Origin of the sequence: Acutalibacter muris (assembly GCF_002201475.1) — a bacterium.
Lineage (GTDB): Bacteria > Bacillota > Clostridia > Oscillospirales > Acutalibacteraceae > Acutalibacter > Acutalibacter muris.
This window is the reverse complement of the sequence record NZ_CP021422.1, coordinates 1,129,901-1,187,167: the sequence shown is the minus strand read 5'-3', so window position 1 is coordinate 1,187,167 and position 57,267 is coordinate 1,129,901. Positions and strand designations below refer to the sequence as shown.

The following is a 57,267-nucleotide window of genomic DNA, read 5'->3' as shown; positions in this document are numbered from 1 at the left end:
ACCGGCGACAACGGCCCAAATGCAGCATAAAAAAGCAGTAAGCTCAATATCCTCCTTTCCAACCGGCATTTGAAATTGACGTACTCGGTCATAAACTCGGCTGAACGCCCCTCTCAGTCCAACGGGGATTGTAAATGGCAGCTCTATCACAACAACCATGCGGAAAAGGCACAATCCATACAAGGTCAAGAGGGTATGGACTTCAAAAGACTTGAGGAAAAAAGGGCGGTTTCGCAGAACATGAATCCCCAGGATAAAAACAGTGCTGAACATCACTGACATCAAGAACGAGAAAAGAGATATGCTCATTCTGCATCATCATCCCTTGCACGGTATTCTTCAATCATACCTTCAAGTTCCCGAATAAGGTCGTCCATTTCCTGTTTATTCCCCTTTTCGACCATAGCAAAAGTTTCAACCTGGAACATCTTGGTTACCGTTACGCCGTTACGCATCGCCAGCTGGGAAAAATATTCTTCCCTGGTCAGGACTGTCCGAAATCTCCGGCCATAATTCTTGCCGGTGCGCTCCAAGTTATAAAACTCTATCGCGCCCTTTTCTTCCAGTGACCGAATAATGTCCCTTGTATAGCTTTTCGTCCAGGCATTATCCTTCCACAATGCCTGAATCTCAGAGGCACTGAGCGGCTTGCCCTGTTCCCAAAGGAACTGCATCAGCTTTTCCTCACTTTTGGTGAGGGGTATATACGCCACATATCCACCTTCCCTCCAGCTAACTATTTTTTCTACACAAAGAAAAAATCTCTTTGTTATGTTTTTAGTATACTTTATCAAATTAGGATTGTCAATACTATTTATTCAAAAAAATGGGCATTTTCACGAATTTTAATTGGATTATCATTGTCCCAGTAGGCGTTATTGTTGAAAGGTTACTGTTTAAGGTGAACTTTTACCGTTTTGACAAAAACAATCCCTTGGACGTAAACTTGAACGATACACAGCCGCACCCAAAATAGGACTGCACATACACTAACCTATCCCTACAACTGTTGCGATAATATCATCGTTTTCTATAAATGGGACTGCCCATGATTTCGAGTCGGCTGAGTTGTCTTTGTTATCCCCAAGTACGTAGATTTTTCCATCTGGAACTATAAGTACATCTCCTTTATGTTCCACCACATCTCCGCCCACAGCGGCGATCCGTTTCACCAGCTGCTTTCCCTCATGTTCAAAGACGATGATATCCCCCACCTTCAACTCCCCAAAAATCCTGCCTCCCAGAATGTAGCTGCCCTTGTGGATGGTCGGTTCCATAGATTCTGTGGGCACATAGCCGACAAAGAACACAAACCGAAATAGCAGCACGGTTGTAACAAGCACAAAAGCTGGCAACAGCCACTTCAAGAATTTTTTCATATCTTTCCCTCCATAAACAGAAAAAGCTGGGCACCGAGTTCTCACCTCGGTACCCAGCTATATTTTAAGCAGCGTAAATCTCCATCATCTGAGCCGACTTCGGCCTGCCCTTCAGGAACTTCCGCGCTTTCGACACATAAGCGCTTACCAGATTGTCGCTTGCGCCCATCCACTCGCCGATCTCCCGGCAGGTGTAGCCCTTCGCCATCAGCAGCATGGCGTCAATGCCCTTGACAACGTGGGGAGGGGCTTCAGCTTTAACAGACACCAGCTCTCGCACCACGTCAAAGTTAATCTCTGCCCGGTGTTCACCATCGTCCAACTCTGGGATGTCCCTCTCATAGTCATCAAAAACCTCAGCGTTCCTCTGCTTGTTGGCCTTGACCAGCACATCGCAAATCTCGTGCCAGATCAGCCGGTAAGCATATGTAGAAAACGTCCCACCCTTGTCAGTAGCTGTAGCCTTACACAGGCCGATACACCCCACCTGGAACAAATCCTCCCGGGTATAGCTCCCCACCGAGGACTGCCCCTTGAGCTTGTCCCCAAGCACCTTGTACACCAGTCCCAGGTTCTCCTCCACCTTGGCTTGCTGCTCTCTTGTCAGTTTCATAATGTCCTCCTCTCTCCCGGGCCATGCCGGGGCCGTGCGTTGTGGGGCTGCAGGAGCTTTCTGCTGTCCTGAATCACCAGCTTGCAGTAATACTCGCCAAGGTGTCCGATATGGGCATCTTTCAGCGGCACACAAATCTTGTCCGCCAACCAGCGATAAGACTCCTGCCGGGTCATGCGGCCGGTCTTGTAGAGCTGGTCGAAGTAGTAGTGAGCTGTCCGCCGGAGCGTGCGGAGCTCGTGATTAGCGAGGCTCCCCATGGGGATGTTCGTGCCGGGGTGTACTTTCACATAAGCGTCGCACTCCGGGTAACGACTACAGACATACAGCATCGCGCCCTGGCTGTTCTCACGGTAAATGCCATCGGCGCTCCTGAGCACCACTGGACTGCCGCAATAAGGGCAGCGCATCCGCTGAGATTTATTCTTTGGATTTTTATGTTTACTCATATCATTTGCATCATCCAATCGAAAAATGAAAATAAAAAAGCCGGAAGGTGCAAAGAACACCGGGCTGCCTGGATAGCAGGCGACCCTGAAGTGTTCTATTGCAGCCTTCCGGCCTTGTCTTCAAAACAGCGGGCGAACCCGCTGGTCTACGTTATTGAGGACTCCATCATGTAGTCCGTCCCGGTGCGCTATCCTTCCGGGAGCCTGAACGTAGCGGTCTTTACATAATTATTATAGCACACCGGAGCGCAAAAAGCAAGAGTAAAAATATTTTTTGCGCATAATTTATCGCAAGAAATGCCTATATGCTATCGTCTATTTGCGGCCTTCATTTTCAGAACCAGTCTGGGGAGAGGCCTTCTTGCGCCTAAACCAGAACAGGAACAGCGTCGCTAGTCCGGCTAAGGACGCGCCCAGCAGGATCACCGGCAGGGTGATGTTTCGGTCATCGCCGGTCTTGGGGACATCGGGGGTCTTGGGCTTCTCCGGGGTAAGGGTGACGGTCTGGCCTTCATCTTTGATGTCAGCGTGGGCGGCAATCTCCTTGCCGTCGCGGTACAAGGTCTCGAATACCACCAAGTTGGTCTTAGCGGTTATTTTGCTGCCATCGAACTTGAAGGTCACGGTGACCTCACCTTCGGATTTCTCGGGGGTAAAAGTGGCCTCGGCAGTAATTTCCTTGCCATCCACCAGGAACTTTTTGCCCGTGGACTTGTCCATCAGTACGCCTTTGACCGTGTACTCCTTGCCGGGGGTCAAGCCGGTGTAAGCAGCCTTGTCCTCAAGCACCAGCTCTTTGGCAACGGTGGCCTCTTTCTTACCGCCGATGGTGGCGGTGGTCTTCAGCTTGGGCTGACGGATCACCACGGTCTGGTCGTCATCGTCGATGTCGGCGTGGACAGCGACCTCGATGTCCTCATGGTAGAGGGTCTCGAAGGCAACGACTGACTTGCCCGCGAGGCCGCTGGCGTTGAAGGTAAATGAGAGGTCAACCGTGCCGTCGGCCTTGTCGGGTGTAAACTTAGTATCAGCGGTGATTTCCTTGCCGTCAATCAGCAGCTTTTTGCCGGTTGACTTGTCCATCAGTACACCTTTGACGGTGTAGGTCTTGCCCGGGGTCAGGTTGGAGTAGGTCACGGTGTCGGTCAGTGTGATTTTCTCCAAAGGGTCTGCCTCTTTTTCACCGTCCACAGTGGCCTTGGTCTTGATTTCCGGCGTGTCAAAAGTGATGGTCTGGTCGGTATCGTCAATATCTGCATGACTGGCCACGTTTTTGCCCTCATGGAACAGTTCCTCAAAGACAACGATGGTTTTGCCCTTCAAGGCAGAGGCATCGAAGGTAAAGGAAATGTCGATTGTGCCAACGGCCTTGTCCGGCGTGAACTCTTTCTCGGCGGTGATCTGCTTGCCGTTGATCTCCAGCGGCTTCCCTGTTTCTTTGTCCATGAGGATGCCAGAAAGCTTATAGGTCTTGCCGGGGGTCAGGTTGACATAGCTCACCGTGTCAATGATGGCAATTTCACCCACAGCATGGGCTTTCTGTTCACCATTGACAGCAGCTTTGGTCTTGATACTGGGCTCGTCGGGCTTGGCGATCTCAACCGTCTGGTTGCTGTCGTTGATGTCGGCATGGACGGCTACCTCGACACCCTCATGGTACAGATTTTCAAACACCACGATGGACTTCCCGGCCAAGCTAATGCCTTTGAAGGTGAAGGGAATGTCTATTGTACCGGTGGGCTTGTCGGGGGTAAACTCCTTCTCAGCGGTGATCTCCTTGCCATCTACCAGCAGCTTTTCTCCAGTGGATTTGTCCAAGAGCACGCCTTTGAGAATGTAGGTCTTGCCCGGGATGAGATTGGAGTAAGCTACGGTGTCTATCAGAGTGATTTCCTCCAGAGGAGGCACCAATTTGTTGCCGTCCACGGTTGCGGTGGTCTTGATTTCGGGCTTATCAGGTGTGGTAAACTCCACCCTCTGGCCCTCATCGGTGATGTCTGCATGGACGGCAACTTCCTTATCCTCTTGGTACAAGGACTCGAAAACAACCACGGATTTCCCAGCCAGAGCGGAGGCGTCAAAGGTAAAGGTCATTTCCTCCGTGCCGTTGGCGTTCTCGGGGGTAAACTCCTTCTCCGCGGTGACTTTTTGCCCGTCCACCAGGAGGGGCGCATTGCTGGATTTGTCCATGAGCACACCAGACAGCTTATAGGTCTTACCGGGGGTCAGGCCGGAATAGCTGACCGTATCGGTGAGTGTGACCTCACCCTTGGGCTCAGTTTTCTTCTCACCGTTCACGGTAGCGGTGGTCCTGATTTCGGGTTTCTCGCTGAAAGTAATGGTCTGGTCTTCATCCTCGATATCCGCATGGACAGCCACTTCCAGCTTGTCCTTGTAGAGCGTTTCGAAGGCTACGACCGTCTTTCCGGCCAGAGCGGAGGCGTCAAAGGTGAAAGGAACGTCAATGCTACCCTCATCCTTACTGGCCCGGAAGGTGGCCTCGGCGGTGATTTCCTTGCTGTCTACCAGCAGTTTCTCGTCGGTGGCCTTGTCCATGAGCACACCCTTGACTGTATACTCCTTGCCGGGAATCAGGCCGGAATATTTTACAGTATCAATAATGGTGATCTCCCCGACCGGTTGGGCGGTATGTTCGCCATTTGCTGTAGCGGTTGTGCCAATCTTCGGCTCAGTAAAGGTGACAGTCTGGCCCTCATCGCCGATTTTGGCGTGGCTGGCGACCTTCTTGTCATCTTCATACAGATCCTCGAACACAACCACGGCCTTGCCAGCCAGAGCAGAGGCGTTAAAGGTATAGCTCAGTTCCTCGGTGCCACTCTCATTCTTGGGGGTAAACTCTTTCTCAGCCGTGACCTGCTTGCCATCCACGGTCAGGGGTTCGCCGGTGGCCTTATCCATGAGAACGCCGGACAGTTTGTAGGTCTTGCCCGCAGTCAGGCCGGAATAGCGCACGGTATCAACCAAGGTGACTTCGCTCAGAGGCTCGGCTATCTTCTCGCCGTCAACGGTGGCGGTGGTGCCGATCTTGGGCGTATTGCCCTCGTGGTCGTCGATGGTCCCCAGCTCGATAACAGCGGTATTCCGGCTGATGGTGATATTGGGCACCGTTACCAGCTCGTAGCCCTCGTTACCGGCACAGCGCAGTTCTTCCAACGTATACTGGTCGAAAGGCAACGCGCACAGCCCGTCCTGGGTTTCCACCATCCAGCCCTCGGTGGTGAGGCCGAACCAGGTGCCGGTGAGATTATCCCACTCAGCCTCGAGTTTGTCGTCATTGCCGTTGGTATTCTGGGTGTGGGGGTTCCAGGTGGTTTCGGTACGTACTTCGCCGTTCTCATCCGTCAGAAGAATATGGCTTTCACCAGTGGTCTGAGAAGTCAGCTTGAAAGCCACATTAGCAAAGCGGTGCATATTTTTCTCGCCCACCTTGACAAACTTCAGCTCACCGCGGATCACCTGATTGTATGCGGCCTCGCCCTCGCGGTACTCCTTGACGAAACCGTCCTCGCGGACCTCAAAATCCCGGATCTTCTTGTCCGTCCACAGGTAGCCCTTACCGGGCTTGCTTTCCGCGAGCGTATAAGTTCCGTAAGGCAGGGCGCGCACGTCAGACTGTGCCACACCGTCCTTGACCTCAATGGTCAGACAGACGGTATCGGGCTCATAAAGAGCACCATTCACGTAAACCGCCCGCTTGCTCTTGTTGGTGATCTCGAACAGCGTACCGTCCAGGCTGGCCCCGCCCAGCGGGGTCAAGAGCAGGGATTCCAGGTCGCGTTTCTCAATGAGGACGCCGCCGCGCACGACCTCGTTGTCCATATAATGAGTATACATCTTGAGGTGTTCGCCAATAGTAACGGTCTGGTCGGGAGCGGTATTCAGCATAGAGGCGTTGGTGCTGGCTTCATGCAAAACGTACTCGCCGTAAGGCAATGCGTCCTCGGCGGTGTTGCACTTACCCTCGCTGTCGGTGGTCAGTGTCAGCGCAACCTCGCCAGGTGCGATGCTTTTTTCATTGACAATGACCGGGTTCTTGCTGTTGTTGATGACCTCGAAGACAATGCCCTCGAAATCAGCGTTACCCTGGGGGGTGTTGCCGGTGATGGTATCCCGCTTCTCCACGGCCAGCCCGCCCCGGACAACATCGTCCACGGCAGTCACAGGGTAAACCTTCTTATTCTCGTTGACAGTGACCTCCTGCTCCGGCCAAGTCAGCAGCATAGACTTATTGGTTGCTTTCTCACGCACGATATAGCGGCCAAAGGGCAGAGCGTCATCGGCAGTGCTGGCATAGCCGTTCTCGTCAGTAGTGATAGTAGCCGCCACCTCGTTGGGAGCAATAGTCTTATCATCCACGACCACGGGATTTGCGCTGTTGTTCACGATCTCAAAGACAATGCCTGCAAAATCAGCATTACCCTGGGGTGTAGCACCGGTCTGGCTGTCATGCTTCTGAATGGCAATGCCGCCGCGCACTACGTCGTTTTCGGCGGTGAATGGATACACCTTGCCATTCTCGGAAACGGTTACAGGGATTTCCTCGGTGAAAGTCAGCAGCATGGAACTGTTGGTGGATTTTTCACGCACAAGATAATCACCGTAGGGCAGGTCGTTAGGGCCAGTCGCCGCAAACCCGGTTGCGTTGGTGGTGATCTCCTTGACCACCTTGCCGGGGGCGTAGCTGGTGCCACCCACCACAACAGGGTTCTCGCTATCGTTGATGATCTCGAACACAATACCAGCGAAATTGGCGTCACCCTGGGGCTTCTCGCCGGTTTTGCTGTCCAGCTTCTGGACGCTCAATCCGCCGCGCACCACATCATTATCAGCGTACACGTTGTAGACCTTTTTGTCTTCTGTCACATCCACCGTCTGCTCCCGGAAGGTCAGGAGCATGGAGCTGTTGGTGGATTTCTCCCTCACGGTGTAGTGCCCGTAGGGGAGAAGCTCGTCCTCGGTGCTGGCGTACCCATTCTCGTCCGTGGTGATAGTAGCGGCGTCCTCATTAGGAGCAATCGTCTTATCATCCACGACTACAAGATTTGCGCTACTGTTTACGATCTCAAAGACGATACCCGCAAAATCAGCGTTGCCCTGGGGAGTCTCCCCGGTCTGGCTGTCACGCTTCTGGATGGCAATACCACCACGCACGACATCATTATCAGCGGTGAACGTGAAGACCTTGCCATCCTCGGAAACCGTCACAGGAATTTCCTCCGTGAACGTCTTGCGCATGGAGGCGTTCGTCTTGCTTTCACAAATAAGATAGTCACCGTATGGCAGGTCGTTGGGACCGGTACTTGCCACGCCCTGAGCATTGGTGGTAATAGTCATAGCCACCTCGTCAGGAGCAGCCCTCTTGCCGTTCACTTCCACAGGGTTCTTGGACTTGTTGACAATCTCAAACTGAATACCTGAGAAATCCGCGTCACCCTGAGGCTTCTTGCCGGTTTTGCTGTCCCGCTTCTCAACAGAAACACCGCCCCGGATCACCTCGTTGGTGACGGTAGCGGTGTTGTCGTTGTATTCCTCGTTGGACCCAGCCGGAATCTCGCACAGGTCGGTGACCACAGTACTAACCTTATAGCCCTCACCGGCGCTGATTTCCTTGAGGCTCCAATCTTCGCCGTAGGGGAAGTAATCAGTGGTAAAGCTGAGATCGTCACCCACTGTGTACTCTTTGACCAGAGTGCCGCCCTGGTATACCCCAAAGGTCGCGCCTTTCAGAGAGCCGTTGCCCTGGGGCGTGGAACCAGTCTTGTTGTCGGCTTTGGTGACCGTTACCCGCCAGCGCTTCAGCTTATTCTCGAAGTGAATAGAGGCGGTCTGGCCCTCTGTCAGCTGGAAGGTCTGCGACTGAGGCTTGACGTATTTGTTAGGGATGTTGATCTCTGTCGCGGTGTAGGTGATCTTGGAACCGTCAGCAGCGTAAATGGGCAGACCGTCAATGTCAATGTTTCCGTTGGCATCTGTAGTCTTGGTAGTGCTGCCATCGCTGCCGGTGATCTGGAACTGGATGCCAGAGACTTTTCCGTCCTCAGAGGTCTTCTTCAGCCCGGCACTGCCTACCGCATCGGTCTTGACCTTGATATAGCAACTCACCGGATCGCCGCCGGAGGCGTTATAGGTAGCGAAATTCTGCTGGGAGGTGTCGCTGGTACGCCACACTGCCACAGCTCCTTTGCCTCCCCGCTTGGCGCCGTTGCTGTCCACCTTGTTGGAGGTCTTGGGACTAAGGATGGGCTCGGTCGTAGAAAGGGTCAGCGTATTTCCGGCGGCGCGTATAGTCACGCCCGGAACAGAATTTGCAAAGTCAAAATTCTCCAGAACGCCCTTTGAATGCAGGTTCATGTCGTTGGTGTCCAGAAACTGGGCCACGGAGACCGGTATTGGGATAGCTCGGGCGAGACAGATTACCATGAGCGGATGGAGCGGGGAGAAGGAGATTTGCAGATACCACCCGCTCAGATTGACGGACAGGCTTGTGCTGTCCTCATATTCTATGGGTAGGGCCTCCCGGAGCGCGGCGCGAGTGCTGGCCGCAAGCTCGGCACGGCGAGATTGTTCTTTCTTTGATATATTTCCTATATGCGCCGCCGCGATGTGGGTAATGGCTCCCCAAATACGATTGCTCTCATGGTTTATGCCGAGGATTCGCACGGTGACCCGCGCGCCTCTGGGCGGCCGGCCCCGCTTGGGATAGCTGCACAAACAGTCGATTCCACCATCCAGCGCCACGAACACACCATTCACGTCCACCATGCTGACCGTGCCGACATAGCAGCTGTCCACCGAATACATCCTCAGCGCTTTCTCATAGGGATTTTCCCCAGCCTGCTTGACCGAGGCCATAACCCGAACCTGGTATTTGCCGCTGCGCTCAACCTCCAGTACCTTCACCAGCACCCGCTGACCCGCCTGGAAGTAAAGTCCCGCGTCCATCCAACGCTGGTAGCTCAACTCCCGGAGGGGGATATAGGTCTCCAGCCCGAACAGGTCCACAAAAATGCCTGCCCGGATGACGGAAACGATACGGGCCTCGGCGCACACTCCGGAATAGATACGGTGGTTGCCGTCCCAATCAGTGCCAAAGTAGTATTCTTTGCGCTTGGCAGCCATAGCTTCAAGGCGGCTGCCCACAGCAAGATTGGACTGCTGGTCGATGCCCTTAACGATATAATCCACCTCAGCCCCCAATCGCTTGGTGAGCATATAGTGATAAAGCTCGTCCGGGGAACGCCCACGGGTGTCCTCCGGCAAGGTGACTGCCTCCTCTGCCGGAATGATGACTTTGAACGCACCGTGGTAAATGACTGCCGTGGAACCGGTTTTGGAGTTCACCGCACGCTCCACACCCTGCAGGGTACCGGTCAAGATGCGCCCGGTCTTCTGGGATTCGACCAGGTCAAGCAGGTCGTTGCGTGCTTTGTCCGCCTCGGTTTCTACGGTGCGGCCCTCATCAATGCTCAGAACAGAAACCGGTCTGGTAGCGGAGCGCTGTCGGACTCTCCTCCGCCTGATCACGACGCCATCGCCGGATGTAGGTGCCTCTGTACCAGACTGGGTTGAAATTGAAGCTGTATTCCGCCGCCGGCCCGCCTTCAGGGTGGTTTCAGAGTCGGTCAGGGGAGTAGCGCCTTCAGCGTCTGAAAATATTGTGCTTCCTTCCGTCATTTCTGAGCCAGTCTGGGGAAATGGGGTTTTCCCATGCTCAATGGAGCTCTCTTCAGCGCTGAGCGGGTGATTTTCGCCCATTTCAGAACCAGTCTGGGGGAGAGGGCTTTCTTGGAAAGAATAGGCGCCTGGATCCTGGCCGGATACCTCATCCGGGGCCATTTCCGTTCCGGTCTGGGGGATAATGGACTCCTCGTAAAAGTTGTTATCTGTGATAAGATTACCTCCTTTGTTGCATGAAAAAGCACCTCACAAAGAGGTGCGGATTAGTTTCTAATGATATTCTATAATGTGTCATTTAGTGCAATCTTTTCGGATTTCCTCAAAGACCTTGTCCGCCGGTTTTGTCCTGCCCGCCAGAACGTCTTGGTATCCCTTCTCCAATTCTTCGTCCAACTCAGCTTGGCTGATACCGAGCGACCTTATGACCTCATCCTGGGACAAGGTTTCCTCCGAGCTGGATAACCGCCTCTCGGCCTCCTCCTGGAGAATGTAGTCGGACAGCATCTCCATCAGGGACTCATATTTTTCCGGCGACATGAGCACACAGGCGGGGCGGTTGTTCTTCATAACGATTTTCGGCCCGCTTGCCTGGACTTCCTCAAAGATCCGGCTGGCCTCGCCCTTGTTAAAGCGGGTGATGGGAACAATGGACTTCATCACATTAAGCACGGACATCTCATTCATTACGCATCCCTCCTGAGTAACAGCCTTTCTGTCTGTACCCATATTATACTGAAAGATGCGATAAATGTCAATGAATATCTCGATATATTTATTTGCGCATTAGAAGTCAACTGGCGGTTTTGTAGAGCTATACAGGCTGGGCGTTGACTTTCGGGCCGGTTTCGGCTCATTCCGGTCCGGTGGAACCGGTGCAGGTATCGGCTTTAGAGCAGACAGCTGCATCGGCCTATAGTCCAAAATAGAAGTCCTTTCCAGCTCGCCCGCCATCGGGTGCCTGGTATAGTCTAGTTTCTTGAGCCGGAGCACATTGCACCCCCGAATGATGCACAGCAGTTCCTCGTTCGGCAACCTCAGCACCTCGTCCGGTGTCAGCAGCTTGCGCCTCCCCTGCCCCTCGGTCTGCCTATACTGGGGTATGAACTGAGCAACGTCCATGGTCTGCCGGGTGGTGGATGTGGAGTCTACACGAATACTCATATCCCCGCTCCGGGAGGAGAAATACTGTGCAGTCATGTCATCCGTGCAGCCCAGCATGAGCTGGATGTCACAGTTACCTATGATTTCGCTCCAGAGATTGTTGGGATATCTATTTTGTAGCTGCCCCAGGCTCTGTACCGCCAGCATCACTCGGATGTCCCGGGAGCGTATCACCGAGAGTGACCTGGCAAAATCCGAGCCGTCCGCCGCGCCGCCGATTCTGCCGACGTTATTGAACTCGTCCAAGATTAGATTCACCGGCACGACACATTTCCCACCCGGCTGGCTGTCCGCGAATCGGGTCAGCCTTATAAATAGGAAAGAGAAAAACAGCGAGGACAGGAACGCCATGGTCGCGTCCTGGTCGCTCAAAATAATATAATAGGCACACTTTCGCTGCCCGGGCGCGGTCAGGTTGATATCCGAGCGGGTGATGATGTTCCGCACCGACTCGTTTTGCAGCACCTGCAGCCGTGTGCCCAGCCCCAGCACGATTCCAGACCGCACTGCATCACTGGATTGGGAGAACAGATTGAAAGGCGCCCGGGCCGGGTGGCTCAGAGGGAGCTTGCTGAACATAGCAGTAAGCTGACGCTCGCTGTTCTGGGTGAGGGTCTGGTAGACGGTCGCCAGGTTCTTGGACTCAGCGCCCAGGGTGCTGTCTTGGTCGATGTAAAGAATGAGGGCTTTCAGCAAATTGGCCTCGCCGTTGTCCCAGAAATGATCTGTTTCACCAGAGCTGGTATTTCCGATGATAACATTGGTGAGCACCTGTGCCATGAGGGTATCACCGCCCAGGTCAGCCATGCAGTTCCAGGAATCGCCGTGGGCAGGGTCTACCAGATTGAACACCTTAACTTCATACCCATGCTTACGGTATAACTCTGAGGTATCGTCATAAAGTTCCGACTTGGGATCCGTAATTACCACCGACTCAACTCTTTTGATACTCTGAAACAGCGCATTTCGCATGACTGCCCTGGACTTCATGGTGCCGGACGCACCAAACACCGCGATGTGCCGGTTGAGCCGGATGTCCTCCGGCATGCAGATTGCCTTGCCTCGATGCTCGCCGAGGATAGTGCCCTTGGCCTTGTCGATAGAGCTGATTTCCAGAACGGACTGCATCTCCTTCTCGCTCATCCACCCTGCCGTACCATAGGCTCCGGTGGAACTGGTCTTGAAGCCGCGGGGGTCAAAGTCTTTTCCGCCAAACCGGCTTTGTAGCTTGAAGTAGATTATCAGTCCGCCAACGACAATGGCAACCAGCGTCATACCCTTCAGCCCGTTCAGACTGAAGGCTGCCGGAAAACACACCATCGGATTCCAGTCTACCGGCTCCATCTGTACTTGCCCGGTGATACCGTCGTGTTCCAGCCAGACCTCGTAGTTGTCAAAAAGCTGGCCCAGCACCCCGCCCAAATACAACAGCACCGTGACTGCCAGCACAATGCTGACTGCCACGGCAACCCGGCGCTTATTCAAAAGTATCACTCTCCTTGATTTCAAACGCTTGCTCTATCGCCTCCAATCCTATGGTCTTTATGACTGCCCGGCCCTCTAAATACTCCCGCAAAAACTCCACCTGATGTGGAAAACACAGCACCTCAAAGGGACCGGGCATATGCTCGATGGCCTCTTTGAACCGAATGAGCCGGTTAAGGTCGCTGTCCAGATGGGAGAACACATAGCCGCCTTCCACACAGGCATCGTACTCGAAGCGGCCTATCCCATAAGAGCGGGTCTCAGGGAGAAACAGGGCGTCAAGTATACGCTCTTTCCAGTTGGGAACTGCCATAATCTTTAATTGCCTGATGCCGTCCCCATCCATGGGAACAAAATGCACGCACGGGAAAACCGCATCGAACCGCAAGTCCCTCCGATGAGGGTGGGGAGTGTCCAGCACGGTCTCCAAAGCCACCTTCGGGGATTTCCCCAACAGAATCGCGGCCTCCGTTTTCTCTGTTCCCACATTGAGCCGGACAATGTCCGTCAGGCTCGCCAGCGCCTTGAACTCTCCCCGGCCCTGCCACTTCATGACGGCATTTCTTGTGTTATACACCGCATACGGACTGCCGCCCGCAAAAGCCGCCCCGGTGACCCGGGTGAACTTGGTCTTATTGGCGTCGTCCATGCCGACAGATTTCAGCGCCCGGCTCAGGTACAAGGACGGCTCCTCCGGCACAATGACTGCCCGCCGGTCATTCTGCAGCTCGGGCAACAAATAGGGGCAGACCTCAAAGCCCGCCCTCATGAACATCGCCGCCATCTCCGCCACCCGGAAGTGCCGCTCCCTGTGGCCCTCGTCCCCGGGGAAACGGTGCTGCCAGAACGCGTTCATATAATAGGAATAGGCCCGGGGATGCACCCACTCCAGCATAGGTAAAGCACGCTTGTAGAGCCGCACCGATTTCGCCGTTCCCTTGCCTGTAAGATTGAACAGCCGGCAATCCATCTCAGCGCCGGTCTGGGAGTTGACGAAATGTTCCGGCTGGGTCAGCCTGACAATGAGGGCCTTGTATACCCGCTCACTCCCCAATAAGTCCAGTGACCAGAACGGGTATTCACCCACAAAGGACAAAAGAGCCACCAGCTTTGACACATGACTGCCGGGACGAAATGTAACCATGACGAACCCATCTCCTTCTGAAAGAATTGCGACGTCGGAAGAACCCTCAAGGTCGTTTTTTGGGGCTCCCCGCACTTGATCGGTGTGAAAATGCGGAGTTTTCACCGCTTTGGGGCATATGTAATTTGGGACACCCCAAAAATCGCCCATTTTTACATACGATTTCAGCCCGAAACCGGCAGTTCCGGGAGCAGTTTTACTCCCTCATCCGGCATCGCTTTTTCGACGTCGAGCCACTTTCGGAAATCCGCCTTGGGAACAACATAGACTTCTGTGCGCTCCTGCTCCGCAGCGGCGCTGCAATAGTAGTGATTGCACACATCGGGCTTGTCGTCAGGCAGAGTGTACAGGGCAGCAATATCCGCAACGATGTTGACCTCGATGTTGTCGTGATCCCGCCGTTCCCGCTCGGGCCTGTCCCGGCTATAGACATGTCGGAAAATCATCACGCAGTCGGGGTAGCGCACCGGGTCTTTCCCCTGGAAGAACTTCCCCATAGCCGGGTACAAGAACCCGCGGATAAACTCTGTGGAACCTTTTTCCTTTTTGGGCAGCAAAAGCGGAAGCCTCAAGGAAAACCAGCCCTGCTCCGTGTACCCAACCTCCACCGGGACAGCCTCCCTTATAGCCTTCTCAACGTGCGCCTTTGCGAGCGGGTTCCCGGTATACCCCGGCAGCGCCCGGGTCAGAAGCGTCAGCCGCTCAGAGTTGTACTCCAGCCGCAAGGCGTTCTCCAAAGCCGCGTCATACCTGCCATTTTCGGCCATCCAGCGGATGTTCTCCATCTGCTGGGCCATCTGTTTCAGCTTGGACTCTGCTTGTCCAAGCACCTCAAGAAATATGCTCATTATGTACCTCCGTGTAAAATTTTACTTCTGGTTCTTCATTGCCTTGAAACTCCACCGTTGCGAACAGGCATGGCGCTCTGGGGAGCCGCAAACCCTCTGCCATGGATATGTGGGGCAGGACGACGATGTACTTCAAGTCTTCCTGAGGCTGCAAAAGCCGTAATTGACTCTGCTCGCCTTCGTACAGCACCACGATTTCATAGCCGGTGTCCTCCTTGAGGAAGAATAATTGTGACGGGTATACCGCAGGATAGTGATCAAGCGGCCCCACCTGGTCAAAAAATTTCAGCAGCACCCACACCGCCAAAATCGTCCGCTGGTCAGGCTTGCACATGAGGTCAAGCCCCACATAGTACCCGCCGGAGATATCTTCTATCTGCCCCCGGCGGCGCAGGTTCTTCAGTATTTTTTCAGCCGTGCCCGGCGGTTTCCTTAACATTCTGAGCAACTGCGACCGGGGCAGGGCCCCATATTGGCTCAGCCATTGTACCACATACTGCTCGTCGGCAAGCAGCATGGGCATCACCTCCTCGATTATACGTATTTTATAACTTATACTCATTTGGCCTAAAATGCGTATTTAGCTTGATTTTTCACGGTTTTATACCCCAAAACAGCCTTTTTGAGCGTAAAAAAGACCTTTTTGAGCTGATTATACGCATTTCCAGCGTCAATACTCATTTTCTTAGAAATGCGCAAAACGCATTACTCATTCCCGGAATTATGCGCATTTCGCTGTTTCTCCCTCAATATCGCCTCCAGTTCCGCCCGGTCGGTGGTGATCATCTCCTGCTCCTCGCGGGAAGCCTTTATCACCACCGGTACCTTGTTATTGTTGGAATAGACCAGCGCCTCTCCCCTCTCGAACCGGGTAATGGAGCGGGTCTCGGTCTTGGTGAGCTTCAGCACCTCCTGGACATATCGTGCCTCGTCCGGCTCCAGATTCAGAATGATCTTGTTCTTGGAGTTGTTGATGATGGCCCGTCCATACTTACCGTCCTCTAAGCCGAAAAAGTCCGAGAGGTCTTGGGTGGCAGAAATAGCCGCGCCGCCGAATCCTCGTATCGTCTTGAAGATGGTCAGGCAGAAATCAGCGGCCTGCTTGTTGGAGGACGCTCCCACCAACTGCCATATCTCATCAATCATGATGGCTTTCTTCTTGGTGCGGTCAGCCTTCACGTTGTCCCAGACATAGTCCAGGGCAATCATCATGCCCACCGGCAGCAGCTTGCCCTTGAGCTCCGAGAGGTCGAGAACGATGTACTTGTTGCTCAAGTCCACATTGGTCTGCTGGTTAATGCTCTGAGCAGAGCCGGTCACAAACCGGCTGACAATGATGGCAACCCTCTTGGTCAGGGGATTCTCCAGCAGATTCTTATGCAGGTCGCCCAGAATGGGCATTTTCTTCATCTGGGGCGGGGCGGCACGGGAATCCAAGTACAGCGAATCGTTATCGTGGGTAATACCGAAGTCTGCGTAGGTCTTGATAAGCGCCTCGTCAAGCATTTGCTCCTCCTCGTTGCTCATATCTGGAATCAGTAGCGAGAAGAAAATCATGAGCTGCTGAATTTTACGGGCCAGCATGGAATCCTCCTCGCCGGAGTCGCCGTCTATCAGCTCCATCTCCGGCGAAACGGTGTGCCGAATCTCCATGACGTTGATACAGTGGGGAGAACCGGGCGCAATTTTGATGTACTGCCCACCAATGCGGTTGCAGGCCCGCCGGAACTCGTGGCCCTTGATGGGGGCCAGGATGTAACACTGAATCCCGCGCATCCTCATTCTGAGGGCCAGCAACTGCAAGGTAAAGGTCTTACCCGCACCGCTGGTGCCCAGGAGGTTCAGGTTGGCGTTCTTGTTTTTGCGGGTATCGAACAGGTCAACGATGCACAGCGAGTTGTTATGCCGGTTGACGCCCAGCAGCACGCCAGTGTCATCGGACATCTCGAAACTGGTGAACATATAAGTAGAGGCAGCACCGCTGGTGAGCACATTTCTCTGGGATTTGCGCTCCAGCGAGCTGTCCAGCTTGAGGAACGGCATGGCAGAGTTTAGAGCGGCCTCCTGCTGAAATCTACAGTCACTGACTTGCATATCCATAGATTTCAACATATCTACCATCTGCTGCTTGCGCCAGACAAGCTCCTCATATGTCCGCGCTGAAACCGTGATGAATACGGACATATAAAAGAGATCTTCGTTGTTGTTGGCGATACCCTGCTTGATGAAATACCCGGCCTGGATGGAGTTCGTCAGCTCCTCGTAATCCGTACTGGTGTCCTGCATACTCCGCAGTTTCGTGCGGTTGAGCCGAATTCTTTGGGCAACCTTGTCGATGGTGCGGCTCCGGTTCTCCCGGTGAAGATGCACGTCCACGTCGATACCCTCGCCGGCATTTATGAGCGAGGACATCCATCCGGCCCGTACCATGCCAGGGTAGCCGTTACCTCTTATATATAGGAAGGCGTAATACAGTCCGTCCATGACGGTATAGTTGAAGTGGGTCAGATCGATGCCGCGGGGGGCCAAAAAGTGCGCTATGTTGATTTTGGGCACCGGGTCAATTCCAATCACCTTGCCCCGCGCCGCCATGGTGTCCAGCACCACACGGTTCACCCGGGAACTGAACGGCTCGTCCACACAGGATTGCCGGTTGAAGAACATATACAAGATTTCCGCCGCGGCCTCGTCCGGGTCGGCGGGCTGGACGATGGAGTTGCCGCACTGCAAAAAGTATGCCCGGGCGTTCTGCTCGGCGGTCTGCAGGGCACTGTAGACCTGCCCAACATCCTCCGAATCGCCCCGGCGCAGTTCCTCATACTGGAAAATCAGGAAGAAGCGCCGGGTCAGAGCCTCCCGGCTGCCCACATCCTTAATGGGCCGGATATAACCTTCCCCAAGGGACTTGCATTGGTCGTTCTCCTCATGCTCCAGTTCTTTCCGAACCATAGCGACGTGCTTATCCGAGTCTGCCTTGCGAGTGATACTCTTGAACTGCAGCCGCATGGGTGAAATTTTCAGCCAACTCGCAAAGGTGGAGATGATGTTGAATTGCTCCTCGTCCGAGCGGAGCATAAAGTTGATAGGCTCAATCTCCAGTATCTTCAGGTAGCGCCCGTCCACGGTTTCTACCACGCCGTGCTCGATTTTCCTTACCGGCAGGAACCCCTGCGCGGTGAGCTTTCTTTGCTTTTCTCGCTTTCTTTGGGTCATGATAACCCACCCTTTTCATGTGAATTTTTCTTCTGCTCCCGGCGAACTTTATGACATGGCCCAGGTACTGGAACAGGGAATCGCCGTCGATGCCCATGACCGCAAGCACTCCCAGGGGGAGCAGGGTCACGGTCATGATGACGATTTTTATGGTGCCTGTGACCGGGAGCCACATTAACTCCGGATAGCCTGCCAAAATAAGCAGGAACCCAGCCTCCACGGCGTTTCTCAGTTCCAGCATGCCGCCCAGTATCTTGCCGGAATCGGTGTAGTTCGCCGGGATGGCGAACACGTTATTGTAAGGTTTTTCGTCCATAGCTATCTTCCAATCCTATAAATTTGCGCCGTAGTGGTAAAGCGTCCCAACCGTAGGGCTTCATTGTGGTCGGGTACATAGATGTCCACCCGGTGGATGTCGTTCTCAATACCCGAACCGCCCCTGTCCTCTACCGTATACATCACGCCGTTTATCTTGATCTGCGTGCCGAAGGGGTAGTGGCTGGACATGGCGACCATGCCTTCAGTGACCCGCTTACCGCTTGCAGTAATACCGGCGGCGTTCTCGCCACAGCAAAGAGTACAGGCGCAGTAGTGGGTGACATCCACTTCCAAGGTGGAGATGGGCGTGCCCTCATTGCCACCGACACCCGACACCGGCGCGTCAAAATCGACACCATCTACCCGGCGAAGATTTAGCCCTGCCTCATAGCTTGGTGTGTTAAGGATAACGCCCTCGCCGCCGGAGGAGTGTACCCACATTCTCTGCCCGCTCTCGCCGTAACCCGCAAACATGAGCACATGAGTCCAATCGTACCGGCCACCCAGAAAACCCAGGTCGCCAGGCTGCAGGTCGGCGGCGGAAACCGCATGGGAGCTCTCCCACTGCATACCCAGCGTGTCCATGCCCAGGGCCGTCTTGTAGACCCAATCGGTGAACCCGGAGCAGTCCAGGCCATAGGGCTGAATGGTGCCGCTTGTATGGTCGCCCGCCGCCCAGACCAGCTTGGGGGTGTTCCAGTCGTCGTTCCAGCCGGCCTCGGATTTGCCGCCCCAAAAGTACGGCACTTTTCCCACCAGGGATAAAGCGGTAGTCAGGATGTGCTTGCGCATATCTGAACAATTTTGAGCGTTGACAAAAGCGATCAGCTCCTCGTCCGTCAGCGGGACCGATGAACCGGCTACTACTGAGCCATACATGGTGCGCTTGAGGGCATTTGCCATGTTCTCAATAGCCTGCCTGTAGGTGATGCCGAACTCGCCGTAGGGCGCGTCCAAATCCAGGCCGAAGGCCGTGGCTATTACTGATGTGTCAAACTGGTGGATGGTGCATTTCACATATTTGACGTTCACGGTGGCAGGTGCAGGTGTAGCCCCAGGCGATGGGGAAGGTGCCGGGGTAGCTTGAACCTCCTGCTGAACCGTTCCCTCACCGTCCTTTGTGACCGGGAACATAGAGCCGGTCACGGCATTTAGCTTGGCAGTAAGGTCGGCCTTGCTGGTGTCTTTCTGCTCCAGGGAGGCAGAGTATGCCGCCAAAATGTAGCAGACGTCATATCCTGCCGAACTGTGGGCGTAGTTGCTGAGTGCGTCCATGGACAGCCGGTAGTCATAGCCGCCAGAAGTAATGATACTCTCCACTTGAGCCAGCGCCTGGTCGTACCCATCGTCCACGGCATCATCGACCACGCCTGCCATCTCGTTGTAGGTAGCCAGCAGTGTAGCATCGTCCGCGGGCTGAACGCCATCCAACCCGAAAATACCGTTGCTTACAATGCTGGGTAGTGATATGATAAGAATTATGATGATAAACAAGCCCAGGCAAGTACACACCAGGACCTTGAACAGCGTGTGACGGCTTGCCCAAGCCGCCGCCAACAGCGCTCCCCACGGCCCAGCCGCCGAACCCGCCGCAACCTCCGCTGCCGCGCCGCCTGACGCTTGCGCCGTGGCGATTGCGGTATTGGCGGCCTGTGCAGCTTGTCCGGCTGAATGAACCTGTTTTGCGGCCTCCACGATTTTACCGACAGCCTGCCCGAAATCGTCCTGGCCGTCCCCAATCTGCTGTTTGACCGGCTCGCCCAAAGGCAACACCCCTTTCATATAATATACCGGCTGGAAATTCCAACCGGCTAACTCTTTCTTCTTGGTGACTTAATTTCTGTCAAAGGTCTTGCCTGTGGCTCGGCATACCGCGTGGGCTGATTCTTGTAACGAACCGTCGCCACCTATGTCGTTCTCAACTTGTCATCGTCGTATATTGGCTTGCCATTTTCGTACACCGGCCTACGCTCCACGGCCGCCTCGCCGGGAATAGCGTGCCACTGCCCGCCCTTGACATCCTCGTAGACCTTGTAATCGCCACGAGGAGCAGCGTAGCGCGTAGTGTCAAAGAACATCGTCCCGGAGCCGTTTTCATGCCTGACCTCGAAGTGTCCGTCCTGCCGAGTGGAGCCGTCCACATTGGCGACCTTCTGCTCGAAGCCGGGCATAAACGCCTGGAATTGGGCCTGATTGTAGGCCAAAGCTGGCTCGCCGGTCTCAAACTCCGGGGCCTGGGCGTTCTGCTGCATGGCATACCAGTCAACCCCATTGGCTGACTGAACAATGGAATGTGGCGCGTCCGGCTCGTCGTAGTAAGCTGAGTTGTACCAAAGGCTATTGCCCTCCGGCGTGCTTGCCTCCATGACGCCCTCACCCACGGTGCGGAGCATGGTGCCCTCACCAGCGCCAGGGAAGGCCGCCACAATCTGGGCGCTCTCGCTTGCACTGCCGGAGAAGGTCGGCGCATCGAAGAACGCACCTGCCCCAGGCCCAGCAGCAAGCTGATACCACTGACTTCCATCCGAAGCGGTCACCACCGAGTGCGGCCCACTGGGAGCCTCATACTGTGCGGCGCTGAACATGGCGACTTCGGCGGACTTTCCGTCCGCGCCGACTACTGTGGTGCTGATCTGCCCGCCACTGATGGTCGTACCCTGCAACTGGTAACCGCTCATTTGCGGAATGTAGTTACCCAGAGAGCGGTCGGCAATCTCGCCGCCGATTGAACCGGAAACACTGGGCTGTCGGCTGGCAACCGATGAAATAGACTCTCCAGTAAGCATCGCGCCGTTCCGGGCAGCCATGCCGCCGAAGGCCCGGCCCACAAAGCCCATCCCGCCGCCTGCTCCCAGAGGAGTGCCGCCAGCCACCACCGCGTCACGAACATAGCTGTTGCCCTTGAACTTGCTGGCAAAGCCGGTCGCAAATCCAGCGCCTGCCGAGCCGGCCGCCGTTGCCGTTGTAGAACTGCCGCCGTTGAAAAATGTCTTGCCTGCCGTCTTGGAACTGCTTGCAACACCGCTCAGCACCCGCGCCGCCATGAGCATCTCCATGCCCATACTGCTGCCGGTCTGGGCCACGTTGAGGCCAAGGCTGGCGAGATAGCTGTCAAACCGCTGAGCGGTCTTGAGGAAGGCCAGCGCGCAGAACAGCCAGAGAAAAATGCTGCCGTTTCCGTTGCTCAGAGCCCCACCGTTGCCGATGAACTGCCCCACCGAGGTGCTGAACCCCCGGAGGAACCAGACGTTCATGGTCAGCAGCAGGAGCTGAGAACCCACCATTCTGCACCAGCTTTTGAATACTGGCGAGGTGGCTTTGGACGCTCCCATTGAGAACGCCAGCGGGGAAGTGTAGCAGAGCACTCCGACAACCACATAGCGCTCCACGGTTTCAAGCAGGAGCTTGAAGTAGTTCCAGCCCAGGGCTATCAGCAGAATTAAGATAAGAAGTAGGCCGATAACCGAGGTTATTGCCACAAAGCTTGCTATGCCGTTGCTCAGCGTTTCCTCCACCCCGGCAAAAGTGAAGTCCTCTCCGGTCATGGTAATCTCCAGCAGCGCTGTGTATGGTGCTCGGGCGATGTCCAGCGTAATCAGGAAGATAGGCTTTGCGTAGGCAATAAGGACTGCAAACAGGCCATTCCGGGCGATGAGGGTCAGCGGGTTCTCCACCTCAGTGATGGGCCCACCGAACACCCGGAATAGCTGCCAAACCGTGATAAGGAACAGGATAGCCCAGGAACAATACTGCATGACCGTGAACGCTTTTGTTACGAATGGAAAATATTCTTCCATTGCGGTCATGTCCGTGCCCAGCGCGTCCAGGAACAAGCCCGAAACGGTGTCCATGAGCTCGGACGCAACCCCAGCGGCCCATTTTACAATGCCCTCGAAAATCCAGTCGAGCATTTTACTTCCTCCTTACGGCCCGGTATAGTTGCCTCCGGCGATGAGCGGCTGAAGGTACGTCACGATGAACCCCAGGGAGTTCAGCACGATCCAGGTGATAACGATGCGCTTGAGCCAGCTGGTAGCCTCGTCTACGGAACGCTGGTTGCGGGAAATCATACGCACCAGCAGGGCAATAGCTGCTGCCGTGACTGCCACGATGGTGCTGATGGTGACGAGCTGACCGTACACATCCTTCATGATGGTGGAGAACCGGGTCCAGATGGTGTCGGCGAACACGGGCTGCAGGGACACCATGACAGCTACGCCAGCCCCCACCAGCGACCAGTAGGCTGTTGCAAGCCACCGGCCTTTTTTCTTTGGTTTTGTCATTTTTGCCTCCTTGAAGATTTTATTGATGTTTTGCGGAGCAAAACTCAGAGAGTTAGGCGCTTTGCGGCTAACTCTTGGGCAGACAAAAAAGCCGCCCTGAGTTTCCTCAGAGTGGCTTTACCGCTACCCCCAATTTGGTACGATACAATCTTAGCACATTTCCATTTTCAAGTCAATGGCTATGAGTCGGCAAATTTTAGGCAATTTGTTTTCACCAGAAAATTACCCTATTGGATGCTCTCCAGAAATGTAAGCATTTCCAGCCAAAAGTCTACATCCGCCGCCGGAGCGGACCACAATCGAATGGAAAGAATTGTAATGGCCTGCTCACGAAAGCGGTAATACTGCCGGGAGGACAAATTCAGCCTGTACAGCAACTCTTTGTGCCGGAGCGTTTCGGGGCCTATGTAGGTCAAATAGATAAGGTGGTAGAGCTCCCTGCCGTTTTTGGGCTTTTGCTTGAGCACGGTCAGCGCCTCATTCACCCTGTCCAACAGCAGCCGGGATTTCTTTGCCCCCTCCAGCTGATTCTCCAGCTTGCGGTTGCCCATGGCGAGCTGCAAGTCCATCTGCTCCAGCAGCTCGTCCACATCTGAGAAAGGCCTGTCAAGCTCCTCTGCAAAAGTCTCAGGGAAACACTCCATCACCCAGACCAGTGTGCGGTAGTTCTGCAAAAGCAGAAGGGTGTTGTGATAGCTGTCACGGTCTTTCTTCTGCCGGGCGGCGCGGATCTTTTTGTCAGTGACCTTGGGGTTAGCCAAAATTCCACGCTGGGTCAAAAGGTTGATAAAAGCCTGCGATTTCTCCGCGATCTTGGCCTCTTGCAGCTCGTATGTCATCTTTTCGTTTGGGTTCTGCATAGTCAAAAAACTCCTTCGGCGATTTTGAGAGGTCAATGGGCGCAGTACACCCACTTCTCTCGTGATTCTCCATAACTGTAGGATCAGTAGTGCAAGAACATTCCCTGCAGTCATAAGTACAATTCTTCCAACTCTTAGGTGAAGAAATATACGCGCGTATTATAGGGGCCAAAACTGCAACGCGATTTTCTGAGCGGTCGGCTCTGGCAGGGAAATGAAGGTTCCTGCTGAACCAGGCCACCAGCTTCCCGAACCGTGATTGACCTACATTCCCCTTGTGCGTATTGGCACCGAGGAAACGTATTTCCTCAAAAATGCGCACGACTTCCTTCTGAGTAGGTAATGAAACCTCTGTACTTGTCGAGACGTAAGTCTCGTGTACAGCTTTATTAAAAATGAGACAGCCATAATTGCCGGGCAAGCGGTACAGAGAAAAGGCCTCCCCATGCTTCTTTAAGAACCTCCATACCTTAGTCTTTTCCCAGCCCCAGCGCTGCCCCAGGGTTTCCAAAGTCAAGTTCGCTCCGTACTTGCCGTACTGAATTGTGGGCGCTAAAAAGGAGAACCCGTTATCCGAGTCCTCCCATACTGTGTGACACCATAGGTCGAGCCAGGCGTCTGTTTCTTCAAATTTGTGGTGCTGCTGTACAAGTCTTTCTGTTATTTTCCGGGGTAGGCAGAGGAAGCCGTAGCCGTCGGTGGCGTATACCGCTCCGTTTATGCACTCCTTACCGGAACACTTCACTACCCAGTCGGTGATTTGGTAGGTCAGTTTCTTTGTGTCTTTGTCCAGTTCATATGTCAGGTAGCCGAGCTGGGATAGTTTGTCCAGCGTCTCCAGGGCCTTATTGCGGCTCCTAACGCCCAGAATACTCTTGAGACCCACTATGCCTCCAGCCCACATACCAGGCTCCACGGCGTTCTCATAGCCACAGTAGGAGGCTATACCCTTATACGGAACGCCGCGCGGCTGGCAAGACGCATCCAGGCGCCCATGAGGCCCTTGCCGGTAGGTATAGCGTTTCTGGGCAGCTTGACCCAGTTGTATTTTTGCAGGCATTTCATGGCGGGGCCTCCTCTCATAAAGGTATAAAATAAAGAGCGGCCTACCGAAAGACCGCCCTCTTTAACAGAAAATGTCTCAAAACTACTGACTATCTGACAGTAAGACGCTCCAGCAAGGAATGGTCGCTGTCAAGCAGGTATAGAAGACGATTCGCGGCTCCCGAAGGTTCATTCCTTCCCGCCTCCCATGCCTCTACTGTTCTCGTTGATACCCCTATCGCCAGCGCCAGTCCGCTTTGCGTCAGATTGAGTTCTTTCCGGGTGCGGACTACATCCTCCGCGCGGTACTCATGGATAGGCTCGGATGCCTTGATCTCAACTACCCTTGCTCGGGATGAATCCCCTTTAGCGAACGCGGCGGCGTCCTCCAAGCTGGAAATCAGTTCATCAAAATATTTCTTCTCCAAAGTTCATTCCTCCTTGATAGATTCTATCAGCTTTCGTACCATTTTTTGCTGCTCGGGCGCCAGGTCGGTTTGGACATTTTTGGGATAAGCCATTAGGAGATATATCCTCTCCTTAATGACCACATCGACATATATTACTCGACCGCCCCCGGATTTTCCCCGGCCGCCTAATGGTATTCAACTTTTCTGGCTCCGCCGGTGCCTTGGATAACATCACCGGCTCCCGGGTCTTCTATCAGCAAATTCTGGAGCATCAACAGTTCATCATCGTCAAGGCCCATACGCGACCAGGATTGTTCAAATCCTTGAGTCATAACAAACGACCTGCTCACGCGTTTTCACCTCTTGAAGATATTATATACTATTCAATCGTAGTTTGCAACTTAAATTTTCGGTTGGCATCCCGGTATATGATTGCCTCTATTCTCCCGCAGGGAAAGATATCTGCCGCGCTGTGGTTTCAAAAGTTTTCCCTTATTTTTCCCTTACGGGGAGGTTTTCAGATAGTATGAGAAGGTACTCAGGGGACAAAATGCTTATTCAAGGTACAATATGTAGTATTTAGTGATACTGCTTGGCACATGAAAGCGGTGATACAATTTGTTCATTACGTGTATCCCAGGTTAAATGGTGTTAAGGAAAAGAACCACAATAACTTATTACTAAATGTATCAAGAATGTTAGCTTATTAGAGATAATAGAAATTCTGGAATATCATTTTTTGTTACCCAAATTGGTTTGAAATTGTATTCATTCCAATAATCTCTTTTCATATCCAATTGGATTTTGAGTAGTTGGAGAGTCTCTTTATAAACTTGCTCTATACCAGTATTACTGAATAGATGGCTTCGACACACCGCAAGCCAAGTATCTTTAACCATATTGTCTATTGTTAGTATCAAATAATGTATGGGGTGATTCTTTTCTATCTGTCTTAGTATTCGCCTGAAATTGTAATCTTCCGCAGAGAATCCAACAAACACACAATTATCTCGATTCAAATAGTATGATTGTATACTATTTTGCCAATTATATATCCCGGATTGTTCAGTAGTATAGTAGCTGCGTTCCGTAAAAATAATCTGATTGGACTCTTTGGGAAATGGACAAGATGGGCATATTTGATTTTCTCGTCGGGGAATACAACCGTGAACATGGAAAATATCAATAGGATCTTTTATTCCCTTGTTTGAATATGTACTCCACTCTCCAGGATGTGTAAAAATACGATTAGCATCCACACCAAATATTTCAATTAGAAACTCCTGTACTAGTGTATCAAAATTATAGGTCAGTGCATGCCGAAATCCGTTTTTTGCGCATAACAAATATGCGGATGCACACAAACTGTTATGCATTGCAATATCCTCCTGATCTTTTTGTGGGTTAAATTGTGGGTGATCCTTTTTCCACTGGTCTGGTGTAGTACTTTGTTCGATGATAATGGAAAGGCTTTCTTTGAGCAATGCCTGTATTGGTTTATCTTGTGCGATGCGCCGTAAAGCCTGTTCGATATACTGACCCGATTCTAGTGCATTTACCTCATTAAAAATTTCAAGTTCTCCCGATACTAGTTTCTGCTCTAAATCTATGTACAAAAGCCTAATATCTTGATCAATTATTTCGTCTCGGTTTGTATAATCCGAATACTGTTGCACATAACCAGCCAATTTTGAGATTAAACTCTTCCACATCGGCATTTTCATTGGTGTGCTTATTCCTGCTCCTAGCACTAAAGTTGCATGGTCATCATTTAATGCTTGTCTTATTTCATTTTTGTAATTTTCGTCTTTATCTATTAGAAACTTAACTTTCGGTATATAGACACAAGATGGGCAACCGCGATTATCCTCAACAAGATTTTCATCTGTCAGTGCGCAACGCAATTTCCCTTCCCTGAATTGGATGAACGGACAGCGTATCAGTTTAGATTCCACTTCCATTTTTTGTTCCCTCCCCAATACTAATTAGACAGGTAAATAGCCTAGCTATATCACTACTACTTCTGCAATCTGACAACCGTATCTGTTTAAATGCTTTCTGATATTTTATCATATTTATATTTGTTGGTTCGTCATTTAGGTATAATTGATCACATTTCCGCAAATAATTTTCTAATGGCTCAGCTATCCATTCACATAGTTTATACTGCTTTAAAATGCTATTTACATGGTCAATCAGCTCTGTTGCCTTATTGCGGCTTCTAGGCATTCCGTTATTCACAAGGCACTCTAATGCGTTCTTTAAACTATCCGCAGCCCTTTTTTTGAGTGAAGTTCCCTCGCTGTTTAGGTCATCCGCAAAGCACACTCGCAATATTGCCGGAATACGGAACGAATGAGGCGCTTCCAGAGGAATGGCATCTTGCACATCCCAATTCTCAAAAATAAATGCCAACAAATAATCTGATAAGTTTGCATTCAGTCGCCTACAAGCTTCCAGGTCGGCAAAGCATTCGCTAAAACAATCAAAAACTACTTTCTGCAATATGTCAATTAACCCTTGACCTTGAAAACCTTCTTGCAAATCTGGTTTTACATCTCTATAAATTGGATCCATAAACATTTGACTTAAGTTCGAAACAACAATATACTTTAATATGTCTCCTTTAATATAAGAATCTGCTTTTTGTAGATATTCCTCCACCTGACGACGATCCAGTGCTAAGTAGGTAGCATACGGCCACTTTTTGCGAATTGCAATATCACAATCATCGTAAAACTTTCTCACTACAATGCGCTGCGTTCTGCACAATAATTCAACGAACCTATTGTAGTAACATGTCTCCCCTTCAGAATCGTATGGATATAAAAGAAAGGTCAGTTTTTCCAACATCCATTGTGCAAAATTCTCACTCAAATAGTTTTTCTCATCCCATCTAACACTATCATCTTTATAGCAACGCTGTAGTTCCTTATTAATCCATTCGTCAAGATTAACATACAATTGATGAATTCCACATTCCCAAGCGGCATTAATAGAGGCTGACACACAGTCATCTTCCAAGAGGAATTTTTCTTTTAATTCTTTGATAATGTGCTCAGGGTAGTTTACCTTATTGAAAAGAATGTCGGAGAAATGTTTACTAAAGTAGCGTGCAGAAAAAGCTATAACGTAATTGACGCGTTCCTTCCGCAAGCGTTCACCGCAGTAATGCATGCATTCGTGAGTCATACGTAATACTGCCCCACTACAATCAAACAAACTCATTTCCGACATCTGAGTAACCAAGGGGATATACTCTTTAAGAGTCTGATGGTTACCGTTCTCTGCGGACAATACCTCAGGTTCAAGATCATGGAAAAAACTCTTTGTAATAGTGCTATCACATCCACCACTGCGAACCAAAAAAGCATACCGACTGTGATTACTTGGATTTTCCGATAGAACGTCATTAACAAATTTGTTTTGCCAACTATTGTAGGCAATTAGTAGAGCAGTTGCTGAACTGACCGAAGCATGATTGTAATGCTCACTTTCCATAAAAAAGCAATCTGACCGGGACAAGTCTGCTAAAAGGCTTCCAACTTCTGTGATAAAAGTTTCCAACGTGTCATCAACACGTTCAAGAATATAATATAATTGTTTTTCGTTCCTGGAATCCCCATCTGCAAACTTTTCTGCTTGCTTTACAAACCTATATAGTCCATCACTAAACGCCTCAAGCCATGGAGACATAATCATCTGAAGGCTTATGTTATGAAGTCCTCTACAAATATTTTCAATCGCGGTTACTCGATCCCACATAGAATTGAACTGACGCATGTGGCGATTTTCTTTATCCAGGAGTTGCCAGTAGGTTTTTAAAACATTTCGTAATTCATTTATCTGATTGCTAATCTGATTAGACGGCTTGACCGCTGCCGTCAAACTGTGCATTGGAGGATCTATTGAAGGAATCGGCCTACGAAGTGAAACCTCTGTGCTAATAACTAGGTTACGAATTTTCCTTGCCTCATCGTCTCCTTTCTTATGATTAGCTATAGCGATGTCTAACAATTTACCAAAAGCCGTTTCACTTTTGGCTTCCAACAAACAATCGGATGAGCCTGACATCTGATATACTTCAACATTATCTCCTACCATCTGTTTCAAATCGAGTACAGTCACGCCAGGTCGAAGATGAATCTTCATAGACAGTTGCGTATGTTCATGATAAATGTTATTATAACTTTTTTCACAAACATGATATGCTGGGATAACATAGTCTGTCGAAAGAATAGGCACCTTCTCTTGAACAACACTTCCGTCACTAGCATGTTTTTCAAATGAGGCTCTGTGCAAAAATTCCACCAGCTGTGTAGCAAAGCTCCAACTTTTTTCAGCCAGCAAAATGCAATAATCAGAATATCCCAGGCTAGGCAAAATGCACAAATTTGCGTTCTGCGCTAAATCTTTGTCATATGAGAAGAACTTTGTGTCAGAACTCAAAAATTGACCGTTTTTAATGGTATTTGCAAGCCGCATTAATTGATTTCCGCATGGATCACGAGGGATTTGTCCTTTAAATTCGTCTGTTAGATTTATAAGTATAACTGTCAGACAAGGATACTCCTTTAACAAAGTGGGAAGATCATTTCTCCATACACTAAAATTGAATCCTACCTTGTCCTCTAAATCAGACATCACTTTTGGCTCAGGAAAAATCAACTTAATTGGATAAGTGCTCAAAGCATTGGAAGATTGATCGTCCAAAGGAGGTCTACCATTCTTATCTATCGAACGACCCGTATTATACAGTTCTACCGCGGTCGTTCTAGGAGAAAAGTTCAGCCACTTGTCAACCTTCTGAATGTCCATATGATCAAAGTGCCCTAAAATTGGGGTGCTACCACAGTGCTCCGACCACAAAATTTCCTTTTCAAGCTTTACTATCAATCCACATGGCCTCTGATTGTCTTGAACTAAATCAAAAGCCTTCTTCTCATTCTTTGCTACCATTTCCTATCCTCCCGTTAATGTTTACCCACTTCTTTTTAAAAATAACACAACACAAACCCCCGCGATATATGTTACGCAGGGGTCAAATGTTTATAACTTTTTATCAGAGTTATTTGACCGTCCATCCTCAAATACTACATGAGTACCATATACTTTATCGATTGGGGCGGTAAATGCCATTTTCGGGGATGTCATTTTTATACCAGTGTGGCGGTGCATTCCATAAAATGAAGAACATCCTCTTTCGCTTTTAGGTCTTCGTTTTGTAAAACTACTTCTTCTTAGTGTTGCCATTTTCGGTTTTCCTCCTTGTGTAGCTCCATTTTGGATAATATAGTGTAACCTAAAAAAGCCCATAAACCAATACCATGGTAAATGAAAATGCTCATTTAGGACAACTACCCACATATTTTACTTAACAATAACATATAAAGCATATTTATAGTAACTACCAAGCGCCGAACACACAACACAATCTAAAGTTGAATTAATACTACATACAAAAACAGGAAATTCCATTTTTATTTCTGAATATAACTGTAAATAGGAACCGCCATGTGTAGACTACTATACATATATCTAACTTAAACTCATCAATACTTCAGCATTCTTTCACAGACGAAATAACTTCCAGATTAGAAATTTATTAGGACTTATAGGTTAAGTGAAGGCCTCTGGAAATTAAGCCATATATTATAGCACATCTTTTCGCTAATGTCAAGCAAAAAAATCTAAGTCTTTTCTTCTTATTATACTCGATTTAGTAACAAAATGATACCCCCCATTTTGTGAGAAATATTCTCAACACCAGAGGCGGTTTTTGTTTCTTTTTCACATGACTTGCCACGCAAACTTTTAATTATATCACAGTTTACCAAAATAGTCAATGTGTTATTTCAAAAAGGGAGTGCCCAACTGTAGGAGTACAATACATATTGGACAGAGACGGAAGAAAAAGGTAGAAGGATGAGGCAAATCGGTTAAAATTGAGTTACAGCACTTAACAATACCGAAAGGAGGCCGCATCCTTCATGAGTAAAAGTATAACACAGGATATGAAATACAGTCAATCCCTAATGAAGAACGCGGAGAAAAATTGCGTAAGCCGCGCAAGCCGGAAGTACAATAAAAGCCGATCCTACATCTACTTCTGGAAGGCGCGTTGGGACGGGAGCGTCGAGTCGCTTGCCAACTATGCGCTTGACCATTGGATCGATTTGAAACGGTATGCTCCGGAACCGGAAACTCGTAAAATGCTCAAAACATACCACCGCCAGTACGGACAGTACTTAAAATTGAAAGTTTCTTTGAAAACCAACTTGATCACCTTGCTCGATGAGGTCTTTCCGGGTGCAAACACTTTATTCACAAGTGCTCCCAGAAAGTCGGATGGGCATGAAAAATGGGTGGATTTTGCCGTAAAGTTCTGGCACAGGGAATGTGTCTGCGGCGGTTCGGAGGCCGCGTTTGCAAAAAGATACCAGAAGTGGTGCCAAAAGCATGGCTACCGTTTCAGCGAGCAGAAAGCTTTGCAGATATATGAGATAGCCTCCAGTCACCCCAACACACTGCCGAAGGCGGAAGATACAAAGCGCCTCATTACATACGCTGTGAATCAACTGACCTCAATCACAGAGACATTATCTTCCATACAGAACGAGATGCTTTCTCTTGCGTCTGTCCTTCCGAAATTTCCGGTGGTCATGGGCATGTTTGGTATGGGTGAGACCCTTGGTCCACAACTTATGGCTGAGATTGGGAATATAGAGCGCTTTGAACGCAAGCAGTCTCTGGTTGCGTTTGCCGGTGTAGACGCTCCGGCTTACCAGTCTGGAACCTTTGAATCTCAAAAGCGCCATATCTCTAAACGAGGCTCTCCAAGGCTGCCCAAGACGTTCTTCCAGGTCATGAATACCATTTTGCAGCATGCTCCCGCTGATGATCCTGTTTACCAATTCCTTGATCGCAAACGGGCTGAGGGCAAGCATTACTATGTTTACATGACCGCCGGAGCCAACAAATTCCTGCGTATTTATTACGGTACCGTCAAGGCTTATCTGCGACAGTTAGATTGCTAATTCTTGGTGTGGTTCATATTCATTTTTCTTAGCTGTCTTTGCTTCCTCTGCTTTGACGGCTTGCTTTGCTATTTCCTTTTCTCATCTTCTCCTTTTTTATCTTTTATTTAATTTGGGTATTGACATCTCTTGGCAGGTTTAGCTCAAATCAGCTTCCGTATGATCGCGTCTGCTGTACAAGATTCTCCGCACCTGCATCACATTTCCAATCACCACATAGAAAATCGTAAAGTTTCTCACATAAATCCGATAATACGGATTCTGGCGGCTCCGTGCGGACGGAAACGGCTCAAATGCTTCCGGGCAAGTCAAGCGCTCCCGGATTGCGGCCTGTACATCATCTACCAGACGGTATGCGGCTGTGGGGTTATTCAGCCGAATGGAAATATAGTCAACGATCTCGTTCAGATCCTCCTCAAAGAGCGGGAGAAACTCTAAACTATACTGTTTCCCGTCCATGGATACGCTCCCTCACCCGCTCAAAAAGTTCCTTCTCGGAAAGCCTACGGCTGTCTGTTGCGGCAGCCCTGTCGGCCTCGTCCAGCTTCAGTTCCACATCGTCTGTCAAGGCGGCATACTGCTCCAAACTAAGCACTACCATGGAACCGTAGCCGTTTTTCGTCAGATACACCGGCTCACCTTTTTTCACAGTCTGCTCTATCTCGGTGAATTTGTTCCGCAGATCGGACACAGGACGAATATTTATCATAAGACCGCCTCCTTGCTTTTGGCTTTATTTTATCATAATTGCGCCACGCTGTCAATGATTTGCAAGACTCATTCCAGCCCTTCCAGAAACTCCAGCATATCCAGCCACAAGTCAACCTCCGCTGAAGGTACAGACCACAATCGAATGGAAAGAATTGTGATTGCCTGTTGACGAAGCCGGTAGTAGTGCCGAGAGGACATATCCAGCCGGTAGAGCAGTTCCGTGTGGCTAAGCTGCTCTGGCGCTATGTAGGTCAGATAGATAAGCCGGTACAGCTTTTTGCCGTTGTTGGGCTTGTGCTTCAGGACGGTCAGAGCGTCGTTGACCCTGTCCAACAGCAGCCGGGACTTCTTGGCCCCTTCCAGCTGGTTCTCCAGTTTTCTATTGCCCATAGCAAGTTGTAAGTCCATCTGCTCCAGCAACTCGTCCACATCGGAGAATGGCCTGTCCAGTTCCTCGGCGACGGTCTCAGGGAAACACTCCATCACCCAGACCAGCGTGCGGTAGTTCTGCAGGAGCAGAAGGGTGTTGTGGTAGCTGTCCCGGTCTTTCTTCTGCCGGGCAGCGCGAATCTTCTCGTTAGTGACCTTGGGATTAGCCAAAATCCCACGCTGGGTCAAAAGGTTGATAAATGCCTGGGATTTCTCCGCGATTTGGGCTTCTTGCTGCTCGTATGTCATCTTTTCGTTTGGGTTCTGCATAGTCAAAATACTCCTTTGGCGATTTTGAGAGATCAATGGGCGCAGTATGTCCATGACTCCCGTGGTTCTCTATAACTGTAGGATTCTTTGTACAAGAACATTCCTTGCAGTCATAAGTACAGTTCTTCCAACTCTTAGGTGAAGAAATATACGCGCGTATTATAGGGGCTGAAACTGCAACGCGATTCTTTGAGCGAGTGCTCCTGGCAGGGAAATGAAGTTTCCTGCTGAACCAGGCCACCAGCTTACCAAAACGCGACTGCCCCACGTTCCCTTTGTGCGTATTTGCGCCGAGAAAACGTATTTCCTCGAAAATGCGCACGACTTCTTCCTGAGCCGGTAGTGAAACCTCTGTACCCGCGGGGTACAGTTTATTAAAAATGAGACAACCATACGAGCCGGGCAGACGGTACAGAGGAAAGGCATCCCCATGCTTCTTTAGAAATCTCCATACTTTAGTCTTCTCCCAGTCCCAGCGCTGTCCCAGGGTTTCCAATGTTAGGGTTGCGCCGTACTTGCCGTATTGAATCGTGGGCGCTAAAAAGGAGAACCCGTTATCCGGGTCCTCCCATACTGTGTGACACCATAGGTCGAGCCAGGCGTCTGTTTCTTCAAATTTGTGGTGCTGCTGTACAAGTTTTTCTGTTATGTTCCTTGGCAGACAAAGAAACCCGTAGCCTTTGGTGGTGTATACTGCACCGTTCATGCACTCCCTACCGGAACACTTCACTACCCAGTCGGTGATTTGGTAGGTCAGCTTCTTCGTTTCTCTGTCCAGCTCATAGGTCAGGTAACCGAGCTGGGATAACCTGTCCAGCGTTTCCAGAGCCCTGGCGCGGCTCCTAACGCCCAGAATACTCTTGAGACCAACTACGCCTCCAGCCCACATACCGGCCTCCACAGCGTTCTCATAGCCACAGTATGAGGCCACGCCCTTGCGGAACGCCGCGCGGCTTGCAAGGCGCACCCAGGCACCCATGAGGCCCTTGCCGGTGGGTATGGCGTTTCTGGACAGTTTGACCCAGTTGTACTTTTGCAGGCATTTCATAGCGGCCATCTTCGCAATTTCTCCCTTCCGATATGATGAAAAAGTGGTTGTTGCAAAAAATGCAACAACCACTTAACAAGAAAAATCATTAGACGAATATCACACAGTTTTCATGATACCCCTGAAACAGGGTATCATGCGTAAGAAAACTCATGTTTTCTGTCTTAGCTTGCGACAGCAAAATTCTGTCAAATGGGTCGTTATGCTTTGGCACATCCCCATCCCGATGAAGTGTTTCCAGGGAATAAACGTGTTTATCCCGCAAATCCAACGACAGGAATCCTGCCTGCTGGCAATAATCAGAAAACTCTTTTCCGGAAATCTTCACATTGTCCGGGTGCAGGGCGTGTTTTATGGCAATCTCCCAAACGGAGACTACACTGTAATACAGCGCATTGCCCTGTTCGAGGATGAGTTCCTTCGCTTTCTCAGAGAGCCTTTCGTCCTCGCTCAAAGCCCAAAGCAGAATGTGCGTATCCAAAAGCAAATTCATAGGCTGCCCCCAAACAACGCCTCAATTTCACCATTATCCCGGTCAAGGTCGGCGGGGGCCTCAAACTTTCCCTTTGCAATACCAATGCGGTTTGACACAGGGCTGTCGTTGTAGATAGACATTTTCACCACCGGCTTTCCATACCGAGCGATGATGATATTGTCCTCTTTCCCGGATTCAATGAGCTTAATCAGACGTGACAAATCAGTTTTGGCCTCTAAAATATTGACTTGCAGCATACCACACGCCCCCCCTTTCAAAAGTTGGTCTTCTTGACTATATTATATTCAATTTCCGCCGAACAGTCAAGAGGATATTTTATGCCGTGACTGTCACCCCATACTCCACCGGCTGGCTATGCCCCATAGCCGTGCGGTTTTCCCGTACGTAGCTCGCGGTTCGTATGGGTTTCATCTTCTTGACCATCTGGCCGCCCACGGAACCGGCCTGACGGGCGGTGATGTCACCGTTATAGCCCTGCTTCAGGTTGACGCCCACCTCCTTTGATGTCCCTGCTACAACAAAACTTTTCCTTCGGCCCCCTTTATACCTCTCGGAAACTCTATGGCGGGGTCGGGGGCCAGCTCCCCTATGAACTTATAAAAAATCCGTACATTCTGCCGGTAGGGCTGGTTTCGGTGAGTGGTCTTCTCCACTCCCGGCGGCAGCTCCTTGGGCCCCACCTCGATGCGGTCAACGAAGGTCAGCAGCGTGTCCCTGTCCAGCGTCTCCAGATGGGTGTACTGCTTTACCATGTTGAAGAACCGCTGGAAGTTGTTCTCGGTTTGTGCAGCTTTGGCATCCTGCTCAACTGACCGAAGCATAGCTTTCAGCCCCTGGGCCTCCTGCTGCAGCCCGACTACCATCCGGTCCAGCCGGTCGTCGTCCAGCTTGCCCTCGGCGTTGTCCGTATAGAGCTTGCCGATGATGCGGTCGATGGTGGCAAGGCGGGTTTCCGCTTTCTCCCTTTGCATAGCCTGCTCTTTTATGGCGTCCGCTGAACCGCTTTTCTTCAGCACCCTCTGCACCAGCTCGTCTATCTCGCCGGGCTCCAGGGACAAAAGCGCATTCAGGTCCTGCCGCACCAGCTCTACCAGGTCGCTGTAGCGGATGCGTACCCCCTGGCAGGGGTCAGCGATGTCCTTGCGCTGGTGGTTGCAGGAGAGGTACCAGTATTTCTCCCTCTCCCCCTTATAGACTGTGCCGCAAGAACAGAGAGCGTGCCCGCATTTCCCGCAAACCGCCACGCCGGAGAAAATGCTTTTTCTTATCTTGTCAAACTCCAAATAGGTTTTTGTCCCGCGCCCGAGGTTTTTCTGAGCGCGTTCATAGTCCATCTGGGACACCAGTGGAGGGTGGGTGTCCCTTGTGACAGCCCAGTTTTCCTTTGGCACTGCCACCTTGACCTTGGACTTGAAGCTTACCTTTTTACTCTTGCCCAGCAAGGTGTGGCCCAGGTAGACTGGGTTTTTCAAAATGCGCTTGACCGTGGTGTAGTTCCACTGGTCCGAAGCTTTCGCGGCGCTGCCCTCCTTGAAGTTCCCGGTGTAGAGCACCCGGTATTTCAGCGGCGGCAGGATACCGTCAGCCGTCAGGTCCAAGGCTATCTGCCGGGTGGAGTCCCCCCTGGCGGCTCTGGCGAAGATCCTCTGCACCACCGGCGCGGTCATCTCGTCCGGGGCAAGGCGCGTTCTGTCGTGCTGGTCCCGGCGGTAGCCGTAGGGCGGGCAGGCACAGTATTCGCCGTTCTCCCGCTTGTTACGGAGCACATCCTTCACCTTGCGGGAGCCGTCCCTCAGGTAGACCTCGTTCATGGCGAACTGGAAGGGTGCAAGGACGTTATCCCGCTCCGTGTCGAAATTGTCGCTGACCGTCAGAAAGCGTATGCCCCGCTCCGGGAAATACTGCTCGGCATAATAGCTGGCCTCCCGCATATCCCGGCCCAGCCGGGACAGGTCTTTGGTTATGACCATGTTTACCTGCCCCTTTTCAAGCAGCCTCAGCATGGCCTGGAACCCGGGCCGCTGGAAATTCCCGCCGGACCAGCCGTCGTCCACAAACTCCCGTACAAGGGTGATGTTGTTCTGTTCACAGTAGCTTTTGATGAGCTTGCGCTGGTTCACAATGCTGGAGGACTCTCCCCCATTGGCCTCCTCGTCGGAGAGCCGGAGATAGTCCACCGCAAGCGTCAAAGTATCGGTTCCCACTTTTGCTTATCGCCTCCATGAGGAACCGCCCACGCTATCATTATACAGCCTTGCGCGGGGGTTCGTCAACCTGTTTCTGCCCTGCCAGATTCAATAAAATGCGCTCGGCAAGGACGTCCTGTCTTGATTTGTCTTTTTTGAACCACCGGGTCACCTCGTAGGTTGTCTGACCCAAAATGATTTCATTGGTTTCCATAAAATGCACCTCCGTAGGTAGTGTAACACATATGTGCCGTCTTATCCGCCCATCTAACTGTATTGCACTGTCAGCGGTCCGGATATGCAACCCGAAAGCAAAAAATATCTTCCCCGGCGTCCGTGGCTAACGGACTGTAGAGTGGTCGGTCCTCCCATATCCCATGCGGGGGTCATCGCGTTAGGGCAGTGCTGCCGCCTCATATGTACTCTTAGACCAGCTTGCCAGGCTGGTGGATAGCCGCTCGCCTGCAGGGATATGTACCGGGTCAGATTATGAAATTTTCAAGGTGCAGGGCATGGGGAAATGCCTTTCACTATATAAAAAGACATGGCTATTGAAGAATCTCGAAGGAGATCCATATTTTTTTATTTTTTGAATCTTGAAATGTTCAGCGCAATATGCAGCAGAAGATGCTGCCTTAAATCTTCATCTATCTGTCCGTTTATGCGGCTCATCTTATCAATCAATGGACAATAAAGGCTGATAAGTTCTTCCAGGGAGTCCATATCTCTGGAAACAGCCCCCTCTAATAAACAGCGAAACTCACTGGCGGTCACTTCTCCTCACCTCCATTTTGAAGGTTCCGGCGCAAGGACTTAATTGCCTGATATCGCTGGTCGTACACTTTTTGAGGAGAACAGTGTAATACTCTGGCCACCTCCGCTGGGGTCATTTCTTCAGCGAATAGCATCGAAAGGATGGCTTGCTTCTCATGAGACAGCATAGCAAAAGCCTCTGCCAGACGATCCTGCTCAAACTCGAATCGGCCTTTGCTGCTGACATCTGTTAGCAAGTACCAGCTCTCAACTTCATCCAGCGGTACAGTCTCAGTTTTTTGGCTCTCTTTTCTGAGGTAGCGCAATCTGGCACGATATAATGTCACCTCCATCCACTTAGTGAACCTCGCCCTCAACTCGTCCCTTTCCTGTTCTCTGTCGCACATGGTATGCTCCTTTCCTCCAGAGCACACCATCGGGCATTATTGGCGCAAGCAAAAAGTCCAGACACACCACGATGGTATGCCTGGACATAGAATACTGGTAGAAAAGACGCAAAGGCCACCCTACATTTCTGTAGAATAGCCTTTGCGTTCTTCAATTTTTCTCTCTACACAACTATATTATACACCAATATTTTCTTTAATGGAACAGTGTTAAAACATGAGTATAGGTGTTAAACATTGAATCGACTACAATTTCTCTGTATTTACCCAAATATATCCATATTATTTAGCATTTCTGTAATATTGTTATCACCTTCCGACGCCATCTCACCCAGATTTCCCTTATCTTTCGCGTCCATGAGCCGTTCATCCAGCATTTTCTGAACCATTTCCTTGATGAAATCCGGTGCAAATGGTTGTTCCGTCTTAATTTCCACCTTGCACTCCGGGCTGAGCAGTGCCGGATGGGTAGCCAAATACTCCCCCAGAGCTGCCACTACGACGGCACTTTTCCGATTACCCAGCCGTTCCAGCAGCTCACCGGCCTGTATCTGCTCCTCGGTTTCAGCCGGGAATTGCAGAGAAAAACGGTATTTCCCATCTTTTCGCATAGGCTAACCCCTCAATCTGGCCAACTGTTTTTCACCGAGCATCTCATAGCCCAGGGCGTTCGCATTGGGCGAGTCGATAAACTCTGCTTTGCCCGCAAGCGAGGACTCGTTGAGATACGGCTGCAGGAGGATGCTGCCGCCCCCGATGAAGATAGCAGGGTTGGAGCGGAGGTCAACCTGAAGTTCCCGGAGCTGGTTCAGAATATCGTTGGCGTGGAGCTGGGCAGCGGTGAAAATCTCCTCCTTCACTTCGTTGGGCAGATACTTCTCCTTGCCCTGCAGGACGCTGGCAATGTGTTCATCGTCGATTTTCATGTCATACTGAGAGCTGACCTTGCGGATGACCTCGTTGTTCATGGTAATGACGCCGGTTTCCAGCGAACGGCAGAACTGCAAATCCGGCTTGCCATTCTGCAGGAGCAGTACATCGGTGGTGTAGCCGCCAATGTCGATAATGAACAGTCGGGATGTGTGCAGCACCATATCACTCCTCGGCACCACTGCCGCGAAAGCCTGTGGAAATACCATCACATGGTCGATTTGGATGGCGTATGGCTTGTCCCGGTAGGTGAAGCGCACCGGCGCTGAACGCTCAAAATAGGTAGCGAACTTCTCCTTCAGCCCACCGTAATGCTCAGGCGGCAGACCAACTGCAAGCTGGATGCGCTCAACCGGAGAATACTGACCTTTGCGCTCCAACTCCTTGACGATAGCAAACAGGGTCAGGATGAAGAACCTCTCATCCTGGGTCTTGTCGCGCATATATGGCAGGCGGTGGCTGGTCAGGGTCCAAAACTTCCCGGCATATTCCAGAATCTCATCGGACATGGGCGGCTTGACAGAGTGCTCGGTCAGGCCGGACACGAAAGTGAACCGGGGCGTTTTGATGGCATAGTTGCCGTGGTCAATGGCGATTAGCATAAGTATACCTCCTGAGTTTCATTTGATGGGATTACACCCATTACTGTGCGCATTTGCAACCAAAATACGCAAATATTTTTTGGCAGCAGAAAAGAGCGGCATATAGACCGCTCTTTCCCTGATTAGGCTATTGGATTTTGCCAGATAAACTCCGTCGGAGTCATGGCCGGAATTGGGCTTGCTTTGAAATCCCTTGTGTTGCGCGTTATAATGCGTTCGGCTTTCACACGTTTCGCACAGACCGCCTGCAGCGCATCCTCAAAGTCATGAAAACTCAGCTTTGAGGCTTGCGTTAGGTCGGCGGCTGTCAAGTCGGCGATGGAGAAAATCAGCGACAGCCTTTCTATAATAGCCGCGGTCCTTTCCGCGTTCAGCTCCTTGCGCATGATATACACAATATTGGGGATGGACAGCGCTGAAACAACACCATCCAGGCGACTGACCTCGCACAGTCTGAAGATGTGCAGGGCTGCTTCAGCAAAGCCCTCCCTCTCGCAGAGAACGTCCAGTAACACGTTGGTGTCAATCAGCACTCTCATAACGGCGCACCCTTTCCGCTCTCATTTCGTTCTCGTCGTAGTCGTTTTTCAGTATGCCCAGCAGAGAGTCGCTCAAAAAAGAGACGCTTTTCTCCCTAGAGATAATGCGGGCGACCTCCTTGCCGTTTTTGAGCACGCATATCTCCTCGCCGCTCTGCACCAGCTGTAAATATTTCCCGAAGTTATTTTGGATCTCTGTAGCTGTAACGGTTCGCATGGGAACACCTCTTTCTGATTTAGCTAATATAAGCATAGCATTAAATCGCTAATTTGTCAACAGAAGCACGGGAGATCACATCTTGCAATTTTGCCCAGATAAAGTCGTCCAGCCCCTTATACCTCGGGTCCCAGACATAGGTTCCATGCCGAAACCCCATGCGGCCCAGCAGGGCCATGAGCTTATCATACGCGCTCTGCACGTAGCAGTTCGCGATGTAGTCCATGTCGAACGCCGTTTTTATCTCCCGGACGCCTTGGGTCCGTAGTTCAGTAAGAGCTTCTTCCAGCCTTTGCAAGGCGTTCACCCCTGGCACAGCTAAAACGGTCAGCCCAGAGAGTGCGTGGATAACATCAGCCTTCATGGGCCCCTCAGTCAGAACTACCATCTTGCCCGGTTTCCCGGCTAAGTGCGTCCAGGCGGGCGAACCACAGCCGCCGGTCAGCTCCACACTGGAAATCCAGCGAAACTTGCGGTTCTCTGTGTTGTCGAGCCTGAGTTGCAAGCCCTGAATCCGTCCCTGTACATCTCTGACTGGAATCAATATCCCCGACCGCTGGTGTATAAACGACCACCATCCAACTTTCGTGCGGAAGAACCCCGGCACACCTTGCGGGTCAGCGCCAGTTTCCAGCACGCGACGGACAAGCTCGGAGTTGTTCGCCAGCGGCATAGATTTGTAACCCAACTTGGCTATATCCCGGTCACTAAGCCCACGATTGTGAAGATTCTCCCGGTGAGCGTTCGCCAGCCCCAGCATGGAGAGGAGTGCGGAGTAGGTGTGGTGGCGGGTAGCGGCATCTGCAATGAGAGTTTCAACAGGCTGTTGAAAGCTTCTATGCTCCGGCAGATTAGGCCGCTCATTCAAACGTAACCGCTCCGCCAGATCCCGCCACACCCGGTCCCGGTCGATGCCGGTGAACAGGGCGTACAGGTCTAAAATGCCTCCAGAAACTCCGCACTTCGCGCACCGGAACACTTCTTTCTTGAAGTTGATATTCAGGTGCTTATCGCGCTCACCGTCGCAACATGGGCAGCGGACATAGCAGGAAACCCGGCCAGCCGGGGGCTGGGGCAGGCCCAGCAGGGTCACCACGTCTGTCATGCGGATCCGTTCCATGCGTTTCACTCCTCGCTTTTTATGCAGACTGCTGCAGGGCAAAGTCCCGGATAAACTGTGCGGCAGCCCCAACTTTCTCGGTTGCTGGAAACTTTTCGGCAACCCACTTGATGGCTCCAGGGTCAAGCTGTAAAACCTCGCCCAAGGTCTTACCTTTGAACTTTGTGATGGGACAAGGCACTTTCATGGCCTGCTCCAGCTTTTCCTCCTGAGTCAGCTCACGGGGAGCGGGCTCCTCAACGGCATAAGGCTCGGCGGGCGGTGACGCATTAGTGGTCGGCACACCCTCGGAAACTGTCTCGGGGAACTCGTCACCAGCCATGGAACAAAGTGTTGATGTACTTGCCCACCGTCTGGCTGTATTGCTCGGGCTTGCTGGGCGATAAACTGGAAAACTGTTTTCGCCCAGCCTGTACCACTTTTTCCAGGGACTGGTGGGCCATCTCTCGGCGTTTCTTGCCGTCAGCATCGGTTTTGGCTCCGAATTGCCGCTCATTAAGCACAGACTTGATGTAGGCGTCAACCAGCTGGTAGTGGTAGCTCAGGTCATCCACCTTCATGCCCATGGGGGCACTTTTGGAGAACGCCTGGAAGGTTTCCAGGACGCAAATGCGGTAGTTCAGCTCCTGCAAGGCCAGGTTCTCCTTGGTCTGCATGGTGTGCTTGGCGATGCGGGAGTTAAAATCCGCCTGCTTTTCTCGGTAAGTTGTGAGAATACTCATTTTGATGCTCCTTTACGAATTTTTGATACGTTTTGCAAGGCAGGTGCCGCGCTTTTCGGTGTCCGTTCGACTGATAGCCATGTACAGAGCACGTTTCTCGCCCACCATAATCACTCTGGACTTGCCCCGGGTGATAGCCGTGTAGGCCAGCGGGCGGGTCAGCATGATGTAGTGCGTTTTTTGCAGGTTGACGATGACCGACTGATACTCCGAACCTTGGGATTTGTGGACGGTAGAGGCGTAGCCCAAGTCCAGCATAGACAACTGGTCAGTGTCGTACTCGACCTCGCGGCCGTCACCAAAGTTGACCCGGATGGTGATGCCCTCAGTGTCGCAGAAAATATCGGTGATATAGCCCACATCGCCGTTGTTGACCTCACCCAGATTCTTCATCTGCATGACTCGGTCACCCAGGCGGAAGACCCTCTTGCCATGAGTGGCCTCGGGCTTGCCGGACGCGGGCGGGTTAATTATGTCGCGCAAACGGAGGTTGAGGGCGTTGGCGCCGGTCGCTGTCTTCTTGCGGTAGGGCGTGAGCAGAGCCACATTGTCCAAGCCGAACTTTTTGACCTCTTGCAGGTACAGCTCCACCACTTTGTCAGCCGAAGTTTCTATGTCCGAGGAATCCACAAACTGAAAATCCTCGCCGAACTCCAGATTGCGAACGCCCTGGCGAATAGCTTTGGCATTGACCGCGATACGGCTCCCAGCCTGCTGGCGGAAAACTTTATCCAGCCGTGCAACCGGCACCTTGCCGCTTGCAATAATTTCGCTGAGCACCGCGCCGGGGCCCACTGACGGAAGCTGGTCGCTGTCGCCGATAAGCACCACCTGTGCGCCCAGACTTATCGCGTCCAGCAGGTAGCCCGCCAGGTAAATGTCCAGCATCGACACCTCGTCCACTAAGACCAGGTCGGCGTCCAGAAGCTCCGGGTCGTTGAAATTGCCGTCTTCGTCGGCCACGAGGTTCAGGGCCTTGTGTATCGTTGAGGCCGGGTGACCGGTGGCCTGCTCCATGCGCCGGGCCGCGCGCCCGGTGGGGGCGCAGCAGCAGATGGTGGCGTTCGGGTTCTGACGGTGGTAGATGTCCAGAATTGCCCGCTGAATCATGGTTTTGCCCGTCCTGGGGCCGCCGGTTATGACAGACAGCCCCTGGGTAAGGGCCATCTTTACGGCCTGCCACTGTTCGGGTGCAAAACGGAGATTCAAGCTCTTTTCCGCACCGTTCAGCTCAGTTTCCAGATTGGTACAGCCCGTTATTTTGGCCTTCAGAAACTGCTGGATTCTCCGGGCTAAGTGGCTCTCAGCATGGACGGTCTTGGTGCGGTACACATATTGATCGTAGGTGGTGAGCTGTCCGCTCTCCACCAGCCGTGCCGCGCGGTTCGCCGCCATCTGAGCGGTGAGGTCGGGTGTGTCCAGCAGCTTGAGGGCCGCTTTGAGGAAAGCGTGCTTCTCCATGCAGAGATGCCCGCAACCCTCGGCCTCGGTCAGGGTGTAAAGGAGTCCTTCGTCCACCCTCTCGGTGGAAAGTTGGTCGAACCCCATACTGGCGGCAATTTTGTCAGCCGTCAGAAAGCCAACGCCCGACAGCTCACATAGTCGGTACGGGTGATTCTTCACCGTGTCCATGGTGTGCTCGGCGTACTCCTCGTAGAACTTGAGAGCCTGCCGTGGCGTGATGCCATGGGGCGCGAGGAACGCGATAATGTCCCGGGCTCCCCGGTTCATAAGGTAGGACTCACGGATTTTTTGTAACTTTTTCTCGGTGATACCCTTGATTTGCAGCAGCTTCTCAGGCTCGGAGTCCAAGATATCAAGAGCCTTAACCCCGAACAGGTCGTAGATTTTCTCGGCAGTCTTTTGCCCGATGCCCTTTATCTGCCCGGAGGCGAGATAGCCGATGACGCCCTCTTTCGTGGGCACCAGCACCTCGTCGTAGCTCTCAACCTCGAACTGGACGCCGAACTTGGAGTTTGTCTTCCAGCGACCTTGCATATTGAAACGGAGATTTTCGGCTGTGGGCAGACAGTAGCCAACGGCCTTTATCTGGGTCAGGATGTTCCCGGCAAGGTCTTTGACCTGTTCGCAGGGGTGGTAAAGAGCCACCATGTAGCTGCCGGGGCTGGGGACGGGCGGATAGATCACCCGCTGAAATTCACATAGCATTTTTGACCTCCCTTTATTTCGGTTGTACGGTCACCTTCACCTTCCGGCTCTCCGAGGCTTTCAGCACCTCGCTATAGACAGCCGGGTACTTCTCTTTCAGCGCCTTGGAGTCAGGCCGACGGGTAGTATTTGTCACAAAGTCAATGAGCAGCTTGTCGCCGGTGGTTTCCAGCACGGCGTGCTCATGTTCCCGCATTATCTCGGCAATGCGCACGCTTTGGGCCTCCACCTCCTTCTCAAATTTTCTTTTATCCTTGTCGCACACCCGGATCTGCTCCTGCAATACGGCAATGCGTCGTAAAGCGGGCTCATACTTGCCGGAGAACTCCATGGTGGGCAGGCCCTTGACGCTGGGCCCGTAGAATTTCGCTAGGGATTCCAAGGCCAGCTTGGGCGCAACGCCGGACATAGTCGGCGGCTTGTCATGCTCAAGACTCCAGATCCACTCGTCAAGGCGCTCGAAGATCTCGTCCTCTTTGGCCTTGTCACGGGTGATCTCCGGGATGGCAATGTCAAAATCGGGATTATTGCCCCAGATTGCCGAGAATGCGCCCAGCTCTACGTCAGCTACCGCCATATAGAAACGTAGCTGCAGCTCGTAGTGCATGGGAATGGCGTCATCGGCCCAGTCCTGAGCTTTATGGTAAGTACAGCTTTTGCACTCCAAGATACCCGGCTCGCCGGTGGGCTTCACGAAGCGCCGGTCAAAGTTTGCTAAGGCGTAAGGGTGGTCGGCGTGCTGGTAGAGATTGGTATCATCGGTGACGGTGTACCCGGTCTTTTTGCCGAACCAATGGGCCGCGACGGGCTCAAGAAGGTGGCCCATCTCCATCTGACCTGCATTGGCGCTCTTGGTGGGCTTGAGCTGCCCCTTCTTGATTTTCCACAGTTCCAGCGGCATCACCCAGGGTGACAGGCCGAAGATTGCCGCCACGTCGCTGCCGCCGACCGTGTAGGGAATGTCACCTTTAGGGCCGTGCATACGGCAGTCGAGCCAATCCTGCTCAGTCATTCTGGCAGTGTTGCAGAGAATAATCGGGGCTGCCATCAGTAGTCCACCCCCTTTGCAAGGTCGTAATCCGACCAGCGGAGGGTCAGGGCCCGGGCCATGTTCTCCTCAACGGACAGGATTTTGCTCTCAGGAGTTCCCTGGGTCTTGAGAATGAAAGGTATCTCCTGCATAGCAAAGTACACGTCGTGGGCCGTGGCGGTGTTGCCGCCCAAAGCCATTTCGTACATGGCGATGGCCTCGACCGCGGCCTTTTTTGGCAGACTCAGCTTCTTGCATACCCGGGTCATAGCGTTTATGGGATAGTCCAGCTCAATCTCCAGGAGCTTCTGCAGTTTGCCCACCAGGTCGCCGAACTGGGCGAAAACCTGGTCAAGAGCGCTCTCGAAGTCGGAGACTTTATGGCCCTTACGGTGGTCTACGGCTACGCACTCGCCGATGTGGATAGGAAACTGACTGCCCATGAGCAGTGCCGAGACTTTCGCCGAGGCCGTGCCGGTGTCAGAAGTCATGAACCGGATGCCCGGAGTGAGTTTTGCCGCAAGGCTTGTCTTCCCCTGGGCAGCCAACAGCTTAGCGTAAGTGCCCAGCAGGTCTTCTTTCTGGTCGGGCATTTCCCAAGACGCGCTGACTATTGAGTGGTCGCAGTAGCCGTCCACAAAGTTGTTGCCGGGGAAACGGCTGTCCAGCTTGGATTTGAGGGTCATGAGTAACTCATCCACCGGTAACACGGCGTAGTCAGACTCGCCGCCGGAGTGGACTGCCGACACCTTCTCATCGCGGATAAGCAGCAGGGCCTCGTCACCGAACAGGGTCATGCAGGCGTTGAGGATGTCCGCCAACTTGTCCCGCCTGAGCTTGGGAAAGGCGGTGCCGCTGATTTTGGCTCGACCGAGAAGACTCTTGTAGGCTGTGTCCCGGACGGGATAGTAGCCGCTGTCCATCTTCATGGCGAGACCGAGATTGTGGGCGGTGTCCTCTACTGCTTCACGGCTGATACCGGGGGCGAAGTAGGACTGATTTGTATAGAGCGGGGCGTTGGTGTCCAGGGGCTCCAGGCAGAGGTCTTTGACCCGGCGGCGCTCCCATTGGCTCTCTTTGGTTTGGTTCTCGTGGTACCCCAGCATGGCGGGGAAGTCCGGGAACGTGGTGAAGAATTTGTCTTGACAGGTTGACATTTTGATACTCCCTTTCTGTTCTTGATTCCAGACAGCTAAAAGTTTTATAGTTTTGCGAAGCAAAATTCCGGTCTTTCAGACCGGAAAATGAAACTTGGAGAGTTGAATTCATTCAACTCTCCTGCTGCCCTTTTGCCAGTACCGGCCCGATTCGGTTGTGAGTGGAAACAAAAAAGTGCCACTTATGATTGCCTAATGCAAACATAAATGACACTCTGTAACTCTGATACTTTGTCCGTTTGGGGAACCTGATACTGTAATATTATTTTATCAGGTTTTCGGGAGATTGTCAATCTTCTTTTGCTGTTCCTGAATGGCAGCGTCCCCCTCCTTGGACTGCTGAATCTGAAGGCTCAGCAGGGCATATATCTTCCCGCGCTCAACAGCGGAGATGTAGCGCTCGTCTTTCCACACAACCTTATACCTCTGCTCCTTGAAAATTCATCCCAATCTTGTAGCTTTAGTATACACGTTTCACGCCCATAAATGAAGGACTTGAAACATTAGGTATAAATGTGTAACATCGGATTTGAGAAGAAAATTTGCAAAAAAAGCAGGGACATCGGCGAACCGATGCCCCTTTAGGTCAATCTTCGCTTTGTTCAGAGAAAATCAGGTCCAGCATTTGCCGGGGCGTAACCACAAAGGGCTTTACCGGGAAATGCTTGAGATTACCGGTCACAAGGTATGCGTCTTCGGTCTTCCGCTGTTCCATGACAACCTCGTAGAAGACTACATCCTTGGGGTCAGGTACTATATCTTCTATCGGGCCTGCATCAATCGGGACGCCGTACCTGATAATTGAATCAAGGATAACCTTGACTGCCCGCGGTTCAAACCTGAACTTGGGGCGGTGCAGGACCTCAGCATATTCTGCCAAAATAGCATCGTTGTATAATGGGATAATACGTCCGTTTCCGATTTCATTCAAAATGTCACCTGGAGCTGAATGAGCTTTAAGAGCAGCGGAAACCAAAACATTGGTATCTATCACAGCATAGTATTTCATTCTGCTCTCCCAGCATCGCGTTCTCTCCTCGCCGCCGCGATTTCCTCGTTGATCTCCTCTAAGGTCATGTCCGCCGTTCCATTTTGCTGGGCTTCATCCTGGAGCTGCTTCAGCGCACGCATAAACCGGAAACGGTCATCCTCTTTGGGAAGGGTCATTCCAAACGGAATCCCATTTACCAGAACAGAGCGCTTCAAAAACATCCTGACGGCGGTAGGAAGGTCGATCCCCAATTCTTCAAACACTGCCGACGCCTGTGCTTTAAGCTCATCGTCGATGCGTACCTGTAATAAGCTGCTTGACATTTCTTTGCCCCCTATCTGTATTTGTTTATACTACAAGTATATGATATTTGTATCTAAAAGTCAATGGTGGCTTTGTAGAAAAGGAAAGGGCACCGGCGAACCGGCGCCCCAAATGATAGGACTAATATTTTTCGCTAAATACTTTCAAAGAACCTTCTGACTACCGTTTGTCCTTAATCTCTTTCCTTCCCTTTTTACACTTCTGTTTTTGCAAAAGCGCCTCCAGGCCATCAAAGCCGGTATCATCACCACTCCCTTTTTCCCTCCGTTTCCGGCAGCGCTCAAGGGCTTTGTCGTAATCATACCCCATCTGCTCGGAAAACTTTCCGGCAATCTTCCGGCAGCGGGCGGCATGAAGCAGGTAAAGCTCCTGCTGGTAACTGGCCTGCTGGGCGGCGACCCGCTCCAAAATACCGGCATAGTCGTAAAGAGCGTTGATGATAATGTACAAATCGCCAACACAGGTATTCAGTTCTAGCATTTCATGCGCTTTACTCTTTTTTGGAATAGCCATATACCGAAGTACGGCTCCTCGTTCGATACCGTCGATCTCGCTCATTTCCACTGTTTCTAGGGTGGAGTCCGCGATTTTCATGCGTACCCCTCCCTAAATCCTAATATGCTTTTTCACAAACGCCGTCAGCTTGCTGGGTAGTTGCTCCAAGTCCGTAATATCCAGAAAAGAATCACCATAAATCCGCTGGATGCTGGGCTTATCATCCCCAATGGCAGCCGCCACAAAGATAACACCCTTGCGCTGGTACTCCTGCTTGATGCCCCGCAGGTCTTCCTCGGCGGCAGTGCCGCTATAGCCAGTATCGGCAGGCTGCCCATCCGAGACCAGAACCAGCAGCTTCACCGCCTCCGGGCGCTTAGAAAGCCGCTCCGCCACAAAGCGCAAAGCCGCGCCATCCCTGTTACTGCCTCTGGCGCCAATGTCCATGAGCCGGTAGCGGTCGTCACTGTCAAAGCCGTCGAACTCGGCGTAGGAATACAGCTCGACCGTGTCCCAGCCTGTGGAATGGCCGTAGATCATGACGGGAATACCCAGGCTGTCGCAAAAGTCATGGAGAATAATAGCAGCAGCCCGGGCATAGGTACAGCGGTCTCCACTGCACATGGAGCCGGATTCGTCCACCAACAGGCCCACAGCAAGCTCAGGTATCTCGTTTGGGAGGTTGTTCTTGTAGAAAGCCTTGCCGTCGTTCCGGCACAGGGCGTGGGTGTCGAGCCTTCTGCCCATCACCAGCCCTGTCTGCTTGCCACCCTGACGGTGCTCCTTGAGCTCCTTCTGAATACTTCGCTGGAGCTGCTCGGAAATCGCCACTAACCGTGGTGCGACAGCGGCGTACTTTTCCATGAGGTCGGTGTCCACGCTGGCGATACGGTTGACTCTGATGTTCACGCCCTGGTGGATGTCGCCGTAGGAGATGTTGTTGGCCATCTCGTTGAGCTCTGTAAGCCGCTCATTTTCCAACTGTTTACAGGCAGCACGCTCGGCCATCTTGTCCAGCATACGGTCGATGTCTGACGCGGCTTTGTCGTACTGCTCACGCTCGTAATCAGCGTTGTACTCAGTAGTGCCACCCACCGGTTCAGAAACGGAGCCGGTCTGGTGGTAGGGGATACGCCCGCCCTCGGAATCTGTAGTGTCTTGCTTACCTGTTTTTACGCCCTCACCTTCCAGGGGTGGCAGATTTTCATCGGACTGGGCGGGGCCTTCCTCAGTGGGCTCGTCCTTGCTGTCATCAGATTCATCATTGCCAGCTTCAGCATCCTCATGGGTCTTGGCACGGCTTGCCACCGTTGCGGAAGCGCCTCCGGAGCTGCCTGCCCCAGGAACAGGCGTGCCGCCGGTTCCTGCCGTGGTCGCACCTGGCATACCTCCCAGGCTCTTTTTGACAGAGTCTGCTATGGACTCAGCCGCCTCCTTCGCTGCCTTGAGCCGTTCACAAAAGTCCTGGATATGCTCCCAACAGCGCACCAGTATCAGGTTTGCAGTGCGTAGCCGGGTCTTGGGATCAGGGTCGATAACCGCCCGGTCGAGCTGGGTTATCAGGTCGAAGGTTGTCTGGATGCGGATATCGTCCAGTTCTTCATCACCGTATTTAATCTTGCCGTACTTCACATAGGATAGCATGACTTCCAAAATACTCTGAAAAATGTGGCACGAGCCGTCGTCCTCGTATTGCTTCAGGTCGGTGACAGCGCCCATCTCCTCCCACATTTTTTCGCGCAAAACAGTAAGCCCAAAGCCCAGCGTACCGGGAAAATCCTTGAGCATACGGTTCTCAATGTAGCCATCCTCCAGCACGTTGGAAATAAAGTGCGATACCGCCTTTACGGCTTCCAGATTCTTTGGGTCAGCCTTGAGATATGCCCACATTGCCTTCTCATTGGCGAAGTCCTCTGGCGTGTGCAGTACAGGCGGCTCCGGGTACCAAAGACCGTGCTCCATATAGTTTGTCTGAGTCTGAGGGAGCAAAAAGTCGGTATACAGCACATGCCCTTATGGCATAATAAGGACAAATCGAAAATCCCAGTGATTTCTAGGGGATTCGGGTTTGTCCTTATTCTTTTTCCATGAAAAAAAGGGCGAAAGGAGGCCAAAATGAACCGGGCAAAAAAGCGGCGTGTCACATTAAGGACAAAATTTTAATCAAGCGTGAAACCATACAATATGAACAAATATAACCGAAAGGAACAAAAAGCATGAGCAAGGTAATCGCAATCTGCAACCAAAAAGGCGGGGTCGGCAAGACCGTCACCACCGTAAACTTAGGCATCGGCCTAGCCCGCCAGGGTAAACGTGTCCTGCTGGTGGACGTAGACGCACAAGGCTCTTTGACCGCCAGCCTGGGCTACCAGCACCCGGACCAGTTAGAGGAAACCCTCTCCACCGTGCTGGGCAAGGTCATAGAGGACAAGCCCCTTCTCCCCGGCGAGGGAATCATCCATCATGAGGAAGGTGTAGACCTCCTCCCCGCCAACATCGACCTAGCGGCAATGGAGGTCACGCTGGTGAACATCATGAGCCGGGAAACCATCCTCCGTGAATACCTAAACACTGTCCGCGACCAGTACGACATCATTCTCCTGGACTGCTGCCCCTCGCTGGGTATGCTTACCATCAACGCCCTATCAGCCGCCGACACGCTTATAATCCCCATGATGGCCCATTACCTCTCGCTGAAAGGCATGGAACAGCTCATGAGGACCATCGGCAAGGTGAAGCGGCAAATCAACCCTGATCTTACCATCAGCGGTATTCTCGTCACAATGGCCGATATGCGGACCACCTACTCGCAGGAAATCGTGGAACTGCTGAGAAATTCCTATGGCAGTCAACTTAAGATTTTCGACACCATCATCCCCCGCTCCATCCGTGCCGCAGAGACCAGCGCCGAGGGCAAGAGCATATTCCTTCACGACCCTTCCGGCAAAGTCTCTGCCGCATATGAAGCCCTAACTTTGGAGGTAGCGTCATGAAAAGCAGCGCGGCGAAAATCCAGATAACTGACCTTGACGCGCTGTTCGGCGGGGCTCCCGCACAAGTCATAGGAGACCAGCTTCAGGAGGTCCTGCTGGCAGAGCTACACCCCTTCAAGGGCCACCCCTTCCATGTGGAGGACGACGAGAAAATGCGGGAAATGGCCGAGAGCGTGGCCCAATACGGTGTTCTGGTGCCTGGTATCGTCCGGCCAAGGCCCGAGGGCGGCTATGAAATCATAGCGGGCCACCGGCGCTCAAGAGCCAGCGAGCTGGCCGGGAAAGAGACCATGCCGGTTATCGTCAGGGATATGGACGATGACGAGGCCACGATTATCATGGTGGACAGTAATTTGCAGCGGGAGAAGATCCTGCCCAGCGAAAAGGCGTTTGCCTATCGAATGAAGCTTGAAGCCATGAAACGCAAAGCAGGTAGACCAAGCAAAGAAAATTCTACCCCAGTGGGGCAGAATTTATTGGGGCAGACTTCAGTGGCAATCTTAGCTGATAATTCCCCTGACAGCAAGTCACAGATTCAGCGCTATATCCGCCTAACCCACCTGCTGCCGCCGCTGCTCCAGATGGTAGACGAAAACAAATTAGTGCTCCGCCCCGCCGTGGAGCTGTCATACCTGACCCAGGAGGAACAGGGCTTGTTGCTGGAAGTGATGAGCAGCCGGGAAATCGTTCCCACTCTGGAGCAAGCCCAACAGTTAAAGCTGCATAGTCAAAACCATCAGTTGACTGACACAACAATAAAGATAGTGTTGGCACAAGGCAAGCCCGGGCCCATGCAGGTCACGCTCAAAAAGAAGTGCCTGAGCCAGTATTTTCCCAAAGACTACACGCAGAAACAGATGGAGGAGGTTATCCTATCCCTGCTGGAAAACTGGAAGTATCAACAGAAAGGGGCTGTGACAGATGGCAGCAACAGCTAGAGTAATCAGCGTTAAGGGCACCGCTTTCGGTCAGGATATGCTGGAGGTCTTAGCTGAGAGACAGCTTGAAAAAGTCTCGTTTTGCGAGTTGGATATCTCGAAATCTATTCTAACCTTAAAAGACCATCTTGTCAATAGGCTCAGCCACGATAACTGGAGAGCTGACCCCGGCCTGTGCCAGCCGGAACTGCGCTACCTCTACCCCATCTACTTCGATTCCGTTCGCGTCCTGCTGGCAGAGTGCGTGGCTGAGTTCTTCCGGACCGGCAGGATATATATGGCCGTGCCGGACCCCTACCGCATGGAGTATGCGGAGCATGAGATAAGAGTGCTGATACTTAGGCCGGAGGAGGTTTCCTCTCTCCTGCGGGCGCTCAGGAAAGTCCAGGCCCCGGGCCATGACCTGATTGCCAGATGGAAAAATCAAGCTGACCAGGAGAGGTGGCTGGAGCACCTCCAAACGCTCCAACAGGCTATAAGCAAATTACAGTAAATACAGTTTCCTGCCCCATTACTCTTTGTGGTGGGGCTATTTTTGTACCCATTTTTAGGAGGCGTCGACCATGAAAGATGATTTTTGGGACATTTGTAACTGCCCGGAGTGCGGTTACTTTAGCTCAGGTAAACCCCACTGCTGCGGTTTACCAAAGCGTATAACGGAGCGGGACAAGCCCTATATCCGGGGGGCCGTGCGGACCTGCCACTGCGTCAATCCCCGCCTGTGGGAATTTTATGAGAGCTTGGGGGCGGGGAAATGAAGGAGGCTTTTGGTCCGGCAAACAATATTGCCGACGGAAAAATGCACCTGCGTTTGGCGGCAGATATGGATAACCGCATAGCGGAGTTAAGAGACAGATTCAATTCCACCGGCGATATGCAGTTTTATTATAAAATTCAGGAATTGAAGAAAATCCGGCGCGAACACCGGGACACGGCGGCGCTCCTGCTGCGCCGGGGCGAGCTCCGGGAGAGGGAAAAAGCGGGAAAGGGGGAGCCTTGCCGATGAACGAAACAGAACGCCTGCACGGATTTTTGGTCAAAAGACTCCCTGAAAAGCCGGAATTTCTTACTATGACACAGGAGGAATTTGAGGACCGCACCCTACAGGCATGGAGCGGCAGCGACGAGGATTCCAGGGTTTCCGCCGCCTTCCGGGGCGGGGAGCGCGAGTGGGAGCTGCTCTGGAACGACGAAAGCTATAAGGTGCGCGGAGCCGTGGCCTGCCGTGCCGGAGAGAAGTACCAGCTCAGGCTTGTGGGCGATGAGGTCGGGCCGGTGAGGAAAAGGCTGGCGGTCTACGGCACGGACAGGGTGCGCCTCGCCCTCATAGAGCACGGCGAAGCGGACCCGGAGGTTATAGAAAATATAGCAAAATTCGGCAATACCGCCGTCCGGCACCGGCTGGTGGACGCGGCCTGGGGGAAACCTCAATTATTGACAAAGGCTGTCCCATATCTGCCCGCCAGCGATATAGAAAGGCTTATGTCACATCCTGACACGGACACGCGGTATAAGGCCGCCGAACACGGCACCAGAGAGCAGTGCCTCCGCTTACTGGCGCTGCCCTGTCCCCAAAATGACATATTCTCAATTACTGCGCGGGAGGCGCTGGCCGAGCGGATAGATGAGCTTGACGCGGTAGCGGACGCTATCAGCTTTGGAAACCAAAAGACACGCGAAAATCATGAAATGGAGTTATAGCCATGAAAAAACTACAGTTAAAGGACCTGCACCCGGAAACTGCCCGGGGCTTCCGTTTCCTTATGGTCCCAAGCGAGCTGATCGAAAACGGGGAATACGCCGACCTGGACGACAGCGCAAAGCTTCTGTATTCAAAAATGATCGAAAGGGCCGGTTGGTCAGCATGTAACGAGGAGAAGTTTTCTGACAAAAGCGGACGACTTTTCATCATCTATACGGTGGAGCAGATGAAGAAGGACCTGCAAAAATCCCAACCCACCATTGTCAAGCTGACGAAGCAGTTGGAGGACAAGGGGCTCATAGAAAAGGTGCGCCAGGGCCAGGGCAAGCCCACGAGAATTTACATAAAGGACTTCTCCTCCGCGCCCCACCATGAGCCGGAGAAGCCCGGAAGTAAAGACCGTGAACTTTCAGAAGTTAAAAATCTTAACTTCAGGGGTTCAGGCGATTTGACCCCGGAAGGTAAAGACTCCGGGAAATCGGACGATTTCACCTCCATAAATGAAGACCCTGAACCTTCAGAAGTTAAAGACGTTAACTTCTTGAAGTTAAATTCTTTAACCTCTAGAAGTAAAGACTCTTTACTTCCAGAAGTTAAAAATCTTAACTCTATATATACAGAGAATATAAAGACAGAGAATAATAACCTCCCCTCCAACCCTCCTGCAGCTAACCCGGAGGGAGGGGTGGACGGAATAATGGAAAATGTCCGTGAGCAGATCGAGTATGACGTTCTGGCACAGGAGTACGGACAGGAGCTCTGCGATGAGGTGGTGGAGATAATCACAGAGGTACGCTGCCGTGACAGCCCCAGAATGAAGATCGGCACAGCGTGGTACCCCATGGACTTTGTGCGGCAGCGGATGGAAAGCCTCACCAGTGACCATGTCAGCTATGTGCTGGACAGCCTGGGCCGGGCAGGACCGGTGCGCAACCCCCACGGGTATTTACTGGCGCTCCTGTTCAACGCCCCCGCCTCCAGCAACACGGCGGTGCAGGCGCTTTATAACGCATATAACGGGTAAAAGACTCCCAAAAATTGGAGGAAACAGCATGAAAGACAAATACATGGACCTAAAAACTGAGTTCACAGAGACCATTTCCGCCCTTTCAGCGGCGACCGGCTGGACGATGGAACAGACCGGGGACGTGCTGGAGCTGGTGCTGTCCGCCGCGGAGAAAAAGGCCAGCCTGACTGCGGCGCAGTACCGGGATAAAGTGAAACGGGCGCGGGTAGAGGCCACGAAGCTCCTGCTCAAAAACTACCGGCAGCTAAAATGGTCCATTGAAGCAGGCACGGAAAATACCCTGGCTATGCTGGAGGATAAAAAGTTCCAGCGGCTCATGGAGCTGGAGGAGAGCGTTGAGAATCAGAATCTGCGCTCCACGGCCCTGCTGACCGCCTCCAACAAGGTGCTCTGGGCACAGCTCAACACAGCCCTGGACTGTTTCCGGGAGTATTGTGAAGCTGCCGCAAGCCAGCAGACAAGGCGGCAGTACCGTCTCGTCTACGAGCGCTATCTGGCCCCCAAGGAAAAGCCCGTGCAGGATATTGTCGAGCTTCTGCACATTGAGCGCGCCCACTTCTTCCGGGGAATTCAGGAGGCGGCGTGCACACTGAGCGTAATGCTGTTTGGCTCCCACAGCCAGGAGGATTTCCTCCTGACTGTGACAGAGGAGACAAAGCACGAAAGGACAGATCAGCTTTGACCATGCAGTTAAAAAAGTTTCTGAATAAGACATTTGCCTATGAAGGGAGAAATTGAATGAACAAAAAAGCACAGACCTTTTCGGGACGCCGCCGCAGTCAGCACGACTTATGCGCTCCTGTCCCGCTGCGGGCTGAACGCGGGCAAGTTTTTCACCCATGAGGATTTCCGGCCCGTGTTCGGTTTCAACACCCCGGACACGGTGGCTGCCCTGGGAACGGCGGTCAGTGAAAACAGCGAACAGGTCCTGCGGCAGATAGAAGCAACAGTCAAGAATGACTGCCTTAGAGGATTCTGGAGGGCTGTTCGACCAGTTTTTAGAAAATATAAATATTTTTAGCGTGGAGCTATATGATGATAATGGACAGGGGATAACAATACCAACAATGCGGGGGAATGAAGCAAGCGCATCAGAAATGGCATCTTCCTCAGATGCCCCTATTTTGTCAAACAGTTTTTACTTTTCCTTTTTCGGCTCTGGAACAAAGTATATGCTTGTTGTTTATGGCGAGGCAACACAAGTGGAAGAGCTTAGGCAAGTATTCTTAAAAATTTCCCCTATTGTATTTATCGCTGCCTTTATCCTTGCGCTATTGGCTTCCACACTGTTTTCAAGGATAATCACATCACCAGTGTTGAGGATTAGCGGTATAGCCACAAAAATGTCGGAAATGCAGTTAGACTGGAAATTAGATGCAAAACGGACAGATGAATTAGGGATATTGGAAAAAAGTCTAAATATCATGTCCCAAAACTTACAGACTGCACTTTCCGATTTGAAAAATGCCAATGCGAAGTTGGAAGAAGATATTGAGCATGAAAAAGAACTGGAACAGGCGCAGATGGATTTTTTCTCTGCCGCTTCACATGAATTAAAAACGCCTATAACGATTATCAAAGGGCAGCTAGAAGGTATGCTGCTTGGAATAGGAATATATAAAGACAGAGAAAAATATCTTTCCCGTTCCTTAGAAGTTGCAAATACACTTGAAGTCATGGTGCAGGAGTTATTAACAATTTCAAGACTGCAAACATCTGGTGCAGATTTAAAAAAAGAGCCATTTGACTGTATGCAGGTCATACAGAGGTATTTAAGAGAAACAGAAGATTTAATTATAAACAAGGATTTGCAAGTGTCCTTAAATGCCCCTCAATCAGTAATGGTAAATGGAAATAGACTTCTGTTGGGGAAAGTATTCTCCAACGTAATAGGGAATGCCATTAAATATTCCCCACAAGAAGCAGTGATTAATATTACAGTCAATTATACGCAAAGCCATTATTTGTTCCAAATAGAAAATAGCGGTACACATATAGCAAAAGAAAACATAGACAAAATATTTGAACCCTTTTACCGTATAGAGCAGTCACGCAGCCGAAAAACAGGA

The 57,267-nt window shown here is 51.8% G+C and carries 59 protein-coding genes and 3 pseudogenes (2 of these 62 only partly in view); 12 read left to right on the top strand and 50 right to left on the bottom strand.

Annotation, left to right across the window (positions count from 1 at the left end; translation table 11 throughout):
• From ADH66_RS06005 to ADH66_RS19920, 24 genes are all read right to left on the bottom strand, one after another.
• On the bottom strand, positions 1-69 hold the start of the coding sequence (locus tag ADH66_RS06005; RefSeq protein ID WP_207653038.1) for a M56 family metallopeptidase. It extends 849 nt beyond the left edge of the window; the window shows 69 of its 918 coding nt (coding positions 1-69); its start codon is at positions 67-69; its stop codon lies off the left edge, out of view.
• 236 nt (positions 70-305) lie between these two features.
• Positions 306-713, bottom strand: a complete 408-nt coding sequence (locus tag ADH66_RS06000; RefSeq protein WP_066534384.1) for a BlaI/MecI/CopY family transcriptional regulator — start codon at positions 711-713, stop codon at positions 306-308.
• A gap of 276 nt (positions 714-989) precedes the next feature.
• Positions 990-1,379 (bottom strand): signal peptidase I, encoded by a 390-nt coding sequence (gene lepB, locus ADH66_RS05995; protein ID WP_066534389.1) that lies wholly within the window; start codon positions 1,377-1,379, stop codon positions 990-992.
• Positions 1,380-1,443: 64 nt separating this feature from the next.
• Positions 1,444-1,992: a sigma-70 family RNA polymerase sigma factor gene (locus ADH66_RS05990; protein WP_066534391.1), complete on the bottom strand. Its 549-nt coding sequence runs from the start codon at positions 1,990-1,992 to the stop codon at positions 1,444-1,446.
• On the bottom strand, positions 1,989-2,441 hold the full coding sequence (locus tag ADH66_RS05985) for a DUF3268 family zinc-finger domain-containing protein (RefSeq protein ID WP_084384210.1): 453 nt from the start codon (positions 2,439-2,441) through the stop codon (positions 1,989-1,991). The genes ADH66_RS05990 and ADH66_RS05985 overlap by 4 nt, the downstream gene beginning before the upstream one ends.
• 315 nt (positions 2,442-2,756) lie before the next feature.
• Complete coding sequence (locus ADH66_RS05980) at positions 2,757-9,986, bottom strand: VaFE repeat-containing surface-anchored protein (RefSeq protein WP_236757204.1); 7,230 nt, start codon at positions 9,984-9,986, stop codon at positions 2,757-2,759.
• Between the two features lie 444 nt (positions 9,987-10,430).
• A complete protein-coding gene (locus ADH66_RS05975; RefSeq protein ID WP_066534398.1) occupies positions 10,431-10,823 on the bottom strand; it encodes a type II toxin-antitoxin system Phd/YefM family antitoxin in 393 nt (130 codons plus the stop codon).
• 99 nt (positions 10,824-10,922) lie between these two features.
• The gene (locus tag ADH66_RS05970) at positions 10,923-12,785 is read right to left on the bottom strand and encodes a VirD4-like conjugal transfer protein, CD1115 family (protein ID WP_407922912.1); all 1,863 of its coding nucleotides are present in this window, start codon (positions 12,783-12,785) and stop codon (positions 10,923-10,925) included.
• Positions 12,778-13,929, bottom strand: coding sequence for a hypothetical protein (locus ADH66_RS05965; protein ID WP_066534400.1), 1,152 nt, complete (start codon positions 13,927-13,929; stop codon positions 12,778-12,780). Before ADH66_RS05965 ends, ADH66_RS05970 begins: the two co-directional genes overlap by 8 nt.
• 164 nt (positions 13,930-14,093) lie before the next feature.
• Entirely contained in the window at positions 14,094-14,777 is a 684-nt protein-coding gene (locus tag ADH66_RS05960; RefSeq protein ID WP_066534402.1) for a DUF6100 family protein, read from the bottom strand.
• Positions 14,761-15,339: a DUF5697 family protein gene (locus tag ADH66_RS05955; RefSeq protein WP_236757203.1), complete on the bottom strand. Its 579-nt coding sequence runs from the start codon at positions 15,337-15,339 to the stop codon at positions 14,761-14,763. The genes ADH66_RS05960 and ADH66_RS05955 overlap by 17 nt, the downstream gene beginning before the upstream one ends.
• A gap of 143 nt (positions 15,340-15,482) precedes the next feature.
• Positions 15,483-17,939, bottom strand: a complete 2,457-nt coding sequence (locus tag ADH66_RS05950; protein ID WP_236757234.1) for a VirB4 family type IV secretion system protein — start codon at positions 17,937-17,939, stop codon at positions 15,483-15,485.
• Positions 17,866-18,306 carry a hypothetical protein gene (locus ADH66_RS20895; protein WP_236757202.1) on the bottom strand — a complete coding sequence of 147 codons (441 nt, stop codon included), beginning with the start codon at positions 18,304-18,306 and terminating at the stop codon, positions 17,866-17,868. Before ADH66_RS20895 ends, ADH66_RS05950 begins: the two co-directional genes overlap by 74 nt.
• Before the next feature lie 2 nt (positions 18,307-18,308).
• On the bottom strand, positions 18,309-20,090 hold the full coding sequence (locus tag ADH66_RS05945) for an NlpC/P60 family protein (protein ID WP_084384211.1): 1,782 nt from the start codon (positions 20,088-20,090) through the stop codon (positions 18,309-18,311).
• A 125-nt stretch (positions 20,091-20,215) separates the two neighbouring features.
• Entirely contained in the window at positions 20,216-22,219 is a 2,004-nt protein-coding gene (locus ADH66_RS05940) for a hypothetical protein (RefSeq protein ID WP_236757201.1), read from the bottom strand.
• Positions 22,220-22,231: 12 nt separating this feature from the next.
• Positions 22,232-22,591 carry a hypothetical protein gene (locus tag ADH66_RS05935; protein WP_066534407.1) on the bottom strand — a complete coding sequence of 120 codons (360 nt, stop codon included), beginning with the start codon at positions 22,589-22,591 and terminating at the stop codon, positions 22,232-22,234.
• 227 nt (positions 22,592-22,818) lie between these two features.
• A complete protein-coding gene (locus tag ADH66_RS05930; protein WP_236757200.1) occupies positions 22,819-23,370 on the bottom strand; it encodes a hypothetical protein in 552 nt (183 codons plus the stop codon).
• The gene (locus ADH66_RS05925; RefSeq protein ID WP_066534413.1) at positions 23,345-24,355 is read right to left on the bottom strand and encodes a hypothetical protein; all 1,011 of its coding nucleotides are present in this window, start codon (positions 24,353-24,355) and stop codon (positions 23,345-23,347) included. The genes ADH66_RS05930 and ADH66_RS05925 overlap by 26 nt, the downstream gene beginning before the upstream one ends.
• Positions 24,356-24,393: 38 nt before the next feature.
• Positions 24,394-24,516, bottom strand: a complete 123-nt coding sequence (locus tag ADH66_RS21310) for a hypothetical protein (protein ID WP_257789561.1) — start codon at positions 24,514-24,516, stop codon at positions 24,394-24,396.
• A gap of 89 nt (positions 24,517-24,605) precedes the next feature.
• Complete coding sequence (locus ADH66_RS05920) at positions 24,606-24,923, bottom strand: helix-turn-helix domain-containing protein (RefSeq protein ID WP_066534415.1); 318 nt, start codon at positions 24,921-24,923, stop codon at positions 24,606-24,608.
• A gap of 167 nt (positions 24,924-25,090) precedes the next feature.
• Positions 25,091-25,237, bottom strand: a complete 147-nt coding sequence (locus tag ADH66_RS20890; RefSeq protein WP_236757199.1) for a hypothetical protein — start codon at positions 25,235-25,237, stop codon at positions 25,091-25,093.
• Between the two features lie 366 nt (positions 25,238-25,603).
• The gene (locus ADH66_RS05910; RefSeq protein ID WP_066534421.1) at positions 25,604-26,866 is read right to left on the bottom strand and encodes an SIR2 family protein; all 1,263 of its coding nucleotides are present in this window, start codon (positions 26,864-26,866) and stop codon (positions 25,604-25,606) included.
• Entirely contained in the window at positions 26,850-29,864 is a 3,015-nt protein-coding gene (locus tag ADH66_RS05905) for a hypothetical protein (RefSeq protein ID WP_066534423.1), read from the bottom strand. Before ADH66_RS05905 ends, ADH66_RS05910 begins: the two co-directional genes overlap by 17 nt.
• A gap of 90 nt (positions 29,865-29,954) precedes the next feature.
• Positions 29,955-30,158, bottom strand: a complete 204-nt coding sequence (locus ADH66_RS19920) for a hypothetical protein (protein WP_157130579.1) — start codon at positions 30,156-30,158, stop codon at positions 29,955-29,957.
• Positions 30,159-31,048: 890 nt separating this feature from the next.
• Here ADH66_RS19920 and ADH66_RS21650 point away from each other — a divergent pair.
• Both ADH66_RS21650 and ADH66_RS21645 read left to right on the top strand, forming a co-directional pair.
• Positions 31,049-31,415: pseudogene (locus ADH66_RS21650) on the top strand (IS110 family transposase); the annotation flags it as partial.
• A 110-nt stretch (positions 31,416-31,525) separates the two neighbouring features.
• Entirely contained in the window at positions 31,526-31,942 is a 417-nt protein-coding gene (locus tag ADH66_RS21645) for a transposase (RefSeq protein ID WP_407922921.1), read from the top strand.
• 138 nt (positions 31,943-32,080) lie between these two features.
• Here ADH66_RS21645 and ADH66_RS05895 read toward each other — a convergent pair whose 3' ends face one another.
• The 26 genes and pseudogenes from ADH66_RS05895 to ADH66_RS05780 form a co-directional block, all read right to left on the bottom strand.
• Positions 32,081-32,401 carry a type II toxin-antitoxin system RelE/ParE family toxin gene (locus tag ADH66_RS05895; protein ID WP_066534429.1) on the bottom strand — a complete coding sequence of 107 codons (321 nt, stop codon included), beginning with the start codon at positions 32,399-32,401 and terminating at the stop codon, positions 32,081-32,083.
• Positions 32,382-32,651 carry a type II toxin-antitoxin system Phd/YefM family antitoxin gene (locus ADH66_RS05890; RefSeq protein WP_066534433.1) on the bottom strand — a complete coding sequence of 90 codons (270 nt, stop codon included), beginning with the start codon at positions 32,649-32,651 and terminating at the stop codon, positions 32,382-32,384. The genes ADH66_RS05895 and ADH66_RS05890 overlap by 20 nt, the downstream gene beginning before the upstream one ends.
• 68 nt (positions 32,652-32,719) lie before the next feature.
• Positions 32,720-33,331, bottom strand: coding sequence for a hypothetical protein (locus ADH66_RS05885; RefSeq protein ID WP_236757193.1), 612 nt, complete (start codon positions 33,329-33,331; stop codon positions 32,720-32,722).
• Positions 33,246-34,400: a hypothetical protein gene (locus tag ADH66_RS05880; protein WP_207653037.1), complete on the bottom strand. Its 1,155-nt coding sequence runs from the start codon at positions 34,398-34,400 to the stop codon at positions 33,246-33,248. Before ADH66_RS05880 ends, ADH66_RS05885 begins: the two co-directional genes overlap by 86 nt.
• Before the next feature lie 88 nt (positions 34,401-34,488).
• Entirely contained in the window at positions 34,489-34,893 is a 405-nt protein-coding gene (locus tag ADH66_RS05875; protein WP_066534445.1) for a type II toxin-antitoxin system VapC family toxin, read from the bottom strand.
• Positions 34,890-35,132: a type II toxin-antitoxin system Phd/YefM family antitoxin gene (locus ADH66_RS05870; protein WP_066534448.1), complete on the bottom strand. Its 243-nt coding sequence runs from the start codon at positions 35,130-35,132 to the stop codon at positions 34,890-34,892. The genes ADH66_RS05875 and ADH66_RS05870 overlap by 4 nt, the downstream gene beginning before the upstream one ends.
• 172 nt (positions 35,133-35,304) lie before the next feature.
• Positions 35,305-35,400: pseudogene (locus ADH66_RS20885) on the bottom strand (alpha/beta-type small acid-soluble spore protein); the annotation flags it as partial.
• Between the two features lie 8 nt (positions 35,401-35,408).
• Positions 35,409-37,100, bottom strand: coding sequence for a recombinase family protein (locus ADH66_RS05860; protein WP_084384215.1), 1,692 nt, complete (start codon positions 37,098-37,100; stop codon positions 35,409-35,411).
• 40 nt (positions 37,101-37,140) lie between these two features.
• Positions 37,141-37,296 (bottom strand): hypothetical protein, encoded by a 156-nt coding sequence (locus ADH66_RS19915; RefSeq protein WP_157130580.1) that lies wholly within the window; start codon positions 37,294-37,296, stop codon positions 37,141-37,143.
• Between the two features lie 368 nt (positions 37,297-37,664).
• A complete protein-coding gene (locus ADH66_RS05855) occupies positions 37,665-37,856 on the bottom strand; it encodes a helix-turn-helix domain-containing protein (protein WP_066534456.1) in 192 nt (63 codons plus the stop codon).
• Positions 37,853-38,188: an RNA polymerase sigma factor gene (locus ADH66_RS05850; RefSeq protein WP_207653036.1), complete on the bottom strand. Its 336-nt coding sequence runs from the start codon at positions 38,186-38,188 to the stop codon at positions 37,853-37,855. Before ADH66_RS05850 ends, ADH66_RS05855 begins: the two co-directional genes overlap by 4 nt.
• A 317-nt stretch (positions 38,189-38,505) precedes the next feature.
• Positions 38,506-38,853 (bottom strand): hypothetical protein, encoded by a 348-nt coding sequence (locus ADH66_RS05845; protein WP_066534460.1) that lies wholly within the window; start codon positions 38,851-38,853, stop codon positions 38,506-38,508.
• Positions 38,854-38,856: 3 nt separating this feature from the next.
• On the bottom strand, positions 38,857-39,774 hold the full coding sequence (locus ADH66_RS05840; protein WP_066534462.1) for a ParM/StbA family protein: 918 nt from the start codon (positions 39,772-39,774) through the stop codon (positions 38,857-38,859).
• A 122-nt stretch (positions 39,775-39,896) separates the two neighbouring features.
• Complete coding sequence (locus tag ADH66_RS05835; protein ID WP_066534464.1) at positions 39,897-40,313, bottom strand: type II toxin-antitoxin system VapC family toxin; 417 nt, start codon at positions 40,311-40,313, stop codon at positions 39,897-39,899.
• A complete protein-coding gene (locus ADH66_RS05830) occupies positions 40,297-40,530 on the bottom strand; it encodes a type II toxin-antitoxin system Phd/YefM family antitoxin (RefSeq protein ID WP_066534471.1) in 234 nt (77 codons plus the stop codon). The genes ADH66_RS05835 and ADH66_RS05830 overlap by 17 nt, the downstream gene beginning before the upstream one ends.
• Before the next feature lie 40 nt (positions 40,531-40,570).
• Complete coding sequence (locus ADH66_RS05825) at positions 40,571-41,650, bottom strand: DUF3854 domain-containing protein (protein WP_066534475.1); 1,080 nt, start codon at positions 41,648-41,650, stop codon at positions 40,571-40,573.
• A 19-nt stretch (positions 41,651-41,669) separates the two neighbouring features.
• On the bottom strand, positions 41,670-41,972 hold the full coding sequence (locus ADH66_RS05820) for a hypothetical protein (protein ID WP_066534476.1): 303 nt from the start codon (positions 41,970-41,972) through the stop codon (positions 41,670-41,672).
• Positions 41,962-42,372, bottom strand: a complete 411-nt coding sequence (locus ADH66_RS05815) for a hypothetical protein (RefSeq protein ID WP_066534480.1) — start codon at positions 42,370-42,372, stop codon at positions 41,962-41,964. The genes ADH66_RS05820 and ADH66_RS05815 overlap by 11 nt, the downstream gene beginning before the upstream one ends.
• A 12-nt stretch (positions 42,373-42,384) precedes the next feature.
• Positions 42,385-44,541 carry an SF1B family DNA helicase RecD2 gene (gene recD2, locus ADH66_RS05810; RefSeq protein ID WP_066534482.1) on the bottom strand — a complete coding sequence of 719 codons (2,157 nt, stop codon included), beginning with the start codon at positions 44,539-44,541 and terminating at the stop codon, positions 42,385-42,387.
• Between the two features lie 13 nt (positions 44,542-44,554).
• Positions 44,555-45,589, bottom strand: coding sequence for a YqaJ viral recombinase family nuclease (locus tag ADH66_RS05805; RefSeq protein ID WP_066534488.1), 1,035 nt, complete (start codon positions 45,587-45,589; stop codon positions 44,555-44,557).
• A complete protein-coding gene (locus ADH66_RS05800) occupies positions 45,589-46,728 on the bottom strand; it encodes a hypothetical protein (RefSeq protein ID WP_066534490.1) in 1,140 nt (379 codons plus the stop codon). Before ADH66_RS05800 ends, ADH66_RS05805 begins: the two co-directional genes overlap by 1 nt.
• Before the next feature lie 270 nt (positions 46,729-46,998).
• Entirely contained in the window at positions 46,999-47,142 is a 144-nt protein-coding gene (locus tag ADH66_RS19910; RefSeq protein WP_157130582.1) for a hypothetical protein, read from the bottom strand.
• A gap of 172 nt (positions 47,143-47,314) precedes the next feature.
• Positions 47,315-47,737: a putative toxin-antitoxin system toxin component, PIN family gene (locus tag ADH66_RS05795; protein WP_066534492.1), complete on the bottom strand. Its 423-nt coding sequence runs from the start codon at positions 47,735-47,737 to the stop codon at positions 47,315-47,317.
• Positions 47,734-48,042, bottom strand: a complete 309-nt coding sequence (locus tag ADH66_RS05790; protein ID WP_066534498.1) for a type II toxin-antitoxin system RelB/DinJ family antitoxin — start codon at positions 48,040-48,042, stop codon at positions 47,734-47,736. Before ADH66_RS05790 ends, ADH66_RS05795 begins: the two co-directional genes overlap by 4 nt.
• A gap of 160 nt (positions 48,043-48,202) precedes the next feature.
• Entirely contained in the window at positions 48,203-48,637 is a 435-nt protein-coding gene (locus ADH66_RS05785; RefSeq protein WP_066534502.1) for a hypothetical protein, read from the bottom strand.
• Positions 48,638-48,649: 12 nt separating this feature from the next.
• A complete protein-coding gene (locus ADH66_RS05780; RefSeq protein ID WP_084384589.1) occupies positions 48,650-50,500 on the bottom strand; it encodes a vWA domain-containing protein in 1,851 nt (616 codons plus the stop codon).
• 254 nt (positions 50,501-50,754) lie between these two features.
• Between ADH66_RS05780 and ADH66_RS05775 the strand changes: the two genes are divergently transcribed.
• From ADH66_RS05775 to ADH66_RS05735, 10 genes and pseudogenes are all read left to right on the top strand, one after another.
• The gene (locus ADH66_RS05775) at positions 50,755-51,531 is read left to right on the top strand and encodes a ParA family protein (RefSeq protein ID WP_066534508.1); all 777 of its coding nucleotides are present in this window, start codon (positions 50,755-50,757) and stop codon (positions 51,529-51,531) included.
• Positions 51,528-52,469 carry a ParB/RepB/Spo0J family partition protein gene (locus ADH66_RS05770; protein WP_066534511.1) on the top strand — a complete coding sequence of 314 codons (942 nt, stop codon included), beginning with the start codon at positions 51,528-51,530 and terminating at the stop codon, positions 52,467-52,469. Before ADH66_RS05775 ends, ADH66_RS05770 begins: the two co-directional genes overlap by 4 nt.
• Positions 52,453-52,962, top strand: coding sequence for a hypothetical protein (locus ADH66_RS05765; RefSeq protein WP_066534513.1), 510 nt, complete (start codon positions 52,453-52,455; stop codon positions 52,960-52,962). The genes ADH66_RS05770 and ADH66_RS05765 overlap by 17 nt, the downstream gene beginning before the upstream one ends.
• Before the next feature lie 70 nt (positions 52,963-53,032).
• On the top strand, positions 53,033-53,227 hold the full coding sequence (locus ADH66_RS05760) for a hypothetical protein (RefSeq protein WP_066534515.1): 195 nt from the start codon (positions 53,033-53,035) through the stop codon (positions 53,225-53,227).
• Positions 53,224-53,475, top strand: a complete 252-nt coding sequence (locus tag ADH66_RS05755) for a hypothetical protein (protein ID WP_066534518.1) — start codon at positions 53,224-53,226, stop codon at positions 53,473-53,475. The genes ADH66_RS05760 and ADH66_RS05755 overlap by 4 nt, the downstream gene beginning before the upstream one ends.
• Positions 53,472-54,170 carry a hypothetical protein gene (locus ADH66_RS05750; protein WP_066534526.1) on the top strand — a complete coding sequence of 233 codons (699 nt, stop codon included), beginning with the start codon at positions 53,472-53,474 and terminating at the stop codon, positions 54,168-54,170. Before ADH66_RS05755 ends, ADH66_RS05750 begins: the two co-directional genes overlap by 4 nt.
• Before the next feature lie 2 nt (positions 54,171-54,172).
• Positions 54,173-55,195, top strand: coding sequence for a DUF6017 domain-containing protein (locus tag ADH66_RS05745; protein WP_066534530.1), 1,023 nt, complete (start codon positions 54,173-54,175; stop codon positions 55,193-55,195).
• Between the two features lie 28 nt (positions 55,196-55,223).
• On the top strand, positions 55,224-55,880 hold the full coding sequence (locus tag ADH66_RS05740; protein ID WP_066534532.1) for a hypothetical protein: 657 nt from the start codon (positions 55,224-55,226) through the stop codon (positions 55,878-55,880).
• A 78-nt stretch (positions 55,881-55,958) separates the two neighbouring features.
• Positions 55,959-56,156: pseudogene (locus ADH66_RS21640) on the top strand (hypothetical protein); the annotation flags it as partial.
• Positions 56,155-57,267 carry the 5' portion of a sensor histidine kinase gene (locus tag ADH66_RS05735; RefSeq protein WP_066534535.1) on the top strand. Its footprint extends 111 nt past the window's final position, so only the first 1,113 of its 1,224 coding nucleotides appear in the window; its start codon is at positions 56,155-56,157; its stop codon lies off the right edge, out of view. The pseudogene ADH66_RS21640 and the gene ADH66_RS05735, both read left to right, overlap by 2 nt.

Bases quoted from the DNA above. Each gene is read 5' to 3' on its own strand.
- lepB (WP_066534389.1), bottom strand. From the start codon at position 1,379: ATGAAAAAATTCTTGAAGTGGCTGTTGCCAGCTTTTGTGCTTGTTACA.
- ADH66_RS05990 (WP_066534391.1), bottom strand. From the start codon at position 1,992: ATGAAACTGACAAGAGAGCAGCAAGCCAAGGTGGAGGAGAACCTGGGA.
- ADH66_RS05985 (WP_084384210.1), bottom strand. From the start codon at position 2,441: ATGAGTAAACATAAAAATCCAAAGAATAAATCTCAGCGGATGCGCTGC.
- ADH66_RS05975 (WP_066534398.1), bottom strand. From the start codon at position 10,823: ATGAATGAGATGTCCGTGCTTAATGTGATGAAGTCCATTGTTCCCATC.
- ADH66_RS05965 (WP_066534400.1), bottom strand. From the start codon at position 13,929: ATGGTTACATTTCGTCCCGGCAGTCATGTGTCAAAGCTGGTGGCTCTT.
- ADH66_RS05960 (WP_066534402.1), bottom strand. From the start codon at position 14,777: ATGAGCATATTTCTTGAGGTGCTTGGACAAGCAGAGTCCAAGCTGAAA.
- ADH66_RS05955 (WP_236757203.1), bottom strand. From the start codon at position 15,339: ATGAGTATAAGTTATAAAATACGTATAATCGAGGAGGTGATGCCCATG.
- ADH66_RS20895 (WP_236757202.1), bottom strand. From the start codon at position 18,306: ATGGACGAAAAACCTTACAATAACGTGTTCGCCATCCCGGCGAACTAC.
- ADH66_RS05945 (WP_084384211.1), bottom strand. From the start codon at position 20,090: ATGAAAGGGGTGTTGCCTTTGGGCGAGCCGGTCAAACAGCAGATTGGG.
- ADH66_RS05940 (WP_236757201.1), bottom strand. From the start codon at position 22,219: ATGCTCGACTGGATTTTCGAGGGCATTGTAAAATGGGCCGCTGGGGTT.
- ADH66_RS05935 (WP_066534407.1), bottom strand. From the start codon at position 22,591: ATGACAAAACCAAAGAAAAAAGGCCGGTGGCTTGCAACAGCCTACTGG.
- ADH66_RS05925 (WP_066534413.1), bottom strand. From the start codon at position 24,355: ATGTGGGCTGGAGGCATAGTGGGTCTCAAGAGTATTCTGGGCGTTAGG.
- ADH66_RS21310 (WP_257789561.1), bottom strand. From the start codon at position 24,516: ATGAAATGCCTGCAAAAATACAACTGGGTCAAGCTGCCCAGAAACGCT.
- ADH66_RS20890 (WP_236757199.1), bottom strand. From the start codon at position 25,237: ATGACTCAAGGATTTGAACAATCCTGGTCGCGTATGGGCCTTGACGAT.
- ADH66_RS05910 (WP_066534421.1), bottom strand. From the start codon at position 26,866: ATGGAAGTGGAATCTAAACTGATACGCTGTCCGTTCATCCAATTCAGG.
- ADH66_RS05905 (WP_066534423.1), bottom strand. From the start codon at position 29,864: ATGGTAGCAAAGAATGAGAAGAAGGCTTTTGATTTAGTTCAAGACAAT.
- ADH66_RS19920 (WP_157130579.1), bottom strand. From the start codon at position 30,158: ATGGCAACACTAAGAAGAAGTAGTTTTACAAAACGAAGACCTAAAAGC.
- ADH66_RS21645 (WP_407922921.1), top strand. From the start codon at position 31,526: ATGCTTTCTCTTGCGTCTGTCCTTCCGAAATTTCCGGTGGTCATGGGC.
- ADH66_RS05895 (WP_066534429.1), bottom strand. From the start codon at position 32,401: ATGGACGGGAAACAGTATAGTTTAGAGTTTCTCCCGCTCTTTGAGGAG.
- ADH66_RS05890 (WP_066534433.1), bottom strand. From the start codon at position 32,651: ATGATAAATATTCGTCCTGTGTCCGATCTGCGGAACAAATTCACCGAG.
- ADH66_RS05885 (WP_236757193.1), bottom strand. From the start codon at position 33,331: ATGACATACGAGCAGCAAGAAGCCCAAATCGCGGAGAAATCCCAGGCA.
- ADH66_RS05880 (WP_207653037.1), bottom strand. From the start codon at position 34,400: ATGAAATGCCTGCAAAAGTACAACTGGGTCAAACTGTCCAGAAACGCC.
- ADH66_RS05875 (WP_066534445.1), bottom strand. From the start codon at position 34,893: ATGAATTTGCTTTTGGATACGCACATTCTGCTTTGGGCTTTGAGCGAG.
- ADH66_RS05870 (WP_066534448.1), bottom strand. From the start codon at position 35,132: ATGCTGCAAGTCAATATTTTAGAGGCCAAAACTGATTTGTCACGTCTG.
- ADH66_RS19915 (WP_157130580.1), bottom strand. From the start codon at position 37,296: ATGGAAACCAATGAAATCATTTTGGGTCAGACAACCTACGAGGTGACC.
- ADH66_RS05850 (WP_207653036.1), bottom strand. From the start codon at position 38,188: ATGGAGGTGACATTATATCGTGCCAGATTGCGCTACCTCAGAAAAGAG.
- ADH66_RS05845 (WP_066534460.1), bottom strand. From the start codon at position 38,853: ATGCGAAAAGATGGGAAATACCGTTTTTCTCTGCAATTCCCGGCTGAA.
- ADH66_RS05840 (WP_066534462.1), bottom strand. From the start codon at position 39,774: ATGCTAATCGCCATTGACCACGGCAACTATGCCATCAAAACGCCCCGG.
- ADH66_RS05835 (WP_066534464.1), bottom strand. From the start codon at position 40,313: ATGAGAGTGCTGATTGACACCAACGTGTTACTGGACGTTCTCTGCGAG.
- ADH66_RS05830 (WP_066534471.1), bottom strand. From the start codon at position 40,530: ATGCGAACCGTTACAGCTACAGAGATCCAAAATAACTTCGGGAAATAT.
- ADH66_RS05825 (WP_066534475.1), bottom strand. From the start codon at position 41,650: ATGGAACGGATCCGCATGACAGACGTGGTGACCCTGCTGGGCCTGCCC.
- ADH66_RS05820 (WP_066534476.1), bottom strand. From the start codon at position 41,972: ATGGCTGGTGACGAGTTCCCCGAGACAGTTTCCGAGGGTGTGCCGACC.
- ADH66_RS05815 (WP_066534480.1), bottom strand. From the start codon at position 42,372: ATGAGTATTCTCACAACTTACCGAGAAAAGCAGGCGGATTTTAACTCC.
- recD2 (WP_066534482.1), bottom strand. From the start codon at position 44,541: ATGCTATGTGAATTTCAGCGGGTGATCTATCCGCCCGTCCCCAGCCCC.
- ADH66_RS05805 (WP_066534488.1), bottom strand. From the start codon at position 45,589: ATGGCAGCCCCGATTATTCTCTGCAACACTGCCAGAATGACTGAGCAG.
- ADH66_RS05800 (WP_066534490.1), bottom strand. From the start codon at position 46,728: ATGTCAACCTGTCAAGACAAATTCTTCACCACGTTCCCGGACTTCCCC.
- ADH66_RS05795 (WP_066534492.1), bottom strand. From the start codon at position 47,737: ATGAAATACTATGCTGTGATAGATACCAATGTTTTGGTTTCCGCTGCT.
- ADH66_RS05790 (WP_066534498.1), bottom strand. From the start codon at position 48,042: ATGTCAAGCAGCTTATTACAGGTACGCATCGACGATGAGCTTAAAGCA.
- ADH66_RS05785 (WP_066534502.1), bottom strand. From the start codon at position 48,637: ATGAAAATCGCGGACTCCACCCTAGAAACAGTGGAAATGAGCGAGATC.
- ADH66_RS05780 (WP_084384589.1), bottom strand. From the start codon at position 50,500: ATGGAGCACGGTCTTTGGTACCCGGAGCCGCCTGTACTGCACACGCCA.
- ADH66_RS05775 (WP_066534508.1), top strand. From the start codon at position 50,755: ATGAGCAAGGTAATCGCAATCTGCAACCAAAAAGGCGGGGTCGGCAAG.
- ADH66_RS05770 (WP_066534511.1), top strand. From the start codon at position 51,528: ATGAAAAGCAGCGCGGCGAAAATCCAGATAACTGACCTTGACGCGCTG.
- ADH66_RS05765 (WP_066534513.1), top strand. From the start codon at position 52,453: ATGGCAGCAACAGCTAGAGTAATCAGCGTTAAGGGCACCGCTTTCGGT.
- ADH66_RS05760 (WP_066534515.1), top strand. From the start codon at position 53,033: ATGAAAGATGATTTTTGGGACATTTGTAACTGCCCGGAGTGCGGTTAC.
- ADH66_RS05755 (WP_066534518.1), top strand. From the start codon at position 53,224: ATGAAGGAGGCTTTTGGTCCGGCAAACAATATTGCCGACGGAAAAATG.
- ADH66_RS05750 (WP_066534526.1), top strand. From the start codon at position 53,472: ATGAACGAAACAGAACGCCTGCACGGATTTTTGGTCAAAAGACTCCCT.
- ADH66_RS05745 (WP_066534530.1), top strand. From the start codon at position 54,173: ATGAAAAAACTACAGTTAAAGGACCTGCACCCGGAAACTGCCCGGGGC.
- ADH66_RS05740 (WP_066534532.1), top strand. From the start codon at position 55,224: ATGAAAGACAAATACATGGACCTAAAAACTGAGTTCACAGAGACCATT.